64 protein-coding genes and 1 pseudogene (2 of these 65 cut by a window edge) are annotated in these 54,025 nt (G+C 59.4%); 11 read left to right on the forward strand and 54 right to left on the reverse strand.

Features of this window, described 5'->3' with window-relative positions:
* The 7 genes from cheB to TU73_RS10360 all read right to left on the reverse strand — a co-directional run.
* Positions 1-599, reverse strand: partial view of a chemotaxis response regulator protein-glutamate methylesterase gene (gene cheB, locus TU73_RS10330; RefSeq protein WP_046071248.1) — the 5' portion only. Its footprint begins 412 nt before the window's first position; the window shows 599 of its 1,011 coding nt (coding positions 1-599); its start codon is at positions 597-599; the stop codon falls past the left edge of the window.
* Positions 596-2,863: a hybrid sensor histidine kinase/response regulator gene (locus TU73_RS10335; RefSeq protein WP_057012089.1), complete on the reverse strand. Its 2,268-nt coding sequence runs from the start codon at positions 2,861-2,863 to the stop codon at positions 596-598. The genes cheB and TU73_RS10335 overlap by 4 nt, the downstream gene beginning before the upstream one ends.
* The gene (locus TU73_RS10340) at positions 2,860-3,561 is read right to left on the reverse strand and encodes a chemotaxis protein CheW (RefSeq protein ID WP_057012090.1); all 702 of its coding nucleotides are present in this window, start codon (positions 3,559-3,561) and stop codon (positions 2,860-2,862) included. The genes TU73_RS10335 and TU73_RS10340 overlap by 4 nt, the downstream gene beginning before the upstream one ends.
* On the reverse strand, positions 3,558-4,817 hold the full coding sequence (locus TU73_RS10345; RefSeq protein ID WP_057012091.1) for a CheR family methyltransferase: 1,260 nt from the start codon (positions 4,815-4,817) through the stop codon (positions 3,558-3,560). The genes TU73_RS10340 and TU73_RS10345 overlap by 4 nt, the downstream gene beginning before the upstream one ends.
* Positions 4,814-5,326: a chemotaxis protein CheW gene (locus TU73_RS10350; RefSeq protein ID WP_057012092.1), complete on the reverse strand. Its 513-nt coding sequence runs from the start codon at positions 5,324-5,326 to the stop codon at positions 4,814-4,816. The genes TU73_RS10345 and TU73_RS10350 overlap by 4 nt, the downstream gene beginning before the upstream one ends.
* Complete coding sequence (locus tag TU73_RS10355) at positions 5,326-6,948, reverse strand: methyl-accepting chemotaxis protein (protein WP_057012093.1); 1,623 nt, start codon at positions 6,946-6,948, stop codon at positions 5,326-5,328. The genes TU73_RS10350 and TU73_RS10355 overlap by 1 nt, the downstream gene beginning before the upstream one ends.
* A gap of 339 nt (positions 6,949-7,287) precedes the next feature.
* Positions 7,288-7,995 carry a tellurite resistance TerB family protein gene (locus TU73_RS10360; RefSeq protein ID WP_057012094.1) on the reverse strand — a complete coding sequence of 236 codons (708 nt, stop codon included), beginning with the start codon at positions 7,993-7,995 and terminating at the stop codon, positions 7,288-7,290.
* A 304-nt stretch (positions 7,996-8,299) separates the two neighbouring features.
* Between TU73_RS10360 and TU73_RS10365 the strand changes: the two genes are divergently transcribed.
* Complete coding sequence (locus tag TU73_RS10365; RefSeq protein ID WP_057012095.1) at positions 8,300-9,925, forward strand: glucan biosynthesis protein D; 1,626 nt, start codon at positions 8,300-8,302, stop codon at positions 9,923-9,925.
* 53 nt (positions 9,926-9,978) lie between these two features.
* On the opposite strand, the gene TU73_RS10370 is transcribed toward TU73_RS10365, so the two are convergent.
* From TU73_RS10370 to TU73_RS10385, 4 genes are all read right to left on the reverse strand, one after another.
* Positions 9,979-10,164, reverse strand: a complete 186-nt coding sequence (locus TU73_RS10370; RefSeq protein WP_043051506.1) for a hypothetical protein — start codon at positions 10,162-10,164, stop codon at positions 9,979-9,981.
* Between the two features lie 204 nt (positions 10,165-10,368).
* Positions 10,369-10,905, reverse strand: a complete 537-nt coding sequence (locus TU73_RS10375; RefSeq protein ID WP_057012096.1) for a GNAT family N-acetyltransferase — start codon at positions 10,903-10,905, stop codon at positions 10,369-10,371.
* 103 nt (positions 10,906-11,008) lie between these two features.
* Positions 11,009-12,115: an NADH:flavin oxidoreductase/NADH oxidase gene (locus TU73_RS10380; RefSeq protein WP_057012097.1), complete on the reverse strand. Its 1,107-nt coding sequence runs from the start codon at positions 12,113-12,115 to the stop codon at positions 11,009-11,011.
* A gap of 126 nt (positions 12,116-12,241) precedes the next feature.
* Positions 12,242-14,143, reverse strand: a complete 1,902-nt coding sequence (locus tag TU73_RS10385; RefSeq protein WP_057012098.1) for a potassium transporter Kup — start codon at positions 14,141-14,143, stop codon at positions 12,242-12,244.
* A gap of 440 nt (positions 14,144-14,583) precedes the next feature.
* Here TU73_RS10385 and TU73_RS10390 point away from each other — a divergent pair, with 440 nt between their 5' ends.
* Together TU73_RS10390 and TU73_RS29320 are read left to right on the forward strand one after the other, a co-directional pair.
* Positions 14,584-14,988, forward strand: a complete 405-nt coding sequence (locus TU73_RS10390; protein WP_057012099.1) for a hypothetical protein — start codon at positions 14,584-14,586, stop codon at positions 14,986-14,988.
* Between the two features lie 239 nt (positions 14,989-15,227).
* Entirely contained in the window at positions 15,228-15,494 is a 267-nt protein-coding gene (locus tag TU73_RS29320; protein ID WP_231984814.1) for a hypothetical protein, read from the forward strand.
* 39 nt (positions 15,495-15,533) lie between these two features.
* On the opposite strand, the pseudogene TU73_RS28220 reads toward TU73_RS29320, so the two are convergent.
* Positions 15,534-15,761, reverse strand: a pseudogene (locus TU73_RS28220) (hypothetical protein); the annotation flags it as partial.
* A 218-nt stretch (positions 15,762-15,979) separates the two neighbouring features.
* Between TU73_RS28220 and rimO the strand changes: the two are divergent.
* The 5 genes from rimO to tsaA all read left to right on the forward strand — a co-directional run bounded on the left by rimO (position 15,980) and on the right by tsaA (position 19,991).
* Entirely contained in the window at positions 15,980-17,320 is a 1,341-nt protein-coding gene (rimO, locus tag TU73_RS10405; RefSeq protein WP_005785474.1) for a 30S ribosomal protein S12 methylthiotransferase RimO, read from the forward strand.
* Between the two features lie 186 nt (positions 17,321-17,506).
* The gene (locus TU73_RS10410; RefSeq protein ID WP_057012101.1) at positions 17,507-17,980 is read left to right on the forward strand and encodes a GNAT family N-acetyltransferase; all 474 of its coding nucleotides are present in this window, start codon (positions 17,507-17,509) and stop codon (positions 17,978-17,980) included.
* Between the two features lie 71 nt (positions 17,981-18,051).
* Positions 18,052-18,762 carry an rRNA pseudouridine synthase gene (locus TU73_RS10415; RefSeq protein ID WP_057012102.1) on the forward strand — a complete coding sequence of 237 codons (711 nt, stop codon included), beginning with the start codon at positions 18,052-18,054 and terminating at the stop codon, positions 18,760-18,762.
* A 68-nt stretch (positions 18,763-18,830) separates the two neighbouring features.
* Positions 18,831-19,292, forward strand: a complete 462-nt coding sequence (locus TU73_RS10420; RefSeq protein ID WP_057012103.1) for a YehS family protein — start codon at positions 18,831-18,833, stop codon at positions 19,290-19,292.
* A gap of 3 nt (positions 19,293-19,295) precedes the next feature.
* A complete protein-coding gene (tsaA, locus tag TU73_RS10425) occupies positions 19,296-19,991 on the forward strand; it encodes a tRNA (N6-threonylcarbamoyladenosine(37)-N6)-methyltransferase TrmO (RefSeq protein WP_057012104.1) in 696 nt (231 codons plus the stop codon).
* A gap of 129 nt (positions 19,992-20,120) precedes the next feature.
* On the opposite strand, the gene fpr is transcribed toward tsaA, so the two are convergent.
* Positions 20,121-20,900 (reverse strand): ferredoxin-NADP reductase, encoded by a 780-nt coding sequence (gene fpr, locus TU73_RS10430; RefSeq protein WP_003172178.1) that lies wholly within the window; start codon positions 20,898-20,900, stop codon positions 20,121-20,123.
* Between the two features lie 125 nt (positions 20,901-21,025).
* Between fpr and TU73_RS10435 the strand changes: the two genes are divergently transcribed.
* Entirely contained in the window at positions 21,026-21,952 is a 927-nt protein-coding gene (locus TU73_RS10435) for a LysR family transcriptional regulator (RefSeq protein ID WP_057012105.1), read from the forward strand.
* Positions 21,953-21,955: 3 nt separating this feature from the next.
* Here the strand turns inward: TU73_RS10435 and TU73_RS10440 are convergent, their stop codons facing one another.
* From TU73_RS10440 to TU73_RS10455, 3 genes are all read right to left on the reverse strand, one after another.
* Positions 21,956-22,318 (reverse strand): diacylglycerol kinase, encoded by a 363-nt coding sequence (locus TU73_RS10440; protein WP_043048897.1) that lies wholly within the window; start codon positions 22,316-22,318, stop codon positions 21,956-21,958.
* Positions 22,319-22,393: 75 nt separating this feature from the next.
* Complete coding sequence (erdR, locus tag TU73_RS10445; protein ID WP_057012106.1) at positions 22,394-23,044, reverse strand: response regulator transcription factor ErdR; 651 nt, start codon at positions 23,042-23,044, stop codon at positions 22,394-22,396.
* Positions 23,045-23,296: 252 nt separating this feature from the next.
* The gene (locus TU73_RS10455; RefSeq protein ID WP_057012197.1) at positions 23,297-24,016 is read right to left on the reverse strand and encodes a tRNA-uridine aminocarboxypropyltransferase; all 720 of its coding nucleotides are present in this window, start codon (positions 24,014-24,016) and stop codon (positions 23,297-23,299) included.
* Positions 24,017-24,195: 179 nt separating this feature from the next.
* Between TU73_RS10455 and TU73_RS10460 the strand changes: the two genes are divergently transcribed.
* The gene (locus TU73_RS10460) at positions 24,196-24,630 is read left to right on the forward strand and encodes a PA3611 family quorum-sensing-regulated virulence factor (RefSeq protein WP_043048893.1); all 435 of its coding nucleotides are present in this window, start codon (positions 24,196-24,198) and stop codon (positions 24,628-24,630) included.
* A gap of 292 nt (positions 24,631-24,922) precedes the next feature.
* Entirely contained in the window at positions 24,923-26,035 is a 1,113-nt protein-coding gene (locus TU73_RS10465) for an LOG family protein (protein WP_057012108.1), read from the forward strand.
* A 64-nt stretch (positions 26,036-26,099) separates the two neighbouring features.
* On the opposite strand, the gene recX is transcribed toward TU73_RS10465, so the two are convergent.
* From recX to TU73_RS28225, 38 genes are all read right to left on the reverse strand, one after another.
* The gene (gene recX, locus TU73_RS10470) at positions 26,100-26,567 is read right to left on the reverse strand and encodes a recombination regulator RecX (protein ID WP_057012109.1); all 468 of its coding nucleotides are present in this window, start codon (positions 26,565-26,567) and stop codon (positions 26,100-26,102) included.
* Positions 26,568-26,575: 8 nt separating this feature from the next.
* Positions 26,576-27,634: a recombinase RecA gene (recA, locus tag TU73_RS10475; protein WP_057012110.1), complete on the reverse strand. Its 1,059-nt coding sequence runs from the start codon at positions 27,632-27,634 to the stop codon at positions 26,576-26,578.
* A gap of 83 nt (positions 27,635-27,717) precedes the next feature.
* On the reverse strand, positions 27,718-28,218 hold the full coding sequence (locus TU73_RS10480; RefSeq protein WP_057012111.1) for a CinA family protein: 501 nt from the start codon (positions 28,216-28,218) through the stop codon (positions 27,718-27,720).
* Positions 28,219-28,300: 82 nt separating this feature from the next.
* The gene (locus TU73_RS10485; protein WP_057012112.1) at positions 28,301-28,795 is read right to left on the reverse strand and encodes a lysis system i-spanin subunit Rz; all 495 of its coding nucleotides are present in this window, start codon (positions 28,793-28,795) and stop codon (positions 28,301-28,303) included.
* Positions 28,783-29,322: a glycoside hydrolase family 19 protein gene (locus TU73_RS10490; RefSeq protein WP_057012113.1), complete on the reverse strand. Its 540-nt coding sequence runs from the start codon at positions 29,320-29,322 to the stop codon at positions 28,783-28,785. The genes TU73_RS10485 and TU73_RS10490 overlap by 13 nt, the downstream gene beginning before the upstream one ends.
* A gap of 36 nt (positions 29,323-29,358) precedes the next feature.
* A complete protein-coding gene (locus tag TU73_RS10495; RefSeq protein WP_057012114.1) occupies positions 29,359-29,571 on the reverse strand; it encodes a hypothetical protein in 213 nt (70 codons plus the stop codon).
* Complete coding sequence (locus TU73_RS10500; RefSeq protein ID WP_057012115.1) at positions 29,568-29,915, reverse strand: hypothetical protein; 348 nt, start codon at positions 29,913-29,915, stop codon at positions 29,568-29,570. The genes TU73_RS10495 and TU73_RS10500 overlap by 4 nt, the downstream gene beginning before the upstream one ends.
* Positions 29,912-30,991, reverse strand: a complete 1,080-nt coding sequence (locus TU73_RS10505) for a hypothetical protein (protein WP_057012116.1) — start codon at positions 30,989-30,991, stop codon at positions 29,912-29,914. The genes TU73_RS10500 and TU73_RS10505 overlap by 4 nt, the downstream gene beginning before the upstream one ends.
* Positions 30,992-31,319: 328 nt before the next feature.
* Positions 31,320-32,039, reverse strand: coding sequence for a hypothetical protein (locus tag TU73_RS28940; protein WP_156421210.1), 720 nt, complete (start codon positions 32,037-32,039; stop codon positions 31,320-31,322).
* Between the two features lie 286 nt (positions 32,040-32,325).
* The gene (locus TU73_RS10510) at positions 32,326-36,267 is read right to left on the reverse strand and encodes a TipJ family phage tail tip protein (RefSeq protein ID WP_057012117.1); all 3,942 of its coding nucleotides are present in this window, start codon (positions 36,265-36,267) and stop codon (positions 32,326-32,328) included.
* 59 nt (positions 36,268-36,326) lie between these two features.
* On the reverse strand, positions 36,327-36,935 hold the full coding sequence (locus TU73_RS10515; protein WP_043048875.1) for a tail assembly protein: 609 nt from the start codon (positions 36,933-36,935) through the stop codon (positions 36,327-36,329).
* Between the two features lie 32 nt (positions 36,936-36,967).
* Positions 36,968-37,600: a tail assembly protein gene (locus TU73_RS10520; protein ID WP_057012118.1), complete on the reverse strand. Its 633-nt coding sequence runs from the start codon at positions 37,598-37,600 to the stop codon at positions 36,968-36,970.
* 33 nt (positions 37,601-37,633) lie between these two features.
* Complete coding sequence (locus TU73_RS10525) at positions 37,634-38,407, reverse strand: C40 family peptidase (protein ID WP_057012119.1); 774 nt, start codon at positions 38,405-38,407, stop codon at positions 37,634-37,636.
* Positions 38,408-38,409: 2 nt separating this feature from the next.
* Positions 38,410-39,093 (reverse strand): phage minor tail protein L, encoded by a 684-nt coding sequence (locus TU73_RS10530; RefSeq protein WP_057012120.1) that lies wholly within the window; start codon positions 39,091-39,093, stop codon positions 38,410-38,412.
* 60 nt (positions 39,094-39,153) lie between these two features.
* Positions 39,154-39,492, reverse strand: a complete 339-nt coding sequence (locus TU73_RS10535; protein ID WP_057012121.1) for a phage tail protein — start codon at positions 39,490-39,492, stop codon at positions 39,154-39,156.
* Positions 39,493-39,520: 28 nt separating this feature from the next.
* Positions 39,521-40,681, reverse strand: a complete 1,161-nt coding sequence (locus tag TU73_RS10540; RefSeq protein ID WP_057012122.1) for a phage tail tape measure C-terminal domain-containing protein — start codon at positions 40,679-40,681, stop codon at positions 39,521-39,523.
* A 62-nt stretch (positions 40,682-40,743) separates the two neighbouring features.
* The gene (locus TU73_RS10545) at positions 40,744-40,950 is read right to left on the reverse strand and encodes a hypothetical protein (protein WP_173668906.1); all 207 of its coding nucleotides are present in this window, start codon (positions 40,948-40,950) and stop codon (positions 40,744-40,746) included.
* A 77-nt stretch (positions 40,951-41,027) separates the two neighbouring features.
* A complete protein-coding gene (locus TU73_RS10550) occupies positions 41,028-41,378 on the reverse strand; it encodes a phage tail assembly chaperone family protein, TAC (RefSeq protein WP_057012123.1) in 351 nt (116 codons plus the stop codon).
* 8 nt (positions 41,379-41,386) lie between these two features.
* Positions 41,387-41,878, reverse strand: coding sequence for a phage tail tube protein (locus tag TU73_RS10555; RefSeq protein ID WP_043048863.1), 492 nt, complete (start codon positions 41,876-41,878; stop codon positions 41,387-41,389).
* A gap of 92 nt (positions 41,879-41,970) precedes the next feature.
* Positions 41,971-42,168: a hypothetical protein gene (locus TU73_RS10560; RefSeq protein ID WP_231984815.1), complete on the reverse strand. Its 198-nt coding sequence runs from the start codon at positions 42,166-42,168 to the stop codon at positions 41,971-41,973.
* 66 nt (positions 42,169-42,234) lie between these two features.
* Positions 42,235-43,245 carry a contractile injection system protein, VgrG/Pvc8 family gene (locus TU73_RS10565; protein WP_057012125.1) on the reverse strand — a complete coding sequence of 337 codons (1,011 nt, stop codon included), beginning with the start codon at positions 43,243-43,245 and terminating at the stop codon, positions 42,235-42,237.
* A gap of 9 nt (positions 43,246-43,254) precedes the next feature.
* The gene (locus TU73_RS10570; RefSeq protein ID WP_057012126.1) at positions 43,255-43,467 is read right to left on the reverse strand and encodes a tail protein X; all 213 of its coding nucleotides are present in this window, start codon (positions 43,465-43,467) and stop codon (positions 43,255-43,257) included.
* Positions 43,460-43,843: a phage tail protein gene (locus tag TU73_RS10575; RefSeq protein ID WP_057012127.1), complete on the reverse strand. Its 384-nt coding sequence runs from the start codon at positions 43,841-43,843 to the stop codon at positions 43,460-43,462. The genes TU73_RS10570 and TU73_RS10575 overlap by 8 nt, the downstream gene beginning before the upstream one ends.
* Complete coding sequence (locus TU73_RS10580) at positions 43,843-45,666, reverse strand: hypothetical protein (RefSeq protein ID WP_057012128.1); 1,824 nt, start codon at positions 45,664-45,666, stop codon at positions 43,843-43,845. The genes TU73_RS10575 and TU73_RS10580 overlap by 1 nt, the downstream gene beginning before the upstream one ends.
* A 127-nt stretch (positions 45,667-45,793) precedes the next feature.
* Complete coding sequence (locus TU73_RS10585; protein WP_057012129.1) at positions 45,794-46,366, reverse strand: phage tail assembly protein; 573 nt, start codon at positions 46,364-46,366, stop codon at positions 45,794-45,796.
* A gap of 180 nt (positions 46,367-46,546) precedes the next feature.
* Positions 46,547-47,053 (reverse strand): phage major tail tube protein, encoded by a 507-nt coding sequence (locus tag TU73_RS10590; protein WP_057012130.1) that lies wholly within the window; start codon positions 47,051-47,053, stop codon positions 46,547-46,549.
* Positions 47,053-48,219: a phage tail sheath protein gene (locus TU73_RS10595; RefSeq protein ID WP_057012131.1), complete on the reverse strand. Its 1,167-nt coding sequence runs from the start codon at positions 48,217-48,219 to the stop codon at positions 47,053-47,055. The genes TU73_RS10590 and TU73_RS10595 overlap by 1 nt, the downstream gene beginning before the upstream one ends.
* 2 nt (positions 48,220-48,221) lie before the next feature.
* Positions 48,222-48,395 (reverse strand): hypothetical protein, encoded by a 174-nt coding sequence (locus TU73_RS29145; protein WP_164484513.1) that lies wholly within the window; start codon positions 48,393-48,395, stop codon positions 48,222-48,224.
* A gap of 87 nt (positions 48,396-48,482) precedes the next feature.
* Positions 48,483-48,785: a hypothetical protein gene (locus TU73_RS10600; RefSeq protein ID WP_057012132.1), complete on the reverse strand. Its 303-nt coding sequence runs from the start codon at positions 48,783-48,785 to the stop codon at positions 48,483-48,485.
* Between the two features lie 11 nt (positions 48,786-48,796).
* A complete protein-coding gene (locus TU73_RS10605) occupies positions 48,797-49,579 on the reverse strand; it encodes a hypothetical protein (protein WP_057012133.1) in 783 nt (260 codons plus the stop codon).
* A gap of 47 nt (positions 49,580-49,626) precedes the next feature.
* On the reverse strand, positions 49,627-50,157 hold the full coding sequence (locus TU73_RS10610) for a hypothetical protein (RefSeq protein ID WP_057012134.1): 531 nt from the start codon (positions 50,155-50,157) through the stop codon (positions 49,627-49,629).
* A complete protein-coding gene (locus TU73_RS10615) occupies positions 50,154-50,792 on the reverse strand; it encodes a phage tail protein I (protein ID WP_057012135.1) in 639 nt (212 codons plus the stop codon). Before TU73_RS10615 ends, TU73_RS10610 begins: the two co-directional genes overlap by 4 nt.
* Positions 50,789-51,784, reverse strand: a complete 996-nt coding sequence (locus TU73_RS10620) for a baseplate J/gp47 family protein (protein WP_057012136.1) — start codon at positions 51,782-51,784, stop codon at positions 50,789-50,791. The genes TU73_RS10615 and TU73_RS10620 overlap by 4 nt, the downstream gene beginning before the upstream one ends.
* Positions 51,781-52,113: a hypothetical protein gene (locus TU73_RS10625; protein ID WP_057012137.1), complete on the reverse strand. Its 333-nt coding sequence runs from the start codon at positions 52,111-52,113 to the stop codon at positions 51,781-51,783. Before TU73_RS10625 ends, TU73_RS10620 begins: the two co-directional genes overlap by 4 nt.
* A gap of 9 nt (positions 52,114-52,122) precedes the next feature.
* Positions 52,123-52,734: a phage baseplate assembly protein V gene (locus tag TU73_RS10630; protein WP_057012138.1), complete on the reverse strand. Its 612-nt coding sequence runs from the start codon at positions 52,732-52,734 to the stop codon at positions 52,123-52,125.
* 3 nt (positions 52,735-52,737) lie between these two features.
* Positions 52,738-53,250, reverse strand: coding sequence for a hypothetical protein (locus tag TU73_RS10635; RefSeq protein ID WP_057012139.1), 513 nt, complete (start codon positions 53,248-53,250; stop codon positions 52,738-52,740).
* 151 nt (positions 53,251-53,401) lie between these two features.
* A complete protein-coding gene (locus TU73_RS10640; protein WP_057012140.1) occupies positions 53,402-53,917 on the reverse strand; it encodes a hypothetical protein in 516 nt (171 codons plus the stop codon).
* Positions 53,918-53,939: 22 nt separating this feature from the next.
* On the reverse strand, positions 53,940-54,025 hold the 3' portion of the coding sequence (locus TU73_RS28225; RefSeq protein WP_082642573.1) for a Com family DNA-binding transcriptional regulator. Its footprint extends 82 nt past the window's final position; the window shows 86 of its 168 coding nt (coding positions 83-168); its start codon lies beyond the right edge, outside the window; it ends in the stop codon at positions 53,940-53,942.

Here is a 54,025-nt window from a genome sequence, read left to right on the forward strand (position 1 = left end):
CTCAACCATTCGGCCATGCCCGCGGCGAACACCTGGTCCACGTGCTGCACCAGGACGATGGCGGCGGGGAAATTGCGCGGCAAACCCTTGAGCAGGATCTCCAGGGCCGCCGGTCCACCGGCCGAAGAACCAATGGCCACCAACCGTTGACGCTTGCCAGTGATGCGCTGCGTCGGGGTTTCGACACGCACGCGACTGCCGCGCTGGCCGACCAGCCAGCCGATATTGAGGATCTTGCGCAACAACGGCGCGGCCGCATCCTTGGGGTTGCCCACACCCAGCGCCGGCGTATCCACCACGTCCAGGGCGCCATGGCCCATGGCCTCGAATACGCGACTGACGTTGGCCTGGCGGTCGACCGTGACGATCACGATCGGACAGGGTGTGTCGGCCATGATCTGGCGGGTAGCCTCGACCCCATCCATGACGGGCATGATCAGGTCCATCAGGATCAGGTCCGGGGTCAGTTCGGCGCAACGCTGCACCGCTTCCAGGCCATTGCTGGCCACCCACACCACCTCATGGGCGGGCTCGAAACTCAAGGCACGACGCAATGCCTCTACGGCCAGGGGCATGTCGTTGACGATCGCAATCCTCATGCCCGGGCGCCTCCGATCAGTTCAACCACGGCGTCGAGCAAGGCGTCGTCATGGAAACTGGCTTTGGCTAGATAATAGTCGGCACCGGCGTCGAGCCCACGGCGCCGGTCTTCTTCACGATCCTTGTAGGAAACCACCATCACCGGCAACGATTGCAGGCGACTGTCACGACGCAAGAGTGTGACCAATTCAATACCGTCCATGCGAGGCATATCAATGTCAGTGATAAGCAGGTCGAAGTCCTCGGAGCGCAATGCGTTCCAGCCATCCATGCCATCGACCGCAACAGCCACTTCATAACCACGATTGAGTAATAATTTGCGCTGCAGCTCGCGTACGGTCAGCGAGTCGTCCACCACCAGCACGCGCTTGCGCGGTGCTTCGCTGGCCTGCTGGCTGCGCCGGGCGATACGCTCCAGGCGGCCGGTGTTGAGCAACTTGTCCACCGAACGCAGCATGTCTTCGACGTCGACGATCAACACCACCGAGCCATCATCGAGCAGGGCCCCCGCAGAAATATCCTGCACCTTGCCCAGGCGATCATCCAGGGGCAACACCACCAGGGTGCGCTCACCGACAAAGCGTTCCACGGCAATCCCGTACACGGCGTCACGCTCGCGGATCACCACCACTTTCAAGGTCTCCGAAGGCGTTTGCCCCGGCGGGCGCTGCAACAACTGGCTGGCGGCTACCAGGCCGACGTGCCGGCCCTCATGCCAAAAGTGCTGGCGGCCCTCCAACTGCACGATGTCGTCGGGCGCCAGGTCGCACATGCGTTCGATATGGGCCAGCGGAAAGGCATAGGCTTCTTCGCCCACTTCCACCACCAGGCTGCGCACCACCGACAAGGTCAACGGCACTTCCAGGTGGAAGCGGCTGCCCTGCCCCGCCGTCTGCTCCAGCACCACCGCGCCGCGCAGTTGCCGGACCATGTGCTGCACCGCGTCCAGGCCGACGCCGCGCCCGGACACTTCGGTGACTGTGTCGCGCAGGCTGAAACCGGGCAGGAACAGGAACGTCAGCAGTTCCTCTTCGCTCAAGCGCAGGGCGGTGTCGACCGGCGACAGGTGCCGGTCGACGATGGCGCCGCGCAGGCGCTCGAGGTCGACACCGTTGCCGTCATCGCTCAACTCCAGCACCAGCAGCCCGGCCTGGTGGGATGCACGCAGGCGGATCAGGCCTTCCGCGGGCTTGCCTGCCAGCATGCGCTGTTCGGGCGTTTCGATACCGTGGTCGACGGCATTGCGTAGTAAATGAGTGAGCGGCGCTTCGAGTTTTTCCAGTACATCGCGGTCGACCTGGGTCTTCTCGCCCTCGATCTCCAGGCGCACTTGCTTGCCCAGGCTGCGGCCCAGGTCACGCACCATGCGCACCTGCCCGGCCAGCACGTCGGCAAACGGACGCATGCGGCAGGCCAACGCAGTGTCGTAGAGCACCTGGGCACGCTGCCCGGCCTGCCAGCCGAATTCATCCAGCTCGGCGTGTTTTTCCGCCAGCAGCGTCTGGGCTTCGCCCAACAGGCGACGGGTATCGGCCAGGGCCTCCTGGGCTTCCAGGCTCAAGTCCAGGGCCTTGAGCTGACCGTCCAACGTGTCCAGGGCGCGCAAGCCGTTGCTTTGAATGCGCTTGAGGCGTTGCATGCTCGCCAGGTACGGCTTGAGCCGTTGGGTTTCCACCAGGGACTTGCTGGACAGGTCCAACAGGCTGTTCAAGCGCTCGGCCGTCACCCGCAGTACGCGCTCGCCGCCTTCGGTCATGCGTTTGTTCTGGCGCGGCCCTTCACTGCTGGCCGGCGGTGCTGGCTCCGGTTCCTGCGGCACTTCCTCAACGAGGGGCGCAGGCCCGGACTTTGGCGCACCCATGGCGGTGGGCTGTGTCGGATCGAGCAAACGCTCCATCAGCGCCACATACACCTCGATATCTATGGCCCCCACATCATTGCCCGGCGTGGCGATACGCATCAGCAGATCGGTGCCTTGCAGCAACGCGTCGATATGTTCGGGTTGCAGATACAGGCGGCCTTCCTGGGCACTGACCAGGCAATCTTCCATGACGTGGGCCACGCTGACCCCGGCATCCACGCCGACAATCCGCGCCGCGCCCTTGAGCGAGTGCGCGGCGCGCATGCACGCCTCGAGCTGGTCGGCCTGGGTTGGGTTGCGCTCCAGCGCCAAAAGGCCCGCGCTCAATACTTGTGTCTGCGCATCGGCCTCCAGGCTGAACAGTTCCAACAGCGAGGCATCGCGCATCTGGTCAGGGGTCATGCGAGGCTCCGAGTCACGGCGGACAACAATTGCGCTTCGTCCAGCCAGCGCAGGCTGCGGCCTTTCCACTGCAACACGCCCTGGGTGTAGCGTGCGCTGGCCTGGGTACCGGAGGCCGACGCCGCCTTCAGGATGCGTTCATCGATGGCATGGATGCCATCCACTTCGTCCACCGGCACGACCACCGGGCCGTCCTGAGCCGCGATGATCAACATGCGCGGCATGATGCGCACGCCGCTGGCACCGGCACTGGTACTGTCCAGGCCCAGCAGTTCTACCAGTGACAGGCACGCCACCAACGCGCCCCGCACATTGGCCACGCCCAGCAGCGCCCGGGAACGCTGGTGCGGCAGGGAGTGGATCGGCTGCAATGGCGCCACTTCCACCAGGCAGCGGGTAGCAATACCGAGCCATTCCTCGCCGAGGCGGAACATCAACAGGGAACGGGTGACTACCTCGTTATCCGCTTCGACGGCAGTCTGCGGGCGATGGTCGTCCTGCTGCAATGCATAGCGGTCCAGCAGGCGCGTGGCGGCGGCGGAGTACACCGAACAATTGCGGCAGTGGATGTGCTCAGCCAGCAACGGGCAAGACTTGTCGCCATGAATGCCGATGCGATTCCAGCAGTCGTCGATGGCTTGGGTATCGGTCAGCGTCAGGTCCAGGCCTGCGGTGTCGAGCGCGTCAGGGCTACTCATGGTTTGGACTCACTGTCTGCTCGCTCGCTACGGGCGGCACGCGCCTGAAGACGGCGCGCCCCCGCACTGTCGCCCTGGGACTCGAGCAGCGCGGCCAGATGCATCAAGGCCTGCGGATGCTGCGGTTCCAGGTACAAGGCTTTGCGGTAATACCCCTGGGCCTCCAGGGCGCTGCCGGCCACATCGCTGAGCAGCCCCAGCCAGCAGAACACCTGGGCAGCCGGTGGATGGCTGCCCAAATAGCGTTCGCAGGCGGCTCGGGCGTCGGCACTTTTGCCTTCATTGGCCAGGGTCGCGATCTGGCTGAGCAGCTCGCCGGCATCGGTGGGTGGCATTTTGGCCGGCGGCGCTGGCGGGCAGGGCTTGCTGAACGGACGCGGCTTGAGCGGTATCGGTGCCGCGCTGCGCTGCGGCGTTGGCGCGGGCATCGGTACAAATACCGGTGCCGGCGGTGTCTGTTCTATATGCCGGCTAAAGGCAAAGGATTGCGGTACGCCAATCGAACGCATGCCGTGGCGCCCCAGCAGGCTGCCCTCGGCCGGGCCGATAAACAGCACGCCGTCCACGTGGGTCAGTTCCTTGAGCACGTCAAAGACTTGCTTTTGAGTCGGCTGGTCGAAATAGATCAGCAGGTTGCGGCAGAACACAAAGTCATAGATTGGCTCGTTGGCCAGCAGTGCCGGGTCGAGCAAGTTGCCGACTTGCAGGCGGACTTGCTCACGTACCCGGTCGGCGATGCGGTAACCGCCCGCCTCTTCGGTGAAATGGCGGTCGCGAAACTCAAGATCGGCGCCGCGAAACGAGTTCTTGCCGTATACACCGTGCCGCGCACGCTCCACCGACAAGGGGCTGACGTCCATCCCCTGCACCTTGAACTGATGGGGTGCCAAGCCCGCGTCGAGCAAGGCCATGGCAATCGAATAGGGCTCTTCGCCGGTAGAACACGGCAGGCTGAGAATGCGTAGGGCGCGCATCTGCTTGATGTCGGCCAGGCGTGCCTGGGCCAGGCGAGCCAAGGTTGCAAAGGATTCGGGGTAGCGGAAAAACCAGGTCTCGGGGACGATCACCGCTTCGATCAGCGCCTGCTGCTCGTCATGGGAGTTTTGCAGGTGCTGCCAGTAAGCCTGCGCCGACTGTGCCTGGGATGACTGGCAGCGCTGACGCACGGCACGCTCGATGATCGCCTCGCCCACCGAAGCAACGTCCAGGCCGATGCGTTCTTTCAAGAACGCCGAAAAACGCGGGTCGCTGCTCATAAACTCAACTCGGCGGAAAACAGCAAGGCGCGCACTTCAGCGGTCAGCAGCTCGGCGACGCCAATCCACTGCGTCAAGCCCCGGGCATCCTCGCGCACCGGCCCCAGGTACGGCGCCTGCTGGTTGTCCAGGCCATAGGGCTGGAACTCGGCGGGGTCGCAACGCAGGGTGTCGGTGGCCTGCTCCAGGATCAGCCCCAGCCAGCGCGCTTGGCTCCAGGGCTGCGGCTGGTAATTGACCAGCACCAGCCGCGTACTGGTGCGGGCCCGGGCCGAAGTGCCGAACGTCAGGGCGCTCATGTCGATCACCGGCACCAGCGCCCCGCGATGGGCGAAGATACCCGCTACCCACAGGGGCGCATGGGCGATGGGTTTGAGCGGCAGGCGCGGCAGCACCTCCGCCACTTCGGTGGCCTTGAGGGCAAAGCGTTCGTTGCCGATGTGGAACACCAGGAACAACGCCTTTTTCGCTGCCGGGACGGCGCCGCGTTTAGCCGCAATATCGCTCATCAGACTTTGAAACGCGACACGCCGCTGCGCAGACCGACCGCAACCTGGCTCAGTTCATCAATGGCGAAGCTTGCCTGGCGCAGGGATTCGACGGTCTGGCTGCTGGCATCGCCCAATTGCACCAGCGCGTGGTTGATCTGTTCGGCGCCGGTGGCCTGGGCCTGCATGCCTTCGTTGACCATCAACACCCGCGGCGCCAGGGCCTGGACCTGATGGATGATCTGCGACAACTGCTCGCCGACTTGCTGCACTTCGAACATGCCCCGGCGTACTTCCTCGGAGAACTTGTCCATGCCCATCACCCCCGCCGACACTGCCGACTGGATCTCACGCACCATTTGCTCGATATCGTAGGTGGCTACGGCAGTCTGATCGGCCAGGCGGCGCACTTCGGTGGCTACCACGGCAAAACCACGACCGTATTCGCCGGCTTTCTCCGCCTCGATAGCGGCGTTGAGCGACAACAGGTTGGTCTGGTCAGCCACCTTGACGATGGTCACCACCACCTGGTTGATATTGCCGGCCTTCTCGTTGAGGATCGCCAGCTTGGCGTTGACCAGGTCGGCCGCGCCCATTACCGAGTGCATGGTTTCCTCCATGCGCGCCAGGCCCTGCTGGCCTGAACCGGCGGCGACCGAGGCCTGGTCAGCGGCGGTGGACACTTCGGTCATGGTGCGGACCAGGTCCTTGGAAGTGGCAGCGATCTCGCGGGACGTGGCGCCGATTTCAGTGGTGGTAGCCGCGGTTTCGGTAGCAGTGGCCTGTTGCTGCTTGGAGGTCGCGGCAATCTCGGTGACCGAGGTGGTGACCTGCACCGATGAACGCTGTGCCTGGGATACCAGGGCGGTCAGTTCGGTCATCATGTCGTTGAAGCCGGTTTCGACAACGTTGAATTCGTCCTTGCGCTCCAGGTTCAGGCGCTTGCTCAGGTCACCGGTGCGCATGACTTCGAGGATTTCGACGATGCGCTGCATCGGCGCCATGATCGCGCGCATCAGCAACAGGCCGCACAACGCGGCGGCGAGAATCGCCAACAGCAGCGAGACGCCCATGCTGACCTTCGCGGCCGCGACGGCATCATCGATGGCGGCCGTGGCATTGTCGGCGACCTGTTTGTTCTCATTGATAATGTCGTTGAGCTTCATGCGGCCTGCGGTCCAGGCAGGCGTCAGTTGCTCGTTGAACAGTCTCAGCGCCTCAGCCGGATTGTTGTTCTGATGGGCCGCCAGGACCTGGGCGAGAATCGCGTTGTAGTTCTGGTGCAGTTTTTCGAAGGCGTCGAATTGGGTGCGGTCCTGGGTAATATTGATCGTCCCCGCGTAGCTGGCCATGTGCTGCTCAAGCCGCGCCTCGAACGACTTGTAGTCCTGCTTGTCTTCCTCGGAAATGCTCTGGTTCTCGTGGATCCCGACCAATTCCTGGGTCTGCAGGTAGCTGTCGACCCAGGCACTGCGAATCATCGAACTGAAAAACACCCCTGGCACGGCATCGTCACGGACTGAATTTTCGCTGGCTTCGATCTTCAGCAGACGCGAATACGAGAGCACCACCATCAGTAGCATGATCGCGATAATTACCGCAAAGCTCGCCAAAATCCTTTGGCGCAGGGTCCAGTTCTTCACAGTAATTCCTCGCAGGGCCATTCAAATGGAGGGGAGTATAGCTGAGCGGATGCCTGCGTTTATCAACGCTTTTGAGGGCGCGTGCACAGAATGAAAATGTTGGATGGATATCACCTGTGGCGATGGACCTTGCTCCCTCGTGGGCCCGAAAGCCCACGCAGATCCAACTGACGGACCTCAGTTCAAATGTGGGAGGGGGCTTGCCCCCGATGGCGGCCTTGGGGCCGGCCGGGATACAGAGGCGGGACGCCTGAGATCAGGATCAAAGGCAAGATCAAGTGCGGCCCGCCTCACATCGTGCTTACCGTTGGCCTACAGAGTTGCGCCGGTTGCCTTAACTTATGTGTTGAGGCGCACCTGCTTTTCCAATTCCAGCTTCAAACCGGGCTCAAGCTTCAGTTGGCGAGCCAATTCGTCCAGATAGGACTTCTCCATGAAGTTTTCCTCGTCCACCAGCATCACGCTGGCGATGTACATCTCGGCAGCCATCTCCGGGGTGCTGGCGGTACGGGCGACGTCGGCAGGGTCCAGGGGCTTGTTGAGTTCGGCATGCAGCCAGTGCTGCAGCTCCTGGTCGTTGTCCAGCTTGGTGAATTCCCCTTCGATCAACGCACGTTCGCGTTCATCCACATGCCCGTCAGCCTTGGCCGCCGCCACCAGGGCCTTGAGGATGCCCTGGCTGTGTTGCTCGACCTGGGCCGGTGGCAGGCGGTCGATGGTTTGTGGCTCGCCCTGGGGAGCGCTGGCCTGCTGGGCCTGCCAGTTGCCATAGGCTTTGTAGGCAATCACACCCAATGCAGCCAAGCCACCGTATGTCAGGGCCTTGCCGCCGAATTTGCGCGCCTTCTTGTTACCCAGCAGCAAGCCCATGGCCCCGGCCGCCAGGGCGCCGCCGCCAGCACCGCCGAGCAGGCCACCGAGCCCGCCGCCGCCGAGCAAACCGCTCAGGGCGCCTTTGTCATTGGACTTCCCCTGGCCGCCAGCCTTGTTCTGCAACATGTCCTGACCAGACTTGAGCAACTGATCGAGCAATCCACGGGTATTCATTTGTAGCCTCCAGACACTTGAGTTCGTAGGAACAATAGGCCCTCAGCGTAAAACTAAGTGCCAAGGAGCCACGATCTAGAGTGCTTCCAGATGTAACGTTTGCCTGCCACGCTGGAAATGTCTTGTTGCACATGCAACGCCATCATCACGCCATCAATCATTTTTCCTTATCCATCGAACCGCTTAAGCTATCCGGCGTCTGTTTAATGTCCGTTGCGTTTGGCCGAAGGCATGTCCGAACCGTTATTTCTGATCCATTACGTGCCAGGAACGGCGCGGGATTTGCTCACGACAGGTTGTCTCTATGCACCGCAGGAATTTGCTCAAAGCATCCATGGCCATTGCGGCTTATACCGGTTTGTCGGCCAGTGGCCTGCTGGCCGCGCAGGCTTGGGCCGGGAACCGGGCCGCCGATGGCAAGGCCGTGGCGTTCGATTTCGAATCGCTGAAAGCGCAAGCCAAGCAATTGGCCACCCGTGGCTATCAGGACACTAAACAGGTACTGCCACCGACCCTGGCAAGCATGACCCCACAGAATTTCAATGCCATTGGCTATGACGGCAACCATTCATTGTGGAAAGAGCTGAACGGGCAACTCGACGTGCAGTTCTTCCACGTCGGCATGGGCTTCAAGACGCCGGTGCGCATGCACAGTGTCGATCCCAAGACCCGCGAGGCCCGCGAAGTGCATTTCCGCCCTTCGCTGTTCAACTATGAAAAAACCACGGTGGACACCCAGCAACTGACTGGCGACCTGGGTTTTTCCGGCTTCAAGCTGTTCAAGGCGCCGGAACTGGACCGCCATGACGTGCTGTCGTTTCTCGGCGCCAGCTACTTTCGCGCAGTGGACTCCACCGGCCAATACGGGCTCTCGGCCCGTGGCCTGGCGATTGATACCTACGCGAAAAAACGCGAAGAATTCCCCGATTTCACGCAGTTCTGGTTCGAAACCCCGGACAAGAACGCCACGCGTTTTGTGGTCTATGCCCTGCTCGACTCGCCAAGCGCCACTGGCGCCTACCGCTTCGATATCGACTGTCAGGCCAATCAGGTCGTAATGGCGATCGATGCGCATATCAATGCGCGCACCGCCATCGAACAACTGGGCATCGCGCCGATGACCAGCATGTTCAGCTGCGGTACCCACGAGCGGCGCATGTGCGACACCATCCACCCGCAAATCCACGATTCGGACCGCCTGGCCATGTGGCGCGGCAATGGCGAGTGGATCTGCCGCCCGCTGAACAACCCGGCCAAGCTGCAATTCAATGCGTTCGCCGACACCGACCCCAAAGGCTTCGGCCTGGTGCAGACCGATCATGAATTCGCCAGCTACCAGGACACCGTCGACTGGTACAGCAAGCGCCCCAGCCTATGGGTAGAACCTACCACTGCGTGGGGCGAAGGCTCGATCGACCTGCTGGAAATCCCCACCACCGGCGAAACCCTGGACAACATCGTGGCCTTCTGGACCCCGAAAAACCCCGTGGCCGCCGGTGATTCGCTCAACTATGGCTACAAGCTGTACTGGAGCGCATTGCCACCGGTGAGCACGCCGCTGGCACAGGTCGACGCGACTCGTTCGGGCATGGGTGGATTTACCGAGGGCTGGGCGCCCGGCGAGCATTACCCGCAGGTGTGGGCACGGCGTTTCGCCGTCGACTTCAAGGGCGGCGGCCTGGATCGCCTGCCAGCGGGCACCGGCATCGAACCGGTGGTGACCTGCTCCCATGGTGAGGTAAAGGATTTCAGCGTGCTGGTGCTGGACAATATCAAGGGCTATCGCATCCTGTTCGACTGGTACCCCACCAGCGACAGCGTGGAGCCGGTGGAGCTGCGCCTGTTTATTCGCACCCAGGACCGAACCTTGAGCGAAACCTGGCTCTACCAGTACTTCCCGCCTGCGCCGGAGCAGCGCAAGTACACCTGAGGTGAGCTTCGCGATCATTCCCACGCGAGAACGTGGGAGTGACCGCATATAGCTCAGAAGCGCGATACGCTTTTCATCGCACCAATCAAGTACCGCATCGCCACCTGATCGCTTTCGGTCAGCGCCCGATACTGGGCCAGCAGCTCCATTTCATCCGAACTCAACCTTCGATCCCGCAAGGACATCCGGCGGCTGAGGAAAGACGCCACCGCACCCGCTACGCCATAGGACTTGGCCATGGACTGTTACTCCTGATATCAGTCAAATACTCCTGGTGCCCACTTCCCAACTCCCCGAAGCGCAACGCTTTCGTGGACAAGCAACCTGCCTCCCTGGGCCAGGAACCAGACTTACCCTAATCTTAGAAACTATCTCGCCGCACGTGGGATTTTTTTAGAGTATTAACTTAAAAAAATAGCCTGGGTAATAAAACCCTACAGCCGTTACTCACACAGTGGTCGATACAGGTGAATGTCTAACGGCTCCTGTGCATACAGCTCGGCATGGGGTTGCTGCAACAGTCGGCAACCATGGCGCAGGTAAAAGTCCACGGTGTTACGCGACGACGTGGCCGAGATATACAGCGCTTGAGCCCCCACTTGCCGGCCGTGCTCGCAGGCCAGCACCAACAACCGGCTGCCCAGGCCCGAGCCACGGGCCGCGTGACTGACATGCAGGAACTTCAACTGCCGCATCAGCAAGCCCTGTTGATGGAAAGGCCGATTGTCCACCACCACAGCGGCGACCAGCGTCTGGCCGTCAAATACGCCCCATAACCATCCGCCACGCTGGAGGCAGGCCCGCAGAGCCACTGCATCCTGCTCGGCCTCGCCTTCGGGCCAGCCGCGCATATCATGGTGCGCGGCATACAACACCAGTTCACCGCGATCCATGCGATAGCACGCCTGGATCAGTTCCGTACGGTCGATGGTTGCCAGCAAGGGGATATCGTTTTCGGTTAACGCGCGTTCCACCAGCATAGGGGTCTCCTGCTTCACGGCCACCAAGGATCAGCCTTCCGTTAAACGCGAGCAAGAAAAAACCCACCGTGTCAGGGTGGGTCTGGCAGGGCCGTGTGCAAGATCAATCGCGCAGATCCGACTCATGGATCGGCTGGTCGCGATGGGTCGCCCGCTGGTATTGCGCCGGCCAGATGGCCTTGCGCCCACCCAGGTCATCGTCGGCATGCAGCGGCCAGTACGGGTCGCGCAACAATTCACGGGCCAGGAAGATAATGTCGGCCTGGCAGGTGCGCAGGATGTGCTCGGCCTGGGCCGGTTCGGTGATCATGCCGACCGTGCCGGTGGCGATGCCCGACTCCTTGCGCACCCGCTCGGCGAAGCGCGTCTGGTAGCCGGGGCCGGTTGGGATTTCGGCATTGGCGGCAGTGCCCCCGGACGACACGTCGATCAGATCGACGCCCAGGTCTTTCAGGCGGCGCGCCAGCTCCACGGTTTCATCCGGGTTCCAGCCGTCTTCCACCCAATCGGTGGCCGATACCCGCACAAACAGCGGCAACTCCTGGGGCCATGCGGCGCGCACCGCCTGGGTCACCTCAAGCACCAGGCGAATGCGGTTTTCGAACGAGCCACCGTAGTGATCCTGACGCTGGTTGCTGATCGGCGAAAGAAACTGGTGCAGCAGGTAACCGTGGGCAGCATGGATTTCCACCACTTTAAATCCGGCACTTAAGGCGCGATTGGCGGCGGCAACAAAATCGGCGATCACTTGCTGGATCTGCCCTTCGTCCAGTGGCTTGGGCTGGGTGTGATTCGGGTCGAAGGCAATCGGTGATGGCCCCACCGGCACCCAGCCGCCTTCGTCCGGCTTGACGCTGCCGTGCTTGCCGATCCAGGGCCGATGGGTGCTGGCCTTGCGCCCGGCATGGGCCAGCTGAATACCTGCCACCGCCCCCTGAGCCGCGATAAAGCGCGTGATGCGCCGCAGCGGTTCGATCTGGGCGTCGTTCCACAGGCCCAGGTCCTGGGCGGTGATGCGCCCGTCGGCCGTCACGGCGGTGGCTTCGGTGAAAATCAGCCCGGCGCCCCCCACGGCGCGGCTGCCGAGATGCACCAGGTGCCAGTCGTTGGCCAGGCCATCATCGCTTGAGTATTGGCACATCGGCGAGACCGCGATGCGGTTGAGCAGGGTCAATTGGCGCAGGGTATAGGGTTCGAGCAGCTGACTCATGGCGCACCTCTTCTGGGTTCTATGGGCACTGTTCAACAGTGCTTAGAGCCTAGTCGACAACCATCGATTGCACAGGGTTCAGAAAGGAAAGCGGGAGCCGATTGCCGGCTCCCGTGGTGCAGCGCCTTACATTTCGACCTGGGTGCCCAGCTCGATCACGCGGTTTACCGGCAGCTTGAAGAAGCGCAGGTTGCCGTTGGCGTTCTTCAACATGAAGGCGAACAGGGCTTCGCGCCAGCGCGCCATGCCCTTGATACGCGAGGCGATCACCGTTTCGCGGCTGAGGAAATAGGTGGTGCGCATCGGGCTGAAATCCAGCTCATCCAGATGGCACAGCTTCAGTGCTTCGGGCACATCCGGCTCGTCGGTAAAGCCGAAGTGCAGGATCACGCGGAAGAAGCCTTCGCCGTAGGAATCCACCTCGAAGCGCCGTGCGGCAGGCACCCTCGGAATATCTTCGTAGACCACCGTCAGCAACACCACCTGCTCATGCAACACCTGGTTATGCAGCAGGTTGTGCAACAGCGCATGGGGCACCGCATCCGGACGTGCGGTGAGGAACACCGCAGTACCCTGCACGCGATGGGGCGGCTGCACGCGGATGCTGTTGATAAAAATCGGCAACGGCAAACCGCCTTCGTCGAGGCGCTCGACCAGCAATTGCTTGCCGCGCTTCCAGGTGGTCATCAACACAAACAAGACGATCCCGGCCAGCACCGGAAAGGCGCCACCCTGGATCACCTTGGGCACGTTGGCCGCGAAGAACAGGCCGTCCACCAACAGGCAGCAGAGCAACACCGGCACAGCCAGCACCGGTGGCCATTTCCACAGCAGCAGCATGACCGCCGACACCAGGATAGTGGTCATCAGCATGGTGCCCGTCACCGCTACGCCGTAGGCCGAAGCCAGGGCGCCGGAGGACTCGAAGCCCAGCACCAGCAGGATCACACCCACCATCAGCGACCAGTTCACGGCGCCGATGTAGATCTGGCCCTGCTCGGCGCTGGAGGTGTGCTGAATATGCATACGCGGGATGTAACCGAGCTGGATCGCCTGGCGAGTCAATGAGAACGCACCAGAGATCACCGCCTGGGATGCAATCACCGTGGCCAGCGTGGACAAGCCCACCAGCGGGATCAGCGCCCAGCTCGGCGCCAGCAGGTAGAACGGGTTGCGTGCCGCTTCCGGATCACCCAGCAGCATGGCGCCCTGGCCGAAATAGTTGAGCACCAGCGCCGGCAGCACCAGGATGAACCAGGCACGGGCAATGGGTTTGCGGCCGAAGTGGCCCATGTCGGCGTACAGCGCTTCGGCGCCGGTCAACGCCAGCACCACCGCGCCGAGGATCGCCACGCCGATACCGGGATGCACCATAAAGAAGCGCACGCCCCATGCCGGGTTCAGTGCATTCAACACTTCGGGCTGCTGCAGAATGCCGTACACACCCAGCCCTCCCAGCACCAGGAACCAGGTGACCATCACCGGGCCGAACAGCTTGCCGATGCGATCGGTGCCGTGCTTCTGGATCAGAAACAGCGCCACCAGCACAATCAACGCGATGGGCACCACCCATTTTTCCAGGCCGTCGAACGCCAGCTCCAGGCCTTCGATGGCCGACAACACGGAAATGGCCGGGGTGATCATGCTGTCGCCATAGAACAGCGCCGCGCCACACAGGCCGCATACCACCAGGAAACTGCGCAGTTTTGCACGCTCCCCGGCCGCTCGCCGCGCCAATGCAGTGAGCGCCATGATGCCGCCCTCGCCCTGGTTGTCGGCACGCAGCACGAACAGCATGTACTTGATCGACACCACCCAGATCAGCGACCAAAAGATCAGTGCCAGGATCCCCAAGACGCCGTCATGGTTGACCTGCACCCCATAACCGCCGTTGAACACCTCTTTAAGGGTGTAGAGCGGGCTGGTCCCGATATCGCCATAAACCACACCGACCGCTGCCACCAGCATGCCAATCGGCTTGGCGTTTGAATGCTCGGCACCTGTTGCCTGACTACTTGCCTGACCCATCAACCACTCCTGCCCTTTGACCCGAGGTCTTTTATAAACAGCACGTCTAAGCTGACCTAGCATGCGCTGTTTTACTTCTCGTAACAGACGTTTTATTGACCCAAGGGCTTTACCCATGAGCAAGGCGCGAAGCATAGCGCAGCACTCGTCGCATTTCCCTGTATAAAGCTGGTCAAGTGCGTTGCCCGTCGCTAGAATTGCGCACTTTTTGATCAGAGGCGCACCAAGCGCCCATCCGTTGCTTTGTCGTGCACGACTGGCAGCGTCATTCAATACCGAGGTTAGCCAACCCCAAGGTTGGCTTTGTTTCCCTGGGTTGCCCCTAAGATCTTTACTCCACACCTTCATTTTCTTGATCTTTAGTAACAACCCCCTTAAAGGCAAGGCCATAGGCGGTTGGCAAAAATGGGATAGAATGAAGGCTGACGGAGGGATACAGCGTGAACAAAGCAGCTCAGCAAAAAAAACATACCCGAATTACGTACGGCAAAATGGTGTCCGTGACCATTCGTGGCCGGGACGGAAGCTTCAAGGCTCTCCTTTCAAGCGCGGACGATGTGGTTGAACGGCATGTCACGAAAAGCCTTTCGAGCAGCGTTTTGAGTCAAAAAGACTCAACGCATCGTCCAGTGCGTGCGCCCCACCTGGCGGGCCTTGAACGCGATCTGGAAGAGCTGAAGAAGGTTGTTGCGGCACTGGCCGTGCGCTCGGTTGCGCATGAAGAGAAGGCCGCTGATTTTGATGTCGAGGGCTTAACCGTGCTTGACGCCAACACAGCGTACCAACTGCTAGATAATCCCCCCGAGCCCACTGACACACTTCGCAACCTGCTTGCCTTGCGCTAAGGGCTTTCAATGGACTTCATCACTGTCGACTTCGACAAGTCGATTGATCGCTCTGCATTTGATTGCGGGGCACACCCAGCCTTGAACACGTACATTGCCCAGCACGCAGGGCAAGACCAAAAGCGAAACGTCTCCCGCACATTCATGTACGTCGAAGATGGGGCGATGCTGGGCTATTACACCCTAGCGAACGCCTCTGTAGCCCTTGAAGAGCTAAGCGATGACCAAAACGGTACCCTATGCCGGCAGTGCTTTTGAGTCGTCTGGCGATCGACAAGGGTACTCAAAGCAAGGGGCTCGGCCAGAGATTGATGTCTGACTTCTTCCGCCGTGTGTACACGGTCTCCAAGCAGTCTGGTGTAGCGTTTGTGATCGTCGATGCAAAAGACCAAGATGCTGCGGATTACTATCAACGTAAGTTAGGGTTTCTGCCATCCACGAATAACCCCCTTCGCTTGGTACTTTCTACCGCAACCTTCATCCAGACGTTGGATGCACGAAAGTAACCTCCCGCAGACATAGCTCGTACCTGGTCATCCACAGGGCAGCAGTGCACTTTGATTGCCCTGGTAGTCGTCGAACAGTTCCACCGGCAGTTGCAGCGGCGAGCGAACGCCAAAGAAGCTGTCGGCCCAAGTGCCTACGAACAGCTCCCCGTCACCCTGCTGCTGCCAGACGAAGTCGGCGATGTTGAAAACCCGGGCCGGGCTATCCATGGCTTGGTAGCCAGCGGCCAGGCTTTAAAAGAACGGCGCGTTGACGCGGGCGTAAGCCAATCCGAGACACGCAAGCACAAGCAGAAGTGTTGATTGGTCTAGATTGGGGCAATGCACAGGTCGAGCGCAGCACTCGTCGCATTTCCCCGCATAAAGCTGGTCAAGTGCGTTGCCCGTCGCTAGAATTGCGCACTTTTTGATCAGAGGCGCACCAAGCGCCCATCCGTTGCTTTGTCGTGCACGACCGGCAGCGTCATTCAATACCGAGGTTAGACATGTCAACCACCATCGCAAAAGCCAACCCCAAGGTTGGCTTTGTTTCCCTGGGTTGCCCGAAGGCCCTGGTCGACTCCGAGCGCATCCTCACGCAATTGCGGATGGAAGGCTATGACGTCGTGTCCACTTACCAGGACGCCGACGTGGTGGTGGTCAACACCTGCGGCTTCATCGACTCGGCCAAAGCCGAGTCGTTGGAGGTGATTGGCGAAGCCATCAAGGAAAATGGCAAGGTCATCGTGACCGGCTGCATGGGTGTGGAAGAAGGCAATATCCGCAACGTGCACCCAAGCGTGCTGGCCGTGACCGGCCCGCAGCAGTACGAGCAGGTGGTCAACGCCGTGCACGACGTGGTGCCACCACGCCAGGACCACAACCCGTTGATCGACCTGGTGCCGCCCCAAGGCATCAAGCTGACCCCGCGCCACTACGCATACCTGAAGATTTCCGAAGGCTGCAACCACAGCTGCAGCTTCTGCATCATTCCGTCGATGCGCGGCAAACTGGTGAGTCGCCCGGTCGGTGACGTGCTCGACGAGGCCCAGCGCCTGGTCAAGTCCGGCGTCAAGGAGCTGCTGGTGATCTCCCAGGACACCAGCGCCTACGGCGTCGACGTGAAATACCGCACCGGCTTCTGGAACGGCGCGCCGGTGAAAACCCGTATGACCGAACTCTGCGAAGCCTTGAGCAGCCTGGGTGTGTGGGTGCGCCTGCACTACGTTTACCCGTACCCGCACGTGGACGAGCTGATCCCGTTGATGGCCGCCGGCAAGATCCTGCCGTACCTGGACATTCCGTTCCAGCACGCCAGCCCTAAAGTACTCAAGGCCATGAAACGCCCGGCCTTCGAAGACAAGACCCTGGCGCGGATCAAGAACTGGCGCGAGATCTGCCCGGAACTGATCATCCGTTCCACCTTCATCGTCGGCTTCCCCGGCGAAACCGAAGAAGACTTCCAGTACCTGCTCGACTGGCTGACCGAAGCGCAACTGGACCGCGTTGGCTGCTTCCAGTACTCGCCGGTGGAAGGCGCTCCGGCCAACCTGCTGGACCTGGCCGTGGTGCCGGACGACGTCAAGCAGGACCGTTGGGAGCGTTTCATGGCACACCAGCAGGCGATCAGTTCGGCACGCCTGCAACTGCGCATCGGCAAGGAAATCGAAGTGTTGATCGATGAAGTCGACGAGCAAGGCGCGGTTGGCCGCTGCTTCTTCGATGCCCCGGAAATCGACGGCAACGTATTTATCGACGATGCCAGCGGCTTGAAGCCCGGCGACAAGGTCTGGTGCACCGTGACCGATGCCGACGAGTACGACTTGTGGGCTGAAAAACGCGACTGATAGCATTTGCGTAATTGATCGTTCCCAGGCTCTGCGTGGGAACGCCTCAGCGTCCCGCCAGCCGGCGCCGACAATGAGGATCAAGAGGTAATATTTTTGAAAAAGCCCTGCCTCTGACAAGATGCGGGGCTTTTGTCGGGCTATCGTTTTGCCCATCAACGCCAATTACGGCAAGGGGCAGCGGGCATGCGGCAGCATTCGGTTATCCACACACCTAAAAACAGCGACTACGAACGCCTGACGCAAATCTGGGAAGATTCGGTACGCGCCACCCATGACTTCCTGCCAGGCAGCTATATCGACTTGCTGAAAAACCTGGTGCTGACCCGCTACCTGGATGCGGTGATGCTGATCTGCACCAAGGACTCACGCCAACGTATCACCGGGTTCGCCGGGGTGGCGGCGGGCAAGGTAGAGATGCTGTTTATCGACCCGCAATACCGTGGCCAGGGCCTGGGCCGGCAGTTACTGGCCTATGCGATCGAACATATGAATGCCGAGGAGCTGGACGTCAACGAACAGAACCCCCTGGCCCTGGGCTTTTACTTAAAACAAGGCTTCGAGGTGATCGGACGCACGGAGCATGACGGCCTTGGCCAGCCCTACCCGTTGCTGCATATGCGTTTGCGCCAGGCGCGACAACAGACGCGCCAGGGCTAAATGAAATGGGCTCGGGATTAACCGGCGCCAGGCAGGTACAATAGCCGCCCCCTTTTGCTACGGCCCTTGTCATGACTGACCCCATACGCCTCTCCAAACGTCTTATCGAACTGGTCGGCTGCTCCCGTCGGGAGGCTGAGCTGTTTATCGAAGGCGGCTGGGTCTCGGTGGACGGCGAAGTGATCGACGAGCCGCAGTTCAAGGTCACGACCGAGAAAGTCGAGCTGGATCCGGAAGCTAAAGCCACCGCGCCAGAGCCGGTCACCATCCTGTTGCATGCACCGGCGGGCATGGATGCTGAAACCGCCATGGCCTTGATCAGCGCCGAGACCCTGTCCGAAGAACACCGCTTCAGCAAGCGCCCGCTCAAGGGGCATTTCCTGCGCCTGACCGCCAGCGCCGACCTGCAAGCCAAGGCCAGCGGCCTGCTGGTGTTCACCCAGGACTGGAAGATTCTGCGCAAGTTGACTGCCGATGCCGCCAAGATCGAGCAAGAGTACGTGGTAGAGGTCGAAGGCGACATGGTTGCCCACGGCCTCAACCGCCTGAACCATGGACTGACCTACAAAGGCAAAGAGCTGCCGGCCGTCAAAGCCAGCTGGCAGAACGAAAACCGCCTGCGCTTTGCGATGAAAAACCCGCAACCCGGCGTGATCGCGCTGTTCTGCGAAGCGGTTGGCCTGAAAGTCATCGCCATCCGCCGTATCCGCATCGGCGGCGTGTCCATCGGCAAGGTGCCAGTTGGCCAATGGCGCTACTTGTCCGGCAAAGAGAAGTTCTAAGTCGTTCCCCCTTTCCCGACACCGCCCGATTGGGCGGTGTCCACCGTTGAAAACCAGGATTGCCCACCATGATTCACAACGACGTACTGCGCAGCGTGCGCTACATGCTCGACATCAGCGACAACAAGATGGTCGAGATCATCAAGCTCGGCGGCATGGACGTGACCAAGGAAGACCTGCTGACCTACCTCAAGAAAGATGAGGAAGAAGGCTTTGTGTTCTGCCCGGATGAGGTCATGGCCCACTTCCTCGATGGCATGGTGATCTTCAAGCGCGGCAAGGACGAAAGCCGTCCGCCGCAGCCGATTGAAACCCCGGTGACCAACAACATTATCCTTAAAAAGCTGCGCGTGGCCTTCGAGCTGAAAGAAGACGACATGCATGCGATCCTCAAGGCAGCCGAATTTCCGGTGTCCAAGCCTGAACTGAGCGCGCTGTTTCGCAAGTTCGGTCACACCAACTACCGCCCGTGCGGCGACCAGTTGCTGCGTAATTTCCTCAAGGGCCTGACCCTGCGGGTTCGCGCTTAAGCCATGAGTTACCAGGTCTCGCCCGTCGGCTTCGTACGCTCCTGCTTCAAGGAGAAGTTCGCCATCCCGCGCCAACCGCAACTGGCGCCGGCCGCCCGCGGCGTGCTGGAGTTGGTGGCGCCGTTCGACCAGGGTGAGGCGGTGCAGGGGCTGGAGCAGGTCAGCCATGTGTGGTTGCTGTTTCTGTTTCACCAGGCTCTGGAAGATAAACCCCGATTGAAAGTGCGCCCGCCACGTTTGGGTGGCAATACGTCCATGGGCGTGTTTGCCACCCGTGCGACCCATCGCCCCAATGGCATCGGCCAGTCGGTGGTGAAACTGGACAAGGTGGAGCCGGGGCGACTGTGGATTTCCGGCATTGACTTGCTCGATGGCACGCCGGTGCTGGATATCAAGCCGTATGTCCCTTATGCCGATATCGTTGATGCGGCCACCAACGCCATCGCCAGCGATGCGCCCCCGCTGATCGGCGTGCAATGGCTCAAGGCTGCACTGCAACAGGCGCAAGGCCACGCCCAGCGCCTTGGTGAACCGTTGGTGGAGCTGATTGAACAGTGTCTGGCACAGGATCCGCGGCCGGCGTATCAGGTTCCTACGTCCGAACGGGAATACGGTGTGCGGTTCTGGGATGTGGATGTGCGCTGGCACTACCCGGAGCCGGGGATGATTTGTGTACTGGAAGTGGTTCCCGCCGGATAAATCGGAGACTGAATGTGGGAGGGGGCTTGCTCCCGATAGCAGTGGGTCAGTCACCAGATGCAGTGACTGACACTCCGCCATCGGGGGCAAGCCCCCTCCCACATTTTGGATCTGCTTACCGACGCTGTATTACTTCTCGACGAACGCACGCTCGATCAAGTAATCACCCGGCTCACGCATCCGAGGCGAAACCTTCAGACCGAAGCTGTTCAACACTTCGCTGGTCTCGTCCAACATGCTTGGGCTGCCGCACAGCATGGCGCGGTCGTCCTCGGGGTTGATCGGCGGCAGGCCGATGTCGCTGAACAGTTTGCCGCTGCGCATCAGATCGGTCAGGCGGCCTTCGTTTTCGAACGGCTCGCGGGTCACGGTCGGGTAGTAGATCAACTTTTCACGCAGGGCCTCGCCGAAGAATTCGTTCTGCGGCAGGTGCTCGGTGATGAATTCGCGGTAGGCGACTTCGTTGACGTAACGCACGCCGTGGCACAGGATCACTTTTTCGAAACGCTCGTAGGTTTCCGGGTCCTGGATCACGCTCATGAAGGGCGCGAGGCCAGTACCGGTGCTGAGCAGGTACAGGTGCTTGCCCGGCTTCAAATCGTCAAGCACCAGGGTGCCTGTCGGTTTTTTGCTGATGATGATCTCGTCGCCTTCCTTCAAGTGCTGCAATTGGGAAGTCAGCGGGCCATCGGGCACCTTGATGCTGAAGAACTCCAGATGCTCTTCCCAGTTCGGGCTGGCAATCGAGTAAGCACGCATGAGCGGGCGGCCGTTGGGCTGTTGCAGGCCGATCATCACGAACTGACCGTTCTCGAAGCGCAAGCCCGGATCGCGGGTGCACTTGAAGCTGAACAGAGTGTCGTTCCAGTGATGAACACTGAGGACACGCTCGTGGTTCATGTTGCTCATGTACGGGGGACTCCTGGAAATGGGTCTGCGCCAAAGATACAGATGCGCAATTGCACAGTATTCTAATGGCGGCGACAATATCTGTTAACTGGATTATTAAGATAAGGGTTATCGGTTATATCGATATGCGATTTACTCTCCGTCAACTGCAAGTCTTCGTCGCCGTCGCCCAGCAAGAAAGCGTCTCCCGCGCCGCTGGCCTTCTGGCCTTATCTCAATCCGCCGCCAGCACCTCGATTACCGAGCTGGAGCGCCAATCCAGCTGCCAATTATTCGACCGCGCCGGTAAACGCCTGAGCCTCAACGCCCTCGGCCATCAGCTGTTGCCCCAGGCTGTGGCGCTGCTGGACCAGGCCAAGGAAATTGAGGACCTGCTCAACGGCAAGTCCGGCTTCGGTTCCTTGGCGGTTGGCGCCACCCTGACCATCGGCAATTACCTGGCGACATTGTTGATCGGTAGTTTTATGCAGCAGCATCCCGAGAGCCAAGTGAAGCTGCACGTACAGAACACTGCGCATATCGTGCATCAGGTGGCGCACTACGAAATTGACCTGGGTCTAATCGAAGGCGACTGCAGCCACCCGGATATCGAGGTGCAAACCTGGGTGGAGGACGAACTGGTGGTGTTTTGTGCGCCGCAGCATCACCTGGCCAAGCGTGGCGTGGCAAGCATGGAGGAGTTGACCCATGAAGCCTGGATCTTGCGGGAACAAGGCTCGGGCACGCGCCTGACCTTCGACCAGGCCATGCGTCACCACCGCAGCGCGCTGAATATCCGCCTGGAGCTGGAACATACCGAGGCGATCAAACGGGCGGTGGAGTCTGGTTTGGGGATTGGTTGCATTTCGCGGCTGGCGCTACGAGATGCGTTCCGTCGTGGCAGCCTGGTGCCGGTGGAGACTCCGGACCTGGACCTGGCCCGGCAGTTCTACTTCATCTGGCATAAGCAGAAGTACCAGACCTCGGCCATGCGCGAGTTCCTGGAGCTGTGCCGCGCCTTCACCGCGGGGGTGCAGCGCAGCGACGAGATCGTACTGCCGAGTATCGCTTGATGCTCAGACGAGGATCACCGCCCATACCAAGGTGATCATGGTCAGCGCCACGAATTGCGCGGCGCTGCCCATGTCCTTGGCGTTTTTGGACAAGGGATGGCGGTCCAGGGAAATGCGGTCAATGGCTGCTTCTACCGCAGAGTTGAGCAATTCGACAATCAACGCCAGCAGGCACACCGCAATCAGCAGCGCCCGCTCAACCCGGCTGACCTGCAGGAAAAAGCTCACTGGGATCAGGATCACGTTCAGCAACACCAACTGACGGAATGCCGCCTCGCCAGTGAAAGCCGCGCGCAGGCCATCCAGAGAATAGCCCCCTGCATTGAAGATACGTTTGATACCGGTTTGACCCTTGAAAGGCGACATAGATGTAGGCAACTGAACCAAAGAAGTGGGGAAGCTAGATCACGCAAAGTCAAAAAAGCGTGAAGCGGTTGTAACTTAATGCTGCGAAATTGACTCAAGTTGTTGCAACAGCAGTGCCGCCTGGGTTCGCGTACGCACCCCCAGCTTGCGGAAAATCGCTGTGACGTGAGCCTTGATGGTCGCTTCCGACACACTCAGCTCGTAGGCAATCTGCTTGTTCAGCAAACCTTCACAGACCATGGTCAGCACCCGGAACTGCTGGGGCGTAAGACTGGCCAGGCCATCACGGGCGGCCTTGGCTTCCTCGGACACATTGATTTCTTCAAACGCCTGGGGTGGCCACGACACATCACCGCCCAGTACCGCGCGCACGGCTTTCTGGATATCTTCCATCGCGCTGGACTTGGGAATGAAACCGCTGGCACCAAACTCCTTGGAGCGTACCACCACGTCGGCTTCTTCCTGGGCCGAGACCATCACCACGGGTATCTGTGGGTATTGCCCGCGCAACAGCACCAGCCCCGAGAAACCGTAGGCGCCCGGCATATTCAGGTCGAGCAATACCAGGTCCCAGTCGGATTTTTCGGTGAGGCGGGCTTCGAGTTCGGCGATGCTGGCCACTTCGACCAGGCGTACATCAGGACCAAGGCCCAGGGTTACCGCCTGATGCAGTGCGCTGCGAAACAGCGGGTGGTCATCGGCTATCAGGATTTCGTATGTGGCCATTGGTTAAATGATCCTGTTTTTTATGGGAGCCCTGATGGGTTCAGGGTTCACCAATACACGAGGCGACGGCCAGGCAGCCATCGCCACAGGGCTCGCCCAACGCCAAAAGCACATGAAACGACGTCGAGCATTCACGGTTGCGCCCCAATCGGCGCCCAGCATGCCCAGCGCAGCCTGGAGGGTCAAGCACTACGCCCGTGGGCATTCTAGCGGGTGGCGGGTTCAGGGTGCCATCATGCAAACGTCGTCTGGCTAGACTGCCGGTATATAGGGTGCAAGGCGCGTATGGACAGCGTCCATCGGGTCCAAGGGCATTTGGAACTTGGCTGCCAGGTAATGGGTGCTGAATACATCAAGATAAGCATCCAACACTTCGCTGGCAGCTACATCTTCGGCCAGCTCCAGGCACAGCGCCGCCACCTCGGCAGTACAGAAATGGTCATCACGCTTGGAACGCCGCAGCTTGTAGCGCGATAACTGCTCAGGGGCCAGGCTCAGGACTGGCAAATGTTCCAGGTAGGGGCTTTTGCGAAACATCTTGCGCGCTTCGCTCCAAGTGCCGTCCAGCAGGATAAACAGCGGACGCTTGCCCTCCTCCACGCGGACTTGACTGACCACCCGTTGCGGCGCCACGAACTCGCCAGGAAATACGATGTATGGCTGCCACTGCGGGTCAGCCAACAACGTCAGCAAATCCGGCTCCACCTCGGTACGTGACCAGGCAAATGCCATGGTGTCGCCGATTACATCGGCAATCAGCCAGCCCGTGTTGCTCGGCTTCATCGGTTCAACGTCGTGCATCAGCAGGCACATGGCTGACTTGGCCGCGACTTTGGGTCGCCAGGCGCACAAGCAATACTCGGGAATCACCCGACAGCCGGGGCAGCGCTCAGCCCGGGAACCACGATTGAGAAACGGCCTGACGGCACGCGCCAGGCGCTGGGTGCGCAAGCGGGAAACGGCGTGGCTCATCGGGCACGCGGCGAAGAAAAGGAAATCGACACGGAACAAACTCGTGAAAAACAGAAGTGCCCGCAGTTTACCAGCGATACGCCTGGCTGTAGTGGCAAGGGCTCACCTATAATTGCGCGCCACTGAACGCACAGCGCAGTGGCTGGTCTATGCACCAGTAACCGAATCAGGAGAGTTTAATGCTGCGTTCCATGCTGCGCCTTGTTGCCCCATCCGTCGCCCTTGCGTTGGCCTTGCCTATGGGTGCCCATGCGGCCTCGCTGCTGGAGGCTCAAATGAACAGGAAGCTGCAAAGCGTCGCGGCTGAAAGCAACAAGGACCTGCCCCGGGAAATCGATGAAAAGACCCTGGAAGTGGCCTACACCGTCGAAGGCATGCAGCTGATTGATCACCTCAGCGTGCTACCTGATCGCGCCGAACAGATGCGCGCCAACCCCAAGGCTGTGTACTTCCAGCTGGGCCGCAGTGTGTGCACCAACCCGGGCTATCGCGAGCTGATGGCCAAGGGCGCGGTGATGCGCTACGAAATCACCGAAAACAAGACCAACCGTCCTGTGGCGTCGGTCAAGTTTGTAGAGGCCGATTGCCCGGCACCGGCAAAGAAGAAAAAGTAACCATTGCTGACACCTCACGCGCTGCTGTCCAGTAGCGCGTACGCCCCACTGCGTTTCCTGCCAACAACCGAACTTCGTGATGGGTGACCAATAAGCGGTTGCCAGCCAAGGGTTTTTCGGCCCATGATCACGCCATCCCATACGCCCATCCACAGCAGTTTCAATGCTGTTCTGTAGTACTTTCAGGGCAAGAAAGGCCTGCCCTCCTGCGGCATGTCGCGACACATGCAGTGTCGTGGCCCCGACGACGCTCTCGTCGACTACCCAGGCCCTGCAAAGAAGGAGAAGTTGAATGCCTTATGAATCGAATGAGCAGTTGCTTCGTCATTTTGAAGAAAACGGGACCGACCTCACGCAGCAGGTCGACGCACAAATCCAGCTGATCGCCCCTAACAGTCCAAATATTGCCCTTTATCGCGACATGATTCTCACCGTTCTGCGCATGGCCCAGGACGACCGCGACCGCTGGAACGCCAAGATCACCCTGCGCGCCATCCGCGAACTGGACCACGCCTTTCGTGTACTCGAACAGTTCAAGGGTCGGCGCAAGGTGACAGTATTCGGCTCGGCACGTACACCTGTGGAAAGTCCACTGTATGCATTAGCCCGAGAAGTGGGCGCTGCGTTGGCGCGTTCCGACCTGATGGTCATCACCGGTGGCGGCGGCGGTATCATGGCCGCAGCCCACGAGGGCGCGGGCCTGGAGCACAGCCTGGGGTTCAACATCACCCTGCCGTTTGAACAGCACGCCAATCCGACCATTGATGGCACCGAAAACCTGCTGTCCTTCCACTTCTTCTTTACCCGCAAGCTGTTCTTCGTCAAGGAGGCCGACGCGCTGGTGCTGTGCCCGGGTGGTTTCGGCACCCTGGATGAGGCACTTGAAGTGTTGACCTTGATCCAGACCGGCAAGAGCCCACTGGTGCCGGTGGTATTGCTGGATGCACCGGGTGGTGGGTTCTGGCAAGGCGCGCTGGACTTTATCCGCAGCCAGTTGGAAGCCAATCGTTACATCCTGCCCACCGACCTCAAGCTGATCCGCCTGGTCTACAGTGCCGAGGAAGCGGTGGATGAAATCAACCAGTTTTACGCCAACTTCCACTCTACCCGTTGGTTGAAGCGTGAGTTTGTGGTGCGCATGCACCATCCCCTCAGCGACCGTGCCTTGGCCCATTTGCAGGAAGAATTTGCCAGCCTGCGGCTCAGTGGTGAGTTCCAGCAACTTGCCTATACGGGCGAAGACCACGACGAACCGCAATACAGTCATTTGACCCGCTTGGTGTTCAACTTCAATGGCCGCGATCAGGGGCGGTTGCGAGAGTTGGTGGATTACATCAACCTCCCGGAAAACTGGGCGCAGGCTCAGGGCAAGACGCAGCAACGGGTGACGCCAGAACCAGCGTGACGTTATTGCAGGCGAAAAAAAAAGGCCCACTATTTTCATAGTGGGCCTTTTGTTTTTGCAGCGTTCAATCGTCCATACCCCGACCGCTTAACAAGCGACTGATCATGTCCATGGAAAACCCACGATAACTCAGAAAACGACCTTGCTTCGCACGCTCCCTGGCATCAATCGGAAGGTGACCTGCAAACTTGCGACGCCAAGTGTCTTCCAGCTGCGACTGCCAACTGATACCGCATTCACGTAGCGCGAGGTCGATATCGGCACGTTGCAGGCCACGCTGGCTCAACTCTTCGCGAATTCGCGCTGGGCCATAGCCAGAGCGCGCGCGGTAAGACACAAAGCTTTCAAGGTAACGGGCTTCCGACAACAGCCCCTCTTCCGTCAACCGGTCAAGGGCTGCTTCGATCATCTCAGGCTCTGCGCCGCGCTGACGCAATTTGCGCGTCAGCTCGACTCGACCATGCTCGCGGCGAGCGAGCAGGTCCATCGCAGTGCGCCGAACGGCGACGAGTGTATCCAGTACCACAGTCATCGTTTGCTTCAGATATCAGTGTCGGCTTCTTCCATTACGTCAACCGGCTCGCGGCTGGCAGCAGCTTTAACGTCTGGCGCTGGGGTCAGCAGCTTGTCGCGAATCTGCTTCTCAAGCGTGGCGGCGATATCCGGGTTGTCTGCCAGGAACTTGGCCGAGTTGGCCTTGCCCTGACCGATCTTGCTGCCGTTGTAGGCATACCAGGCACCGGACTTCTCGACGAAACCGTGCAGCACGCCCAAGTCAATCATCTCGCCGTTCAGGTAGATACCCTTACCGTAGAGGATCTGGAACTCGGCCTGACGGAATGGCGGAGCCACCTTGTTCTTCACGACCTTGACGCGAGTTTCGCTACCGACAACCTCATCACCTTCCTTCACCGCGCCAGTACGGCGGATATCCAGACGGACCGAAGCGTAGAACTTCAGCGCATTACCACCAGTGGTGGTTTCCGGGCTGCCGAACATCACGCCGATCTTCATACGGATCTGGTTGATGAAGATCACCAGGCAGTTGGCGTTCTTGATGTTACCGGTGATTTTACGCAGCGCCTGGGACATCAGGCGGGCTTGCAGGCCCACGTGCATGTCGCCCATTTCGCCTTCGATTTCAGCCTTGGGCACCAATGCGGCCACTGAGTCGACCACGATCACATCGATGGCATTGGAGCGCACCAGCATGTCGGTGATTTCCAGGGCCTGTTCGCCGGTGTCCGGCTGGGAAACCAGCAGGTCATCGACGTTGACGCCCAGCTTGCCGGCGTATTCAGGGTCCAGGGCGTGCTCGGCGTCGACGAACGCACAGGTGGCGCCCATCTTTTGCGCCTGGGCGATCACCGACAGGGTCAGGGTGGTTTTACCGGAAGATTCAGGACCGTAGATTTCAACGATACGGCCTTTTGGCAGGCCGCCAATGCCGAGCGCGATGTCCAGACCCAGAGAGCCAGTGGAAATAGCCGGGATCGCCTGACGGTCATGATCGCCCATACGCATTACGGCACCCTTGCCGAATTGACGTTCGATCTGACCCAGGGCCGCAGCCAAGGCTTTCTTCTTGTTGTCGTCCATTAAAGTCCTCACGTAATCAATAAGGCCTGACGGCCAACACCTGTATAAGTAGACAGTATTGTTCCACAAAGATCCGGGATCGCCTACCCCTGTTTTTCTATTTCTGCTGCAGCTCGTCGCAACAAGCCTTCCAGCGCGGCTTTTACCGTTTGTCGGCGGACGTCGTCGCGGTTGCCGGGAAAGTGCGCAAGCTCGGCCGTTATCTCCTCGCCCACCGCAAAGGCCAGCCAGACAGTACCGACCGGCTTGTCCGGCGAACCGCCATCCGGGCCGGCGATACCGCTGACCGCGACGGCAAATCGCGCCAGGCTTTTTTCCTGCGCGCCACGGACCATTGCCTCCACCACTTCCTGGCTGACAGCGCCTACTTTGGAGAAGAGTTTTTCCGGCACGTTCAACTGCCGCGTCTTCTGCCGGTTGGAATAGGTGACATAGCCCGCCTCGAACCAGGCCGAACTGCCCGGTATCCGCGTAATGGCCTCGGCAATCCCGCCGCCGGTGCAGGACTCGGCTGTGGTTACGTGGGCATTGAGCACCTGCAAACGGCGCCCAAGGTCGGCAGCCAGTTGAGTGATTTCCTTCACGGTCTTCTCCAGAAGTGAGCGAGGGGTTCACCTACCCTACAGGAGCTTATCGACCATGCAAGATACGGAGTGCATCAAGACACTAATGCCCGACGGCCCGCACATAAGCCTGGCAAGCGCGCAAGGCGATCAGGGCGCTGTCGCCGTCGTCGGTGATGCGGATAATTCGCTGAGCATGCGCCGGGTCAAGTCGGGCTCGCGGGGTTGCATGAACCACGCCGCCGGGGCTGGAGGTGGCAGGCACTGCGCAGCCACTGGCGGTGGTGTCGAGAAGGACTGACAACCGCACATCAGCAGTGGCCAGGCGGTCACGCAGAGCAGCTTGGTTGCGTTGGGCATTGGTTAATTCCTGGGTGTGTTGCTGGTCGCTGGTGGTGAGTTGTAACTCAAGGGCCAGGCGCTTTTCCTGTTCCGTCCTCTGCCGATTCAGCGCCGCCTGGTGTTGCTGGTTCAACGCTTGCAAATGGGAAGCGGCCTGATGCTCCAGCTGCGCACCATATCGCCAGGCCTGCAACTGCCACACCAGCGCCATGGGCAGGCATAATCCGATCCACCGCAACACACTTAGGAAACGCATAGCACCGCCTTCGCCTGCGCCCACAACTGCAGGCGGCCCTCCAGGCCGTTGAGTCCGCCGTTGATACGCCGGGTAATGGTGGTGAACTGGTTTTTGTCAGCCAGCTCGTTGAGCCCGTTGCTTTGCCAGAACCAGGCGGCGGATTCACATGCCCATCGAGGTTGTTCCAGCAACTGCGGATGACCAAGTAAATCCAGGCCCAAAGCCTCGCCACAGGCAGCATAATTAGCCCGCCCCGTGACCTGTATCAGGCCTCGGCCGCGAAATTTGAAACCATCCCCCGCCTCCGAATTGCCCAGATCAGTGCGCCCCTCATACCTCGCCTGCTGAGCGGTCGGCCCCCAAAGCTCTTTCAACCAGCGCAACTGTCCAGACTCATGCCCAACCTGGGCAATAAAGGCAGCCATCCTCGACGGGGTAATAACGTCATACGCATGCATTGCGATGTTTAAGGCAGGAACAAAAACGCCGGCTTGGCGGCCGGCGTCGGGGAGGATCTGTAGTAACTGCTGCGGCGTCATCATCATTAAGATCTCCAGGTGATAAAAACGCGCGACAAGCAGTCAAGTTTCGACATTGGATACACCGCTGACGATATCCAACGCTGCCTTGCGTTTTTGCATCACGTCATCAGGAATGGGTCGGGCACGCTCATACTTGGCGATCACCTGCCAGTCGGTTGATTGCAGATAAGCGACTGCCTTCGTCCTGATCAGCTCGCCGTCCTCAGCGACACTGCCAATTTTCTCAAGGGCGTTAAGTTTTATCAGGCTCATACATCAACCTCGATGGGTTTGATAACCGGTGCAGCAATAACCGGCGCTCTTGGAATAGAAACAGGCCCCTCGCTCGTAACGGCCAGCGGTTCCGGGTTGCGCATGAACTCAGGCGAATCAGCGCTTACCGGCAGCTTAAGAGTCAAGCTCAATACGCCGTTGTTACGCTCAATCACCGACATGGGTGCCAACCATTTACATTCGACGTCGCTGGACTTGACTTGATAACCGTCGGGAATCAACGACAGATCCAAGACATCTTTGCCAACGGTCAATAGCTCACCTTCAAGGCTAGCCGTCAACTCGCCATCCATCAGAACGGCAAACAGTTTGATAATGATCATTTCCAAGCCCCCACTACCTGTACCTTGAAGTTTGTAAATTGCTGCGCCGTTGCACCGTTGCGGCAACTAAATCCTACTGAACCACCGTCTGCGTTGACCCATTTTGTGGTGATTCCGAAATGGTCATAACTAATGGTCGGCTGGAAATTAACCTCACATACGGCGAAACGTGGATCGACAACTTGGACAGGGAGCGCAACGATTTGGGTGATGATATCCCCAGGCTGCAGCGTCACACTTGTGCCGGTCCAGATATGCATGACGACTTTCCCGTTCTTGTAGCGCCATACGGCAGCATTACCATTCATCATGGTCAGGTCCATCAACCCGCTGCGCTCACCATCATTTACCGGTTGCAGTGCACTGGCACTGTCCATGACCAATCGCCAAGGGCCCCAGCGCGTTTCACTGGTGCCATAACCCGTACGCCTATAAGCGTTCTGGGTAGCGCCTGGAAGACCAGTCAAACCTACGAAATCCTGAAACACCTGGTCGCCTGAATTCAGCACCGTGTTGACGACACCATAGGCATATCCAGAGGGCAGGGTGCCTGCGGTATTCAGAGAGACGTACCCATACCCTTGTACTTGGGCAATAGAAACATCATCGATATTGGCAACGTAAGTATAGGGGTTAAAGATTTTGAGACGACGGCGCACCATGAGTGCGGCGTCAATATCCAACTCGCCATATATGCCACTTTGCCAAGGCTTAGCGACTGTTCCTTGGGCATATTGCCGGCTCCATTCGCGCTCACTGAGCAAGTCGAAAGCGATTTGTCGTACATGTCCTCCACCGGCGCCACTTACAGTTTGAATGATAAAAACATAGCTCGACGGGAGCGAAACCCCACCATTGCCGAACATGAACAAACCATTGATTGCCGGTAGGGCGTCGGCGCTATCTGTAGGTTTCATAGAAATAGGAACGCTTGCCCCCCAGCCGCTGGCTTTGGCCATAGCATCGCCCTGATATAACTCTGCGGTCATTGCATTGAGCTTTATCATCGCACTACGTGGAGTATCACCACCCACACCGCTGGGGCGCGTGCCCAGATCAATTTCTTGTCGTGCCATTTGAAGCTCCCAAAAACAGGCAAAAAAAACCGCACTACGGCGGACGTTAAAAACATAAGTCATCTGTTAAAAACAGCAGGTACCACTACTGGAATTGTTATCCGACTTCACAATGCAGAGAAAATGAGCCTACCCACTCATAGGGCTGCGGGTTTTTAACTTAACCGTTATGACTAGAGCACTGCTAGCGTCCAATGCTCATTCCCCCTCACTCTCACTCTGTAGTTCCACCCACTACCTTCAGGTGCAAGTGAAACAACGCCAAATGCATCGCGTACCTCGCAGACCCCTCGGGCATCTCATTAGAGCTGTGCTTCATGTAGCGCTTTTAGATATTTAAAATCGGCATCGCAGGAAAGTCATAAACTACAGCACCAGGAATACCACCTAAAAACATACCGGAAGGCGCATCCATAAAAGACTCCAAAAATAGTAAGGGTATTCCACTAGCAGCCCAACCCAGTCCTACTTCCGTAACCACCGATACCTGTCCACGACTGCTATTGGTAATCCCAAAAAATGCAAAAGGAAGTACCCCTATGGCTACATACTGCCCATTCTCTATCGGAGCCTTCCGATAGTGATAGAGATCGTCACGACCATTTACAAAAGGACTACCACTCACCCTAACCCAATCCTCTGCTTTACCGGATACCTCTCCAGAAAATGTGAGCATTCTCCGACTAGCATCAAAAACTCTATTGCTGACATCGTTGAATACCGACAAAGACCACTCTTCATCAGGGGGTAAATTCGTCGTATACGCTTGCCAGTTCAACGTAATGTCTGCTTGCCTCACCCGAACAGAAAAACCTGTCCACGCTCCGACCGAACCTATCGGTGTGATTCCCCCTATTTGTCCTTTACCCAGCCACTGGGCAGCGCAGGCGATAGGCGGATCGAATGAAGTGATTATTGTCGCGAATGGTATAGAAGTGAGACCAATTGCACAGTTCGTAGTACCAGACTCAGCCAAGGAATAATTCAAAAATGTAGAGTCGACGAGGATTTCCCCATCCGAATTTCTTACCGCTAATCCAAAGCTCATTTGTACGCCACCAAAATTAGCACGCTAGAACACAAATAAGCTGGGCGGTAGTACCATTCATAGCCCCAAACTATTTGCCCCTCTAAAAGAGAAGCGGAGACACCTACCTGCCCGGCCCACCCTATGGGTATCGAATAGAGATAAGCATTAGCAGGACCATACCCAGGTACAGCCTTACTTCCTTTCGTCAGTGCCTCTACCGAAAACTTCTCTATAACCCGCAATGCCTGGCCTGTCATTGTGTTAATGGAAGCCCCCATAGAATTGAATGTTATAAGTCCAAAACTCATGCACTCAAATCTCCCATTTGAACCCTAAGGGTACCAACCGAATCAAACACTTTTATCGCTCGATTATTCATCAGCATTCTTCCTGCTCCTGGCGCCGAGCCGTTGATTTCGAATGTACCATCGAAGAACAACCTCCAACCTCGCTCCGCCTCCTTATAATTATTAGATTGAATGTAATTACCGATCTTGGCATTGGTAATAGTTCCATTCCCAATAAAGGCATCAGCAATAATCGTCTGCCCGTCCTGAATAACAAACGGGAATTGATTCTTCTGTCCTACTGCAAACCGATCAGCACTGATGATGAATTGACTCTCCAACCCACCCGGCCCGTTTTCCAACCCGAGCCCGATACCGGCATAGGAATATTGCCCTTTGCCCGCGTCGTACTGCATGCGCACGGACCAGTTGGCCGAGACCTTACCGTCAACGGTTTGAATGGCTGTTGAGTTGGTCTGGATAGCCACTGTGTGACCACCCACCGTGGTTTGGACTGTGTCGATACGTTGGCCCAGAGCCTGGTCGCCGCTTGTCCGTGCGTTGATCTCGTTCTGAACAGCCGCTTTATTGGCGGCGCTTTGTGCCGTGACAGTATCAATCCTGCTCCCAAGCGCCCCATCAGCATTGATACGAGCCGTCTGCTCAGACTGAACAGCCGCCTTGTTAGCATCGGCTTGCACCATGACAGTGTCGATCCTGCTACCCAATACCCCGTCGGCACTGATCCGCGCAGTCTGTTCAGACTGAACAGCCGCTGTAGTCGCAGCATGTTTTACTTCCAATACGTCCGTGCGTTGCCCCTGGATCAGGTCGCCCTCGATAATCGCCGACTGAATCGACCAGACGCCGACGCTCTGCTGTTCGGAACCCTGCCACCCAGCTTCGTCACCCTGCATAGAAGGGTTAACCTGCAAGGAGATGCCATCAACCCGTTCTGCAGTGGTGGTGACCTTGCCATCTAGCGTGGTCACGGTAGCCTTCAAGGTGTTCAACCCATTCGCTGTAGCGCTTACACCCGTGACCGGATCATCAACCGTGACCTTCACAGCATTCAGTTGCTGGGCCTGAGCGTTGATGTCGCTGCCATGCTGAGCAATTGCCGCCGAGTTCTGCTGTATGTGTGCAGCCAGTGCCGCGGTGGTTTGCACAAGCGTGCCGATGTCCAACCAATACGTTGTATTCGGTGGTGTATTTCCAGCAGGCACCGAAGCAACAGCTTGGTAAAGGTGATTGCCCAACCGCACAAACTCACCACTGGCATATGCCTTGGCCGAATCAAACAGCAATGCATCCGTTACCTGATCCACCAGCCCTTCAAGATCCTTGCGCGTCTTGTCCAGACGTTCATTGACCGAGCCCACGCCCACACCGTCAATCAGCTCGATGCGGTCCAACAGGTGCTTACCCAGCTGCGTCTCACCAATTTTTCCAGCGATCAGATCCAGGATCGGCGAGGCATCCGAACTGCTTTGCCCCAGTACGCCAGACCCCGTCGGAAACCACGGCCCGATATTGCCCGTGCGATCCACCAAGCGCGCCCAGAAGAACAACGACGTCCCGGCCGCCAGCCCCATCATGGTCAAATCGGTCTGCGGATAGGCGTAATCCCCCAGCTTAGTCGCCAACGCCAGGTCGGCAGTCTTCCCATACCAAACCTCCGTACGCTGCAAATCCGCCGTGCTCATCCCCTGCGGAATCTGCCATTTCAGCTTGATCGCAAATACCAACGACTCTGTCGTCAGCGCAGCCACCGTCGGCGGCAAGGTGGTCTTGCCGTTGAGCACGGTCTCAACCGACTCGCTATACAACGAGCCAATATCCAAGGCGTTGATCGCCCGCACCTTGGCTACGTAGCGTCCAGCGTAGATCCCGGAAACTTCAATCGAAGTCCCGCCGGTACGCCCGGCGTAGATCCACTCGCCGTCGTTTCTACGCCAGTAGACCTCGAAGGCAATCGCATGCGCCGGACGTTGCCAGTCGATGGTCATGACATTGACCGCACTGCCTTGCTCGACGAAGTGGTCATTGCTGACCGTCACGCCGGTCGGGGCCGCTTGCACGCTCGGCGGAATCACGCTGATCGGTGGGCTGTCGATTTTCGCGCCGTTGTCAATAGCGGCAAATTTGCTCGGTACATGCTTGACCGCGCTGAGGCTGTATTTGATTTCGTCATCCGAAAAATCTTCGGAGATCGACAGTACGCGGAACTGTTGCAAAGCCAGGGTCGCGGAGTCGATGGCCCAGATCGATTGGGCCGGGGGCAGTTCGTCGAGCTTGGTTTGCAACACAACCAACTGCCCGTCCGCACCTGCGGCGCTGACGGATTTGACCTCCCTGGACACCGCCTTGCCGTTGGGCATCACCAGGGTGATGGTGTCGCCGGCAGTTGCGGTGACTTCGGCATCCAGGGTCAGGGTGTCGAGTGTGGCAGCACGCAGGCGCCCGCCAATTCGGCGGCCGGCGCGGTCGTTGTCGGCTACGCGGATGATCTGGCCGGGGCGCGCCAGGGTGCCGTCGAGGCCGACCGCGAAGGTCACGCTTTCGGTTTCCAGGCGGTTGGTCAGCAAGGCCCATTTGCCGATGCGTTGGGCCTGCGCCTGGGACGTGCAACCGGTGGCACTGATTTCGGTTTGCTGGATGCCGTAGCGCGCGATGCCTTCGGCGTCATCGACGTACTGCACCTTCTGGCGATAGAAATCCGTCGGATCATTCCAGCTGACCAGGGCGACGGTGTAGCGGGTCTTTTTCGCCGACCCGCCGTAGATGAACTGGCCACCGATCACGTTGGCGTTGGAGTAGGTGTAGACCGGGTCTTCCGGCATATCTGCTACTGCCATCACCGAACCCGCGCCCCAATAGGCCATGCCGCGGAAGGTGGTCGCCAGGTCCTGCAGCACCTTCAGGGCATCGGCGCGCACCGACAGGTACAGGTTGCAGGTGAAGCGCGGTTCGGTGCCGCCCTTGCCGTCGGACACTGGCTGGTCGCAATACTGGCCGATGCGGTACAGCTCCCACTTATCCACTTGGCCGGCGTTGAGCAGGTGGCCGAGGCCGTAGCGTTGGTGCAACAGCAGGTCGTAGTAGATCCAGGCCGGGTTGTCGGTCCAGGCGGATTTGAACGTGCCGTCCCACACGCCGCTGTAGGTGCGGGTTTGCGCGTCGTAGTTACTCGGCACCTTGATGATTCGCCCACGCAGTTCGAAAGAGCGCGAGGGGATCGACTGGAATTGCGCGGCATCGAATTGCAGGCCGATCAACGCCGAGCCCGGGTAGCGCAGCTTGGCGTCGATCACCTCGGTGGACGACTCCACGGTGGTGGTATCGGCGATCGCGCCACTGGTGGAGTTCGGTGTGATCCGGCGCAGACGCAGGGTCCAACTCACCTTCGCAGGAGGCAAGTCAACACGGTGGGAACGTTCGTACTTGGTGGTGGTTTTACCGCTGAAGGCTGCCGCCAGTACCTGCACGAAGGCGCCGCCATCGGTGGATAGATCAATAGCGTATTGCACCGTGTAGCCGTTGGTGTCGCCGTTGCTGGTGTTGGTCTGCGACAACCGCGTGACAGCCAGGCGAACCCGCACCGCCGACAGTTGCAGGTTGGAATAGGACTTGGTCCAAGGCTGATCGCTACGCAGCTCGACGGACACCGGGCTTTCGTTTTCCACGGCAGGGAAGCCTGGGATGTGCGTCTGATCCTGGCTGCCGTTGCGTGTATCGAGGGTCACGCCACTGAAATTGAGGCTGCCATCGGCGTTGGCCAGCGGAGTCTCGTCGAGAAACACCGAGCGCTTATCGTTTTTCAAACCGACAATCTCGCCTTCGCTGACGAGATCGAGGATACGGGCATAGGCCGTACTTTGCAGGCTGTCTGGCGCCTCCACGGAGGGACGGGGCTTGGACGCGCCGCCTTTGCTGCCAGCGAGAGTGAGGTCAGTCATGGCTTTCCTTCAGGCGAAATAAAGCCCGCACTCGGCGGGCTGGGTGAAAAGGAGGACGGTTAGAGTTGGTCCTGGGCGTAGATGCCGGCACTGATCACAGCACTGCCGACGACCAACTCGCCGTAGAGCAAGCCGACCGGATTGCCCTGGGCGTTGGTGTTGACCGGGCCGTTGAAGCTGTAGCTCGGGCGGTTATTAGGACTGTCCTGGGCACCAAGCCCTTTGGGGGGCGGTGATAACATCTGCATGACACCGCCCATCGCCATGGACGCCCCCGCCATCAACATCATGCTGGCAGCCGGCCCCGTCAGGAAACCAAACGGGTTGTAATACGCCACCGCGATCAATACCGCACCGATAATGGTCTGCAACCCGCCTGCGCGCTTGGAGCCGGTCAATACCGGCGCGATGCGGATCACGTCCTTGCCAAGGGGCTTTTGAATATCGTCTTCGGCGATGTTGCGCTTGCCGTTGAATACGGCAAAGCGCAAACCTTTATCAGCGCTCTGCAGCATGTAGCGCTCAAAGCCAGGAAACTGTTTGAAGTAGCCCATTACATCCTTGAAACCACCCGCGGTGGTCACGCGATGTTCTCGACCGAAAAGCCTGGCGAGCGAGCCTGATAGCAGCACCGTTCGCATCGTATGTTGTTCGACTGCCAATCCCATGAGCACTCTCCTGATCATCTTCGAAACGTTGGCTAGAGCTGATCCTGCGCATAGATACCCGCACTGACCACCGCACTGCCCACCGTCAGCTCGCCATACAGCAAGCCCACCGGGCCGCCCTGGATGCTGGTGTTGACCGGGCCGTTGAAACTGTAGCTGGAGCGGTTATCCGGGCGGTCCATGGTGCTCAGCCCCTTGGGCATCGGCGACATCAACTGCATGACCCCGCCCATGGCCATGGAGATCCCCATGCTCGCGGCGAAGGTCCAGCCGGTGGTGGATGAAGCGCCGATCAAGGTCGAAGAACCACCGGAAGCGGCGAGGCCACCAGAGAAATATGACGCCGCGACAATCAGTGCGACCCCGATAATGGTTTGCATCGACCCTGCGCGCTTGCTGCCCATCAGCACCGGGGCGATGCGGATGTCCGAGGTTCCGGAAGGTGCGTTGAGCCGGTCCTGGCCGATATTGTCGCGGCCCAGGAAAATCGAGTAGGTCACGCCACGGTCCTTGGACTCCATCAGGAAACGCTCGAACCCGGGCACCAGGATGCACAGCGCGTGAATCGCTTCCGAGGCGTTCCTCACCGCCAGCCGATGCACTCGGCCGAAGCTGGCGCCCAGGCTGCCGTAGAGGCGCACCGTCCGGACTTTTTCATGATGCATGGCATCCTCCAGGCGAATGAACCGCCGATGTGGTTAGTGTTTGGCCCGCAGGCCATGTCGCCAATAGCTCACCGTCACCTCGCCCCAATAGCCGCCGTAGATGTCGCGTTTGCTATCGCGGCCATACAAGTGGTGCAGGATCGAGCCGGGCGCGGGGTAATGTTCGGGTTCGCTTTGCAGCACCCCATCAGCCAGGTAAATCGCGGCATGATTGGGCACTGGCGCACGGATCTGCATCAGCACGATATCGCCCTGTTGCAGTTGGCTGACCTGCACAAAGCCGGCGGCCGGCAGGTTGTCCAGGTAGAGATTGCCGCCCTTGTCCCACCAGCCGTCTTCGCGTTGATAGTCGCCGAGCTCGATGCCCAACTCGCGGCGGTAGTAGTCGAGGATGATGCTCAGGCAGTCATGCACGCCGTGGGCGAAAGCGCGACCGATCAAGGGCGCCTGGTAGCCATTCGGCGTGCAACTGGCCCATTCACCGGTACACACCTGCCCGTCGTCCCCCTTGCGCACTTCGACAATGTGCCAAGGCAACCCTGAGGCTTCGCACGCCACGCGGTCCGCTTCACTGGGCGTCGCCGGGCAATCTGGATGGCTGTGCACCACCGCGAGAATTTCGCCACGCTCTTCGGCGGCGGCATAGTCCTCGGGTGCCAGGCGAAAGTGTTCGCTGGGCGTGCTCGCCGTATTGCGACACGGCACATACACACGCTTACGCCCTTCGCGAATCATCAGGCCGCAGCACTCATGGGGGTAGTCGGCCACGGCGTGCCGGGCAATCGCCGCCAGGTTGGTCTTGTTCATATTCAGCTCCGCAACAGGCCCGCAGCCGGAAATGAACCGTAGGGTAATGGGTTGTTTTCGCCGAAACGCAGCTTGCAGCTGGTCAGCCGCCCACCGCATTTATCCTTGGCCGCATCCGTGACGATCACGTCATTGGCATCCGCCACCGGGCCGCCGTTGTAGCCGCAATAGGGGCCGCGGTAACCGCCGCAGCTGAGCCACCAACACACGTTGGCGACGATCTGCCGACGGGGCAGTTGCACGCCATTGAAGTCCAGCGCGCTGGCCAGTTCGAACTTCACCGTCTCGCTGCTTTCCGCGACTTTGCGCTCGACATACCAGATGTCCGGCGGCAGTTCCTCTTCCGGGTCCGCTTCGGGCTGGCCGTCGAGGTACTTGGCCAAGGTGCGGTGACGGATCAGCCGAGCGCCGACCAGGTCCTCGAAATACAACACCAACGCCGTGATGAAACCACCGACGTTACCTACGGCCAGCGTTGGCGTCGGTTGGGTGCCCTGCCCCGACATTTCAAAACCCTCGGCCTGGATCGGCCAAGGTGAATACTCGTGGCCCTGCCAGAAGATCGATGACTCCTGAGGGTAACCGTGAAACCGGTACAACTCGGCACCCAGGGTGGTGGCATCGAGCTCGAAAAGCTCCACCCAGGCCCCGGGCTCCAGGGTCTGGATATCTGCAGTGATGGACATATGATTCTCCGGGCAAAGAAAACCCCGCACTGTGGCGGGGTGTAGGCGCCACAGGCGGCGCTAGGGGTGGAAGGCTTGCTCGAACGTCGCGGTCAGGGAGTAGAGCCCGGCGCCCATGGGCGTAGGCTGGTAACCCCTGCAGCGATACAACGCAGGTTCTGCCAGGGGTGCGGTCCAGTTGAACGCCTTGGCACCGGCATGGCGATCGAAAAAAGCGACAATCGCTTTGATCCGCGCTTCGTCACCCACGAAGGTCAGTGGCCAGGACTGGGTCTTGTTGTTGATCCCATCCGCAGCCGTTTGCTGGTAGCCGTCGCCGAACTTGGCCGACTTGAGGCGAAACTCGACGCTGCCGACGGGTTCCACCTTGGGCACCCAAGTGAATATTTCTGTGCTCATGTTATCTCCAGGCGTAAGCCGTTGGTGGTCAGCGGCCGTTGATCGCCGACCAGATTTGCCCGCCCGGCTTGAGGTCGCGGGCGATCTGTTCAGCAGCACCCTGGCGGGCTGAGCCGGCATAGGCGCGGGCGACGTTCTGGGCGTTGGTGTCGGTGCCTGAGCCCTGGCCGTCGGCGACGTTGATGGTTTGCTGGATTACCACCTGGTTGCTGCAGGTAGTGCCCGACGGGCCGCCGCCTAAAGCGCGTACGCCGAGGGAGCCGTCGGAACCTCGGCTCAGAGGCATGATGGCTTCGGGGCCGGCTTCGCCGAAGAGGGCCATGGGGGCCAGTGTGGGGCTGGTCGCAATGGAGTTGGTGAATACCCCCCCATTGGCATACTTAATGCCGGAGACATTGAGTTCATTTTGATACCCGCTTGGCCCCAGCACTGAACCTGCTGGAACAGAAGGGCTCAACCAACTGGTGATGGCCGAGCCGGCCAAACTGAACAACGACTTCAGGGCACTAGAGGCCGCCGTTTTGGCAGCCATCGCCGCCATGTCTTTAAGTACCGAGGTGGCAAAGTCAGAGAAGTTGAACTTCCCCGTAGTCGCAAACGTCAGGACCGCGGCGTCCATCTTTTCAAAAGCACTGGCGAACACCGCCTTCGATTGCTCGGCTGCCGTACCTGCGCTAGTAGAATACTCTTTGAACGCGGCACTGGCGCCTTCGCGCCAATCATCGAGCAGCTGGGTCATATCGGCGAAATTACTTTTAACCTGCCCAGTTTTTTCTTCACTCAGAAGAGCCATCCCCTCCTGATCCGATGAAGCTGCATCCCCATACGGCCCACCCGTTGGAAACTTCAGCCCCGCCCGCTCGGTGTAATTGGACTGCGCCTCCAGCGCACCCACAAAATCATTCTGCGCACTCTGGCTCTGCTTGAGCACTTGCACCAGTTGCGCATTTTTTTGAATAAAATTTTCCGCCGCGTCCGTGGCCGGATCATAGGCCTTTTGAAAGGCCTTGAACTGGCCGGACGTGACCTGTAGCGCCGCTGCGGCAGAGGCGCTGACCTTTTTACTGGCATACTCGATCTTCTGCTGCATCTCGCGCATGCTGTTTTCGGTAATCCGTGACGCCTTCGCCAGGGCCTGCTCCAGGCTGCCGAGGTTGAGCGTCAGATTACCCTGGGAAGCAGTTGCCATAGGTTTCTCCGGGTCATGGATAAAACCCGCCGAAACGGGTTTCAAGGAAAGTGGCGTCGTCCTTAACGCCACTCGTTCATCGCACGTTCGAGCGACACACCCCGGCGCAGCTCATGGGGCATGAAATCAATCAGCTCGGCCGTGCCGCCGCCCAACCGGTGGGTCTGCAGCGCCACCAACGCGCTGCCCGCCTCCAGCCGCCTACCGGCGTGCAGGGAACCATATCGGTCGATATAGCGTCCCCAGGCCAGGGCTTCGTGGTAGGTCATGCGTTCTTTGGCTTCGGCGATCGTGCGGCCACCCACTCCGTTCAGCACCAGTTCGTGCCAGAACTCATCGGCGACCGTCAGCTCTTTGCGCCGCCACCTTGAGTGCCATTGACCTCATTGACTGCATTGAGGATCACAAACCCCAATGACGGCTCAAGCCCGAAGGCATCGTCGTAACTCAGGGCTTCATCACCCTCGGCACCCAGCGACACTGAGGCCGCGAGGTAGCTTGCATTGCGGCTCTGTGTCGACTCGCCCTGGCTGAACAGACGCTCGATCACGCCGAACGACTGGCGGCGGATGTGCAACGTGAAGGTGTCGGTGACTTCCTTGCCGGTTTTGCTGTCCAGATGCGTCCAGCTGATCTCTTTCTTCACCGGTTGGCCATCGACGATGCCGCCCTTGGCTTTCAGTTGTTTGAGGTTCATGGCGTCTCTCAGGCTTTCTTGATCCAGGCGCTGGCGCCGGTGCGTTGGATAGTGACGGTGGTGGTTACGACGGCGTTCAGTGCAAAGTTGAACGGGAAGTCCGACACGTAGCCGTCGAAAGTGAACCAGGTACGGGTTGCCGGCAGTTCAAAGCCATCGCCCTTGGCGTTCAGGGTAGGTAGCACGTCCTTGCCGTCGGACCAGCCCACCGCCCACTTCACACCGGTATCGCCCTTGGCTTCAGACAGCTGGTGCAGGCGGATATGGCTGGCGTTGGTCGGGTCGGCATTCAGGCCCAAGCTCGCAGTGCCTGGAGTGCGCAAACCTTTCTTGTAGCTGCGCTCTTCGGCATTGAGGCTGGTGTCTTCAATCTGCTCGGCCGGCGCGCCGCCCGGTTCGAATGAAGTGGCGTGCTCGATTTCCAGCACGGTGTAGGGCCCGGTGCCGGAGGCCGGCGGGACGAGGGCAAAAATCTGGGTACCTTGAGTAAGAATCGACATCGAGTGTTCTCCATGAACAATAAAAAACCCGCGAAGGCGGGCTGTGGGGTGCAACGGCTGTGTTGCTGGGTACTAGGCAGGTCGAGCCGCGATCAGGGCGCCGGTTTACCATCCAGGTAAGGCGGTACATTCGGGTCCGGTTCTCGGCTCTTGATCAGGTCGACCAATGCCTGGTTGCTCTGGGCCAAGAGTCGAATGGCCGCGTTGAGCGCCAGTTGGCCATCAGTCTGGGTTTGCAGGGCGGCGATCAAGCGGTTGATCGCGGCCAATTCTTCGTCGTTCATAGGCATCTTGATTCCTGTATCACGTCAGGTAGGCAGGGGGTGGGGAGCGTCAACAATGCGCAGCGGTGACGATCAAGACGCCAACCCACCGGCCATGATCGAACTGCGATACCCCGTCGCCGGGTCGCCAACGTGGGTCACTTGGATAATCGACCAACGCCCCTGCATATACGAAGGCCAGGTTTCATCCAGCACCAGCAAGCCTTCGGCAGCAAGCAATGGGTTACCAGGGCAATCGATCTGTAATTTCAAACCTTCACGGCCCACCCGCCGCAGTTCGCCTTCGGCCACGGCACGGGCTTCGGCTTCGTTCTGGCAGCGCTGACGCAAGGTTTTGAATGGGGCAATCCCTACTTGGACCACGCGCTGCTTGCCGGCGGCGGCGTCCCACCAGCTGACGCGGCTGCCCATGTATTTGGAGCGGGCTTTTTCGTCGAGCTTGGCGGTAATGAAGGCGTGCTCACCGGGCCGGTTGTCCTCGGTCACCGATAATTTCACTGGCGGCAATAGCTGACCGGAGAGTGATTTGGCCTGCCCCGCCTCGGCCAGTACATAGAGTTCGTTGAACGGCTTGGTGACCGCGTTGTAGCGCTTGGCCAGGCGAGTGATGAAGGCCATGTCGCTTTCATTGGACTGGTCGATGTGCGCAATCGCAATGCCGTCCAGCGTCGGTGCCACTCGCGGTGAAAAACCATGGCGGCTGACCAGTTGGCGAAACAATGCCCCCAATGTCGTCGGCCCGTGGCTGGCGGAGCGGCGCTGGCGGTACCCGCTCTTATCCACCTCACTGAAGGGCGCGGCCGTGGCCACGATCATCAGGCGCATCGGAAACAACACTGGGGTTCGTTGGGTGACGACAAACTCGCCTTTTTCCACCAAACCGGTTTCCTGGTAACCGACGCGCAGGCCGATCTTGCCACTCAGGCTGGGCAGCCCCTCCAGCCCTTCGATATTGAGGGTCAATTCCAGGCGGTCAGTCTGGATACCGGCAGCGTCGGTGTGGCTCCAGTGCATCAGGCGTTGATTGAGCAGCGCCGCGTTGGCGCCGTAGAACTCTACGATCGGGGTAAATCCCTGTGCCATGCAGCCTCCTTAATCCCACGCCAGCACGGGGCGCACGGCCGCCGGCCTGGCTTGCATCTCAGGCACGATCACCCATACGCCGGCCGGCAATACCGGACCGTATTCAGCCAGTTCAGGGTTCAAGCGCCAGAGGGTTTCTTCCGCCGTATCATCGCAACGCCCCAGCTCGCGGTAGAGCAACAGGTTGACCGAATCACCGGCGATACTTCGCACTCTACGCATTGACGAATTCCTCCAGTTCCAGGGTCCAGGCCATGACCATGGCGGTGCCGTCATCGATCACGTTGCTTTGGGTTTCCACCACCGAATTGATCCGCCACAGGCCCCAATTACGGCCGATGCCATCGACCAACGGCAAAGGCGCCCGCGCATTTTGCAACGCGCGCAGTTCGTCCAGGCGCTGCATACCGGTGGCGTACATGGCTGTACCGCTGAACGTGAGCTTTTCCAGCTTCTGGCCGTTCTGCCGCGACTGGGGTTTGCTGGCAATAATCGCCAGGTCACTCCAGCCGCCGTCGCTGTTGCGGATCAACGACGAATAGGCAAAGCCTCGGGACAAACCAAAGATAAAGTCGCCGAGTACCATTTGTTGTCGCATCAATCACCTCCTGGAGGATCGGCCAGTGCCGCGTTGCGCCGGATGCCAAGGGAATCGGTGACCATGGGCATGCATTGAAATTGCAGGGCCTGGATCACCTGGTTGACGACCTGCTGGGCATCGGCAGGGTTGACGCCGGTGATCTGGATACTCGGCGCTATCGTGACCTGGACGTTGTCGGTGCGGGCACTGTTGAGCTCCTTGCTTAGTGCATTGGGCGCGGGCAAGCGATCATTTGAGCTGAACAATTTGTCACCGAGCCAACTGCCTGCTTCGCTGCCCAGCAAACCACCGATGGCGCCGCCGACTGCGGTGCCGATACCAGGGAAAACCAGGGTGCCGAGCGCGGCGCCGGCGGATGCTCCCGCCCAGGCGCCGCCTGCGGTGCTAAGGCCAGCACCGACGGCCTTGGCGTCGCCATTGCGTACGCCCTGGACCACGTCAACGGCGGTGTCGACATACTTCAGCGGGCCAAGACGGCGGGCGCCGGCAGACTCCAGCTTACTCATCACACCCAACAGCCCCGAAGCCGGTACTTTTGGCGAGGGAGTCACCACGGGCATGACTGAACGCTCATGACTGACGGTCTGTGAGTGTGGCTGGGTCGTTGCGCGAGCTTCGGAAGGCAGGGGCAGGCCCCTGCGTTCCAAGGCTTCAATCAGCCCCGGGGCTCTACTTGGGATCGAATGACGCAGATCAGTGTGAGTCGTTCGGTTATTGGCCTGGGCACCACGCGGCTGCAAACCTTGCACGGGTGCTCCGGCATGGAAACCGTTGGACTGCGCCGGGGATAAGGGCTTGATGAAGCGCTCAGACAGACTGCGCAGCGTCGACATCACGCCAGCGTTTTTCACAGGTGCCCGCTTTGTAATCGCCGGCCTCGCCACAGACGCCTGTTTCTTCTGCGCGTTGCGCGCCTTCTGGTTTTTCTGCGACTTGGGCCTATTGCTACCCTTTTTCTTGGCAGCAGAGCCTCTGCGACTGGAGCGGCGACTGCTCAGTGAGGCTTGGGTTGCAGTGGCGCAGCAGCATGACTGATCCTTTTTAAAGCCGTCGCTCTTGAACAGTTTGCCAACCACTCCAGGCAGTTTGCCCAGCGTCACGTCGACCACATTGCTCGTCACCCGACTTTTGATCGTGTCTCCCAAACCTGAGAAAAAGCCGGTCACCACAGGTGAAAACACCGGCAGAATCACCGCCTCAGCGGTTTTCACAGTGGTAGCGGCTGCTGGCGATGTGCTGGCCCAGGCATTGGCACCGTCCATCACGTCGGTCTTTTTTTGAAGCCACAGGTCTTCCCAGAGTACCGGTGCTGGCTTGAGCGTCGTGGAGAGCCGCTCCTCACTTTTTGAGGACGCCTCGCGCAGCTGCGCTATGGTTTTTTCCTTGATGGCTGGCGCAGCAAACGATTGTTGAAAGGCCGCGACCGGATCGAGGCTCTTTACCTCGCGCAGCGTCATGGCTTCACGGATCAGCCGCAGTTCTTGCGATGTGCTCGACGTAACTTCGGTGGTTGTCGTCTGATCGCTGCGTTTTTCGATTTTGGACGGTTCAATGCCCATCGCCTTAAGCTGCGGCAAGGAGGCTTGCAGCGCGTCCACACTATCGCGCAGTAACCCCAGGGACAGCGAAAGACCCTGGAGTTGCAAGCCGGCATTGGTCAGCTCCAGGCCCATCGAGGACAATGGAGCCGCCTCTGCATGACTTTCAGATGCCAACGGGCCCGGGTTAACACTATCGGCACCCTTTGCGCCGCCTGCGTTGCTGAATACACCCTGGCCATCCTTGACCATGGCATATGCGAGCGAATACTTGTCCTGCATCCCGCTTACTCCTGTTTAACGCCAAGGCGAGTGATCGCAATGTCGTAGCGGCGCAATGCTTTTCCGGCGTCCCAGTCGAGGATCTCCGCCTCATTGACCGAGTAGATCAGCGGCACCACATCGAGGATTACGTCGATGTCGCGCTGCGAAAGAAGTCCGCCGGTTGATTTAAAAAATCGTCGATGCGCTCCTGCAGTTCCGTCCAGTCGGGCACGGTCAAACCGGCCAGGTCAGGGATCATCAGGCCGGTGCAATGGGCGGTGATGAACTCGGCGCGCTCTTTATTGGTGGCAAGCTTTTTCATCACTTTGGTGGCGCGCAGGGCGGGCATTTCCAGGGGCAGTTCGGTCAGGGTTCGGCCGGCTGCGTCCAGGGGCAATAGCAACTGGATGGGTTGGTCGTGGGGTGTCGCGTCCTGTGCGTTCAGGAAGAACGACGCAGGGCGCGTCGACATCTCATGTACGTACTGGGCAATGCTCACGTAGTCCGGGCGCTTGAGTTGATCGAGCTCTTTTTCCGACAGGCCGGTGGCGAGTTTCGCCAGTTCAAAGAACTGGTCGTCCTCGTCATCACCGGCCCGGGCCAGCGCGTCTTTTTGCGCGGCGTAGAACAACGGTTTGAGTTGAACCTGCTGGATCGTTGCGCCGGTATCGGCGGTGATCGGGGCCAGCAGGAGGTGCAACGGTGGCATCCAGGCCATGGGGCAGTTCCTTGATGAACGGTATTGAAAAGCACGGAAATCCAAATCTGAGCACGGTCCCTGTGGGAGCTGGCTTGCCTGCGATAGCATCAACTCGGTGCTCCAGACACACCGAGTCGCCTGCATCGCGGGCAAGCCCGGCTCCCACATTGACCGTGCCCTCTTGGATTGCAGTTATCCTTACGGCATGAGCACGGCGCGGCGCGCATCGCCAAGAATGTCGACGCCGTTGAGCACGAACTTCTGGGTGCGCACGTCGATGTCGATCACCGAAATGCCATTTTCCAGACGGTTGTAGGTACGGCAGGACAGTTCCAGCGTGGTGAGCGCCTTGTCGCCCATCTTCAGCTTCGCCTCCTCCAGGGATTTGAGCTTGCCGCCGACGGTGTGGTAGGTGAAGTAGGTCTTGCCGTCCTGGTCCTGGCCGGCTTCCCGCACATTCAGCAGGATGTCGTCACCCATGCGCACGCCCAGGGCCAGCATGATTTCCGGGCCGGCACCTTGGAGGACCAAGGTGGCATTGAGCACCTTGCCGCTCTTGGCCATTTCTTCGGCGATGAAACGCCCGCCGGACATGGCTTCCATGTCGAACTCGATCTTCGGCGGGGTGAACTCTTCCACGGTTGCGGACAACGGCAGGCCTTGAAGGGTGGCCGCAATGGCCTGTCTGACTCGGTTGGTAAACATTAGAGAACGTCCTCCAGGAACTGCTCGATGATTTCATCGCGGGCGTTGAGTTGATAAACCATGTGTTCGTTCGGCGCGTAGCGGCCGTAGTCGATAACGATGAACCAGGTACCGTTCTTGTACTTCTCGACGCTGTTCAGTTCCGGATGCAGGTACACGCTGCCGCCGGGGATGGTCTCGTCGGCCACCAGGGTTTGCAGCCAGTCGTTGATGCGCTTGACCTCCTGGTCCATGAAGGACTTGGTGAGGTTCTTGGCCATGGCTTTCTGGCCGGCCTTGACCAGCTTGCGACTGATGGCATCTTCCAGGCCGACGTAGCTGATGAACTTGCCGGTGATGGAACGGTTGCCCAGCAGCGAGAAACCGCCGAGAACAGTGCGGGCGTAGTAGCTCACGCCATAGCGGTTGAGCAGGTCGCCTTCGGTGGAGGTGTCGAGGATGTTGTACTCGACGACGCGGGAAACGTCCTCAGCGAAGGTCACCTGGTTGCCCGGGCTTTCCCACTGCTTGACCTTGGCCAATGCGGCGATGGCCAGCGAGGATGGCGACAGGAATACGTTTTTCTTCGCGGCCTTGGAGTACACCGACGGCATGTTGTGTACCAGCAGGCAACGGTCGAAACCAAGGTCGGCACCGCCCAGCTCGCCGCTGTAGGTCACTTGATCGGCCACCGAAGCGTCCTTGCCATCCAGTACCACGCGGGCCTTGATGCGCTTGCCGAAGGAGGCGAACTCACCGGCCACGGCCTTGGTGCCGGTAAAGCCTGGGGCGCCGATGATGGTCAGGTCTTCCGGGACGCTGCTCAGGGCCGCCAGGCCGAGCTTGCGGCCGGTGACCGGGTCGTTGCCGCCGATCACATTATTGATCGTATCGGCCGGGGTGGCGCCTTCTTCGACGATGACCACATAGACCGGCACCTTGACCACTTTGAGGATCTGGTACACGGCCTGGAACAAGGTGCCCGACTCAGTGCCGGTAGGGTCCAGCAACGCCTGGGTGGTGAAGCTGTTGATACGGAACGGCGCGTTTTTCGGAATCGACGCGTGGGCATTCGGCGCAGTGCCGACCAGGCCGATCACGTTATCGCCAAGGCCGCCCATGGCCTCGGGGGATTCAGTGGCATTCACAGTGATGCCGTTGTGCTCGAAGTTCAAAACCTCAGCCATGATTAATCAGCCTTCTTGGGGGTGGAGTTGAGGACGCTGGTCAGTTCCAGGCGGCCAGCGGTGCGCAGGGCGGATGCTTCGACGTCGAGCAGTTCCAGCTCTTCGCCGGCGGTGGACCAATGGCCATTGCCGATGGGGAATGGAATGAGGACGGTGTAGGTTTGGCGGGTGGGCATGGGTGGAAATCTCCGGGTGGGAAATGCAAAAGCCCTGCGGGAGGGGCTTTTGAGGGGCGAAAAAAAACCGCTTTCGCGGTGGGGTGATTACTTATCTTCCGGCAAAGGGAACCGCGCCTTGATTTCGGCTACTTTGGCTCGCCATTCTTTCTCCTTCTCAGCCGTACCATCGAATTGCCATTCCAGGTACATCGGGTCGGCTTCGCTGACGTAGGCAGAGCGGCGCGCAGCAATGGTGCTAGCGAGCATAGCAGCGGAAGTGGCGTTCTCAATCAGAGTCTGGGCGGCCTCATCACTAAAACCCAAACCTTTAAGGGTCTGCGCATTGGCGGGTACGTTAATCAACGAGTCACCTGCAGGGGTAACCAATTTTTCGATAAACAAATTCATATGTCCGGTCCTTAAACCTTCGCGGTATAGCGAAGGTCGTTATCGTGGGAATAGGCCAGGCGCTTCTCTTCAAGGGTCTTCCCGAGTGCAGCATCAGCCTGAGCCAAGGTATAAGGTTTCACTGCCCAACGAACTTCCCAATCGGCATTAACATCATCCTTCATGACCACTTCAGTGTCTAACTTGCTGTAATTCACAGGATAATCAAACGTTTTCGTGATGGTGTAACTCAGGCCGCCCCTCAGGTACATTCCAGAAAACTGAGGCGCATTTGTTAGTTGACCAGCAACCAACCCCAAATACATGGGTTTGAGCCCAGTTACGGCACGAGCAGTACAAATCATACCAAACGAAACACCTCGTACCGTTTCACGGTAGGTTTGGGACACACGCTTGATAGCTAGAAAATTAGCATCACCGTTCCATAGGAATCCGACACCCTCGAGTTGCAAGTTCAAGCCAGCGATATGGTAAATACCTTCGCCAAAGGGTGCCTTTTCGCTATCTCGGGAAAATATACGAGAGATAGTGATTTCGGTTTCACCCGCGTCGTTCCCGGGCATGGTCCACCACACAGGATAAAGTACATCTGTAGACAAACCAGTAAGGTCAATATCCTGCCTGTAGAGAGCACGGCCATTAATATCTTTGGCCTGTACACTATTACGCCACGCCGTGAACTGACTCGACGCCGCGTCTACTCGCGCATCAATTTTACCAATTTGGTTAGTAACCGTTTCCGTCAGCTTATTACAAGCATCCACAACTTTAGTGATAGTCGTTTCAATCCCCATCATCAACTCCCTGTCAATTAGTCTTTCCAGCACTTTTGTAAGTGCAATTACTTCGCTTCGAGACGCATGACCCGAAACATCAAATCAAGGTGGCGAGACATATTACCAACCGAAGCCGCCGCTATGATTGCGATTTCCTCAGCCAACAACAAATTCAAATTCTCACTCCCCACCACAATCGTCACGCTATCCGCCGGCAATGGCGAAACATCCAGCGTAAACTTCTGCAGCACCCGCGCCGCCGCCGCTTTATACGTCAGCAACTTCCCCGCCACGGAATACACCGCCAGCAAAGTCCCACTGGCGAGGTAAAACCCGAACTCGCCAATCTCATACTCACCGTCGCCATCAAACAGCGCGGCCATCCTGAGTTGACGCTCGCCCAGGTCTTCGTAATCGACGATAGCCACCCGTTGGCGCTCGTCACGCAAGGCCACTTCGCTGCCGTCGGGGTTGTAGCGGCCGGTGCCGGCGCCGATGTGGGTGATTTCGCCTTTGAGGCCCTGGTTCTTTGCCTGCAGCACTTCATCCAAACCCTTGGAGGTGAAGCGCACCAGGCGCGTGATTTCATCTGTCATGGCTGCGCCCTGAGGTCGTAGTCGTTAATGGTGTAGTGCTGGGCAACCCCGGCACTGTTGAGCCGGGCAACCAGCGCCAGTTCCGGCAGCGCTCCGTTCAGGCAGAACTCCCCATCGCTTAAAGGAGCGTCGAGGACTTGCGTGAGCGCAAGCTGACCTTCGGTTTCATGCACGATGGTAATCGTCGCCTGATCGCGCTCACTCTTGGCCGCATTGATACGCCGGATCAGCCGGTTGTGATCGCCGCTGGACCAACTGCGCCCGATGATCGCCTGTACGTCGAAGGTATAAGGCACACCCAAGGGGCGCTGCTGATACCAGGCGCTGATGTTGGGGGTAAAACCCAATGACTCCACCGCATGACTCAGCGCCTTGGGCGTACCGGCCTGGCGTTGGATCTGCCAGGACAACGCCACGGTCAGGCGCTTTTCCGCCTCGCTGGCCTCGGCATCCCATTCGCTGACGCCGCGGTCGGCGGCCAGGTAAGGGAGGAATTCGCTTGGGGTTTGAAGTGGATTCATCAGCGCTGGAAACGGCGGCGTGACACGTTCAAGCAATGTGCCGAAGCCCAGGTCCAAAGCCTTTTCCAGCGGTGAACTGTTGGCCGGCAACAAACTCGCTTTAGGTTCACTCATAGCGTGCGCACCTCCACCTCGACACCCGTGCAATACGGGGCCTGGAACGCGGTGCTGACAATCGGTGCCAACGGTTCAAGGATGTGCAGTTGCGCAGCGCCAGCGCTGTGGATGGCGTAGTCGATCCAGCTGGGGTCAACCCGCCCTTCCAGGCGATGGCAGGACTCTGCGTAGTCTTGCAACAGCTTCTGCGCGGCCACTTGGGTCAACCCGGAGTCCGGGCCGGCGTTGATCTTGGCCACCACGCGAATTTTATAAGGTTGAATCTGTGCACCTTGGACGGTGACAAGGTCGGTTTCCGGCCGGACGTCCGGCCGTGCGAAATGTCGACGTACACCGTCAAGCAAGTCGGCAGATGGCGTACCGTCGCCCTCTCTGGAAAGTATGGTAACCATGACTTCGCCTGGTGCGGTACGTCGAGCGTTGCCGTCCTTGACCTGGGCCGCATAACCATCCGGATCGAAAGTGTAGATGACGCTCACCACGCCAGGTGTCGCGCTCTGCACTTTCACCGCAGGGCGCTCGCCAAGGGTGAAGACTTCGCGGCGATACTGCATCCGCGAGCCGGCCGCCGGAGCATGGGGCGCCAGGTAGTAACGCAGACGGGCGTCGTCATCGCTTTCCAGGGTCGGCGGCACCGGCGGGAAAGCTGCCGGGTCGCCAGGGTCGAGCACTTGGCGCTCCAGGCCCATATCGGCCAGGCGCGCATCCAGGTTGCTGCCGGTGGCCCACCACGCGAGCATCTGCTTGATACGGGCGTTGTATTTGCGCTCGTGGGTTTGCAGGCGCACGCAAAACGCTTCCAGGGCCAGGGTCAGCAGCTCGCTTTCATTGTCGAGGCTGACCTTGAGTTTGGCCGCGCTTTGCGGCGCTCGGCTGGCAACGTAGTCGATGACGAACGCCTTGAACTCGGCCAGCAACGGTTCGAACTCATCCACCTTGATGATGGCCGGTTCCGCCAGTTGGTTCTGGCCGGGGATCAGCATGCTCATGTCACGACCTCGAAGGATTGTTGGCGGTTTTTCCAAGTGCCGGCAAACCGCAGCAACAGGCCGGCGCCTTGGCGGGTGGCGACGATGACCTGGGGGTCAAAATCGCCGATGCCGTTGTGGGTGTTGTAGAACGCCTGGGCGGCGTGGCTTTGGGCGAGGATCAGCAGGTCATCACCGAGGTTTTGCCCGAGCAACTGCGGGATCAGCGAGCCGTACAACGGACGCTTTTGCCGAGTGCCCACGGGGGTGGTCAGCGCTCGGGTGGCGCGCTGCACAAATTGCAGCCAGTCGTCGACGGCTGCCCCGGTGTTCCTCTCGATTCCGAGCATGGGATGTCCTTATCGGGGGCTGATGAGTCGTCCCTGATGGTCCACCACCGGGCCGCTGAAGTGCGCGCCGCCGGCATCGAGCAACAGGCTTGTACCACCGGTCTGCAGGGTGATGCCCTGGGCGTTGAGGGTCAGGCTGGTGGCGCCGACCTTGACGTCGACTTGTTCGCGGGAGCCGCTGAAGGTGGTGGGGCCATTGACCCAATTGAAGGTATGACTGGCATCGTCGTAGTCGCTTTGGGTGCCATCTTGATGGCGCCGCCGTGTCAGCGTTGCCACACTGGAAACCGGCGGAAAACGATCACTATTGAGACCGAACAGTGCCACTGACTGCGCACCGCCCTCCCCGCCCCCGTAGTTGAGCAACAGACATTGTTCACCCACCGTGGGGATGCGGGTTTCGGTTTGCGCACCGGCACTGGGGTTGAAAAAGCGGATCGCTGGGGTGAGCAAGTCACCGTGACTGACCTTGCAGGTATTGCTGGCAGCATCGACCTGCTGGCAAACGCCAATCCGGCAGAAGCTTTCGGCGCGTCGATAAAGGTCTTCGAGTTGGGTCTCCATTTCCGCCAGGCGTTCGATGATCGGTCCCAATTGCATGCGTAACAGCGCGTCGAACATGGGCTACTCTCCCAGTGGCCTGTATTGATCCGGGTCGTCGATGTTCGAGACGTCCCAGGTGCAGGCGAACAGCGGTCGACCGGCAGGGTCTTCAAGCAGTGGCGGGCCGAGGTAGAGGGTTTGGATAAAGGACACGGTCCAGGTGTCGTAGGCAATTGGCACATCGCTCTGTGCGCCAGGCGCGGCGACGATACCGGCCGGTAGATCACACTGCTCCGGGGGCAAACCCCAGCGGTTATCCAGGACCAGGTCCATCAACTGGCTCGCCAGATCGCAGGCCTCGAACGGCGCACCTTGGATGATCATGGCCTTGAGTGAAATCGACAGCGCGTGAGCTTTACGCCCCTCCAGCGAGCGGATACCAGGGCCGTTACGTTCCACGGTGATCAGTACGCCTGTTTTATCCTCTGTGATTTGAAAATCCTGGTAATTGCCTACACGTAATTGGGGAAAGGCGCTTTTGAGCACCTCGCCAATGGCAATGGGAAGCTGGGAAGGTTTTTCGATAAACGTCATCTGTCGCGTCCTTGCAGGTTATTGCTGATCCGTGCGGAAAGACGGGGCGTTGTCTACAGCAACTGGCCTGGTTACCCGTCATGGGCATTTTTCAGGCAAGCCGGGGCGCCCCGCACAGCGGCGGGGGGCTTCCTGCTGGTGGGAAATGGGCTTAGAACGTCCAGCTCCATGCCGGAAAGGTAGGTAGAGGACCGGTACCGTGATCCGGGTAGAAAACGTGGGGCGTAGGCGCCGCAGTTGGCGTAAAGCCAAAACGAGCCCACATCGGCACGCCATCGATCAAGACAATGTTGCCGTCATCCTGCAATTGCAGGTAGGTACGATCTGGTCGGCCACTCTGTTCTTTAACTGGAATCCAGCTGGTCAGGGCGATCCATGTGCGGCTATGCACGTGATCAACGAGAAAAGCCCCACCTTGCATGTAGAAACAATTAGCCAAATCCGAATTCGGACGATCGTCCACATAGGTATAGGGCACAGTACTATCAGCTACCCAGATCTTCACGCCGTTGTCGTAAAGCACCAGGTTTGCGTCGGCCTCCAAGATCAGCTTGTACTGCTTGCTCGGAGACTCGAGATACTGCCCAACAAACATGACGTTGCGGGGAGGTAGCACCGAGCTGCCGTCTTGGGTAAACGGAATAATATGAAATCCACTGCTGGACATGTTGATCACCTTTTTGGTCGATTTATTGCGGAGAATTCCGCTTCACGTCGCTCGAAGGCGATTGCTCGAGGCTCGTAGCCTTCACATGATTCAACGTCCCACACCGGG

Origin of the sequence: Pseudomonas libanensis, assembly GCF_001439685.1 — a bacterium.
Classification (GTDB): domain Bacteria; phylum Pseudomonadota; class Gammaproteobacteria; order Pseudomonadales; family Pseudomonadaceae; genus Aquipseudomonas; species Aquipseudomonas libanensis.

What these genes read in the sequence shown, in the direction of transcription:
- TU73_RS10485 (WP_057012112.1), bottom strand. Translation starts at nt 28,795, where the DNA reads ATGCGTTTCCTAAGTGTGTTGCGGTGGATCGGATTATGCCTGCCCATG.
- TU73_RS10465 (WP_057012108.1), top strand. Translation starts at nt 24,923, where the DNA reads ATGCCTTATGAATCGAATGAGCAGTTGCTTCGTCATTTTGAAGAAAAC.
- TU73_RS10580 (WP_057012128.1), bottom strand. Translation starts at nt 45,666, where the DNA reads ATGCAGGACAAGTATTCGCTCGCATATGCCATGGTCAAGGATGGCCAG.
- TU73_RS10615 (WP_057012135.1), bottom strand. Translation starts at nt 50,792, where the DNA reads ATGAGTGAACCTAAAGCGAGTTTGTTGCCGGCCAACAGTTCACCGCTG.
- TU73_RS10585 (WP_057012129.1), bottom strand. Translation starts at nt 46,366, where the DNA reads ATGGCCTGGATGCCACCGTTGCACCTCCTGCTGGCCCCGATCACCGCC.
- TU73_RS10340 (WP_057012090.1), bottom strand. Translation starts at nt 3,561, where the DNA reads ATGAGTAGCCCTGACGCGCTCGACACCGCAGGCCTGGACCTGACGCTG.
- TU73_RS10625 (WP_057012137.1), bottom strand. Translation starts at nt 52,113, where the DNA reads ATGCTCGGAATCGAGAGGAACACCGGGGCAGCCGTCGACGACTGGCTG.
- TU73_RS10375 (WP_057012096.1), bottom strand. Translation starts at nt 10,905, where the DNA reads ATGCTGGTGGAACGCGCGTTAACCGAAAACGATATCCCCTTGCTGGCA.
- TU73_RS10495 (WP_057012114.1), bottom strand. Translation starts at nt 29,571, where the DNA reads ATGAGCCTGATAAAACTTAACGCCCTTGAGAAAATTGGCAGTGTCGCT.
- TU73_RS10435 (WP_057012105.1), top strand. Translation starts at nt 21,026, where the DNA reads ATGCGATTTACTCTCCGTCAACTGCAAGTCTTCGTCGCCGTCGCCCAG.
- TU73_RS10515 (WP_043048875.1), bottom strand. Translation starts at nt 36,935, where the DNA reads ATGGGATTGGCAGTCGAACAACATACGATGCGAACGGTGCTGCTATCA.
- TU73_RS10360 (WP_057012094.1), bottom strand. Translation starts at nt 7,995, where the DNA reads ATGAATACCCGTGGATTGCTCGATCAGTTGCTCAAGTCTGGTCAGGAC.
- rimO (WP_005785474.1), top strand. Translation starts at nt 15,980, where the DNA reads ATGTCAACCACCATCGCAAAAGCCAACCCCAAGGTTGGCTTTGTTTCC.
- TU73_RS10550 (WP_057012123.1), bottom strand. Translation starts at nt 41,378, where the DNA reads ATGAACCTCAAACAACTGAAAGCCAAGGGCGGCATCGTCGATGGCCAA.
- TU73_RS10385 (WP_057012098.1), bottom strand. Translation starts at nt 14,143, where the DNA reads ATGGGTCAGGCAAGTAGTCAGGCAACAGGTGCCGAGCATTCAAACGCC.
- TU73_RS10630 (WP_057012138.1), bottom strand. Translation starts at nt 52,734, where the DNA reads ATGTTCGACGCGCTGTTACGCATGCAATTGGGACCGATCATCGAACGC.
- TU73_RS10640 (WP_057012140.1), bottom strand. Translation starts at nt 53,917, where the DNA reads ATGTCCAGCAGTGGATTTCATATTATTCCGTTTACCCAAGACGGCAGC.
- TU73_RS10370 (WP_043051506.1), bottom strand. Translation starts at nt 10,164, where the DNA reads ATGGCCAAGTCCTATGGCGTAGCGGGTGCGGTGGCGTCTTTCCTCAGC.
- TU73_RS10460 (WP_043048893.1), top strand. Translation starts at nt 24,196, where the DNA reads ATGCTGCGTTCCATGCTGCGCCTTGTTGCCCCATCCGTCGCCCTTGCG.
- erdR (WP_057012106.1), bottom strand. Translation starts at nt 23,044, where the DNA reads ATGGCCACATACGAAATCCTGATAGCCGATGACCACCCGCTGTTTCGC.
- TU73_RS10595 (WP_057012131.1), bottom strand. Translation starts at nt 48,219, where the DNA reads ATGGCTGAGGTTTTGAACTTCGAGCACAACGGCATCACTGTGAATGCC.
- TU73_RS10525 (WP_057012119.1), bottom strand. Translation starts at nt 38,407, where the DNA reads ATGAACAAGACCAACCTGGCGGCGATTGCCCGGCACGCCGTGGCCGAC.
- TU73_RS10455 (WP_057012197.1), bottom strand. Translation starts at nt 24,016, where the DNA reads ATGAGCCACGCCGTTTCCCGCTTGCGCACCCAGCGCCTGGCGCGTGCC.
- TU73_RS10505 (WP_057012116.1), bottom strand. Translation starts at nt 30,991, where the DNA reads ATGGCACGACAAGAAATTGATCTGGGCACGCGCCCCAGCGGTGTGGGT.
- TU73_RS10530 (WP_057012120.1), bottom strand. Translation starts at nt 39,093, where the DNA reads ATGTCCATCACTGCAGATATCCAGACCCTGGAGCCCGGGGCCTGGGTG.
- TU73_RS10535 (WP_057012121.1), bottom strand. Translation starts at nt 39,492, where the DNA reads ATGAGCACAGAAATATTCACTTGGGTGCCCAAGGTGGAACCCGTCGGC.
- recA (WP_057012110.1), bottom strand. Translation starts at nt 27,634, where the DNA reads ATGGACGACAACAAGAAGAAAGCCTTGGCTGCGGCCCTGGGTCAGATC.
- recX (WP_057012109.1), bottom strand. Translation starts at nt 26,567, where the DNA reads ATGACTGTGGTACTGGATACACTCGTCGCCGTTCGGCGCACTGCGATG.
- TU73_RS10520 (WP_057012118.1), bottom strand. Translation starts at nt 37,600, where the DNA reads ATGCATCATGAAAAAGTCCGGACGGTGCGCCTCTACGGCAGCCTGGGC.
- TU73_RS29320 (WP_231984814.1), top strand. Translation starts at nt 15,228, where the DNA reads ATGCCGGCAGTGCTTTTGAGTCGTCTGGCGATCGACAAGGGTACTCAA.
- TU73_RS10410 (WP_057012101.1), top strand. Translation starts at nt 17,507, where the DNA reads ATGCGGCAGCATTCGGTTATCCACACACCTAAAAACAGCGACTACGAA.
- fpr (WP_003172178.1), bottom strand. Translation starts at nt 20,900, where the DNA reads ATGAGCAACATGAACCACGAGCGTGTCCTCAGTGTTCATCACTGGAAC.
- TU73_RS10565 (WP_057012125.1), bottom strand. Translation starts at nt 43,245, where the DNA reads ATGGCACAGGGATTTACCCCGATCGTAGAGTTCTACGGCGCCAACGCG.
- TU73_RS10540 (WP_057012122.1), bottom strand. Translation starts at nt 40,681, where the DNA reads ATGGCAACTGCTTCCCAGGGTAATCTGACGCTCAACCTCGGCAGCCTG.
- TU73_RS10510 (WP_057012117.1), bottom strand. Translation starts at nt 36,267, where the DNA reads ATGACTGACCTCACTCTCGCTGGCAGCAAAGGCGGCGCGTCCAAGCCC.
- TU73_RS10620 (WP_057012136.1), bottom strand. Translation starts at nt 51,784, where the DNA reads ATGAGCATGCTGATCCCCGGCCAGAACCAACTGGCGGAACCGGCCATC.
- TU73_RS29145 (WP_164484513.1), bottom strand. Translation starts at nt 48,395, where the DNA reads ATGCCCACCCGCCAAACCTACACCGTCCTCATTCCATTCCCCATCGGC.
- TU73_RS10490 (WP_057012113.1), bottom strand. Translation starts at nt 29,322, where the DNA reads ATGATGATGACGCCGCAGCAGTTACTACAGATCCTCCCCGACGCCGGC.
- TU73_RS10560 (WP_231984815.1), bottom strand. Translation starts at nt 42,168, where the DNA reads ATGCCTATGAACGACGAAGAATTGGCCGCGATCAACCGCTTGATCGCC.
- TU73_RS10380 (WP_057012097.1), bottom strand. Translation starts at nt 12,115, where the DNA reads ATGAGTCAGCTGCTCGAACCCTATACCCTGCGCCAATTGACCCTGCTC.
- TU73_RS10365 (WP_057012095.1), top strand. Translation starts at nt 8,300, where the DNA reads ATGCACCGCAGGAATTTGCTCAAAGCATCCATGGCCATTGCGGCTTAT.
- TU73_RS10420 (WP_057012103.1), top strand. Translation starts at nt 18,831, where the DNA reads ATGATTCACAACGACGTACTGCGCAGCGTGCGCTACATGCTCGACATC.
- TU73_RS10590 (WP_057012130.1), bottom strand. Translation starts at nt 47,053, where the DNA reads ATGTTTACCAACCGAGTCAGACAGGCCATTGCGGCCACCCTTCAAGGC.
- TU73_RS10350 (WP_057012092.1), bottom strand. Translation starts at nt 5,326, where the DNA reads ATGAGCGATATTGCGGCTAAACGCGGCGCCGTCCCGGCAGCGAAAAAG.
- TU73_RS10415 (WP_057012102.1), top strand. Translation starts at nt 18,052, where the DNA reads ATGACTGACCCCATACGCCTCTCCAAACGTCTTATCGAACTGGTCGGC.
- TU73_RS10605 (WP_057012133.1), bottom strand. Translation starts at nt 49,579, where the DNA reads ATGGGGATTGAAACGACTATCACTAAAGTTGTGGATGCTTGTAATAAG.
- TU73_RS10575 (WP_057012127.1), bottom strand. Translation starts at nt 43,843, where the DNA reads ATGCGACAACAAATGGTACTCGGCGACTTTATCTTTGGTTTGTCCCGA.
- TU73_RS10545 (WP_173668906.1), bottom strand. Translation starts at nt 40,950, where the DNA reads ATGACCTACCACGAAGCCCTGGCCTGGGGACGCTATATCGACCGATAT.
- TU73_RS10345 (WP_057012091.1), bottom strand. Translation starts at nt 4,817, where the DNA reads ATGAGCAGCGACCCGCGTTTTTCGGCGTTCTTGAAAGAACGCATCGGC.
- TU73_RS10335 (WP_057012089.1), bottom strand. Translation starts at nt 2,863, where the DNA reads ATGACCCCTGACCAGATGCGCGATGCCTCGCTGTTGGAACTGTTCAGC.
- TU73_RS10500 (WP_057012115.1), bottom strand. Translation starts at nt 29,915, where the DNA reads ATGATCATTATCAAACTGTTTGCCGTTCTGATGGATGGCGAGTTGACG.
- TU73_RS10635 (WP_057012139.1), bottom strand. Translation starts at nt 53,250, where the DNA reads ATGACGTTTATCGAAAAACCTTCCCAGCTTCCCATTGCCATTGGCGAG.
- TU73_RS10600 (WP_057012132.1), bottom strand. Translation starts at nt 48,785, where the DNA reads ATGAATTTGTTTATCGAAAAATTGGTTACCCCTGCAGGTGACTCGTTG.
- TU73_RS10610 (WP_057012134.1), bottom strand. Translation starts at nt 50,157, where the DNA reads ATGACAGATGAAATCACGCGCCTGGTGCGCTTCACCTCCAAGGGTTTG.
- TU73_RS10440 (WP_043048897.1), bottom strand. Translation starts at nt 22,318, where the DNA reads ATGTCGCCTTTCAAGGGTCAAACCGGTATCAAACGTATCTTCAATGCA.
- tsaA (WP_057012104.1), top strand. Translation starts at nt 19,296, where the DNA reads ATGAGTTACCAGGTCTCGCCCGTCGGCTTCGTACGCTCCTGCTTCAAG.
- TU73_RS10555 (WP_043048863.1), bottom strand. Translation starts at nt 41,878, where the DNA reads ATGTCGATTCTTACTCAAGGTACCCAGATTTTTGCCCTCGTCCCGCCG.
- TU73_RS28940 (WP_156421210.1), bottom strand. Translation starts at nt 32,039, where the DNA reads ATGAGCTTTGGATTAGCGGTAAGAAATTCGGATGGGGAAATCCTCGTC.
- TU73_RS10570 (WP_057012126.1), bottom strand. Translation starts at nt 43,467, where the DNA reads ATGCGTAGAGTGCGAAGTATCGCCGGTGATTCGGTCAACCTGTTGCTC.